Here is a 57,671-nt window from a genome sequence, read left to right as displayed (position 1 = left end):
CAATGCGTGTCCCTAAGTATTTTATTCAAATTTTATCGGGAGCACAAGATGTGATAATTGATTCATATAATGTGCATTTTTATTATACTGTATTATTGGCTCATGAGAACGGAATATCTTTGTCTTATGAGGTAAACGATGAAAATATTTTTTTTATAGCAAGTGTAAAATAGTCTTCAGTACCGTTTTGGTATGTTATACTCATAATTTCTCGTAGACAGTTAACTATCCATTAGGGAGCTATCGTTTAAAGTTGTTTTAAAGATAAGCATGTTTTAGTTAGCAAGGGGAATCGTCATGCAAAGGTTGCTATTAGTTGATGCATCTTATGTTGTTAGACGAGTTGGTGTTTGTTTATTTAAAGAATTAGGTTTTTCTTTTTCTGAAGCTTCTAATGTTCAGGAAGCAAAAGAATTTTGTAAAAAATCTTTACCTAATTATATAATCGTTGATGCAGCAATAGAAGATTCTCTTGAGTTTATATCATATATTCGAACCGATCTTTCACAAAAAAATATTATTATATATTATATGTTAGTTGAAGTAGATCTAGAAAAGATGCAAAAAGCTGCGGGTGCAGGTGTTACTGATTTTTTGTTAAAACCCTTTAATCGTAAGATTTTAAGCTTTATCTTTAGGAATTTTTCTAACTCTCATGAGTTGCCATATTTAGCTGATAAATAAAAAAGCTTTATTTCTATGAATGATATTAATAATAAGCCTGGTTAGCGTTTAATATAAAATTATCTCTGTTTCACAGAAATCTTTTTATTTCTTATGCAAAAGCTGAGTAGCAGGCTTATTTTTAGTTACGCGGTTTCAAGATAGTCTCTACTGTTAGGTTCTCTTAATACATAACCACGACCCCAGACTGTTTCTATATAATTTGCACCTCCAGAAGCATTGCTTAATTTTTTGCGCAACTTACAAATAAATACATCAATGATTTTTAATTCTGGTTCGTCCATTCCTCCGTATAGGTGGTTTAGAAACATTTCTTTTGTTAACGTTGTGTTTTTACGAAGTGAAAGAAGTTCTAACATTTGATATTCTTTCCCAGTTAGATGAACACGCTGTCCCCCTACTTCAACAGTTTTACTATCAAGATTAACAATTAAATCTCCTGTTACAATTACTGATTGAGCATGTCCTTTAGATCGACGGACAATTGCATTGATACGTGCAACTAGCTCATCTTTATGGAGAGGTTTTGTCATATAGTCATCTGCACCAAAGCCTAATCCTCTTACTTTTTCTTCGATACCACTCATACCTGATAAGATAAGTATAGGGGTCTTTATTTTTGAGAGACGCAAGGTTCGCAGCACTTCATACCCAGATATGTCAGGTAAGTTTAAGTCTAAGAGTATTATATCGTAGTCATAAAGTTTTCCTAGATCTACGCCTTCTTCTCCTAAATTAGTTGTATATACATTAAAATTTTCTGATTTCAGCATAAGCTCTATACTATGTGCTATTGCGCTGTCATCTTCAATCAGTAGAATCCGCATCAATTATCCCCTTTTGCCATTTTAGTAGGCTACCTTAGTTCACTTACATTTATAATCTATTTGCCGCTTTATTTTAAAAGTTATCAAAAATGGCTAACAAATTAAGATTCATCATGGAAAGGGAATAAGTTACCTGATTTTTTTATCTATAGATTTGCGTTTCTCTTTAACAATTTTAGTATCGAATGTTTCATTATTGCCACATTATAATATCACTTTGATCCATCTTTCTAAAATAATGCGCTACTTTTAACCGTTTAAGAGAATTTTGTTTACTGCCCTTTAAACGATATATTTTATTATTAACTATGCTCGTAAACGAAAGGTTACCGTTTGTAGGTTTTTGTAAACCAATTTGAAATTTTTCTGGTTTTTTTGTTTAATAGACGGGTTTTAAATATTTTTACGCTAGAATTTTTGCCTGTAGGAGAAAATTAATGAAATTACAATCAGAATTAGTTCGCTTGAAAGAGTTTCAACTAAATGAAAAGCGTCGTCAATTCAAGCAGATGGAAAAAATGATAGCTGAATTTAGAAGAATAACAAATGATTTGGAGCAACAGATTATTTTGGAGGAACAGAAATCGGGTATTTCTGATTCGAATCACTTTGCATATCCCACATTTGCTAAGTCTGCTCGTCAACGTGTTGTCAACTTGATGATGTCAATTGACAATCTTCTTGTGCAACAGGAAATCATTGAGGCAGCTTTAGCTGATCTAGAATCAGAATATGCCCGTGTTATTTCTTTAGAAGGTCGAGAAGAGATAATAAGATCTTGTTCATAGGTATCTTATAAAAGATAAAGTTTTTTATAAGGCGATATTTTTATCCCCTGTTTACGAGAAGAGGGGGGATATTAATTTCTTATTAAAGAAAACGGTGTCTTGAAATATATTCAAAAGAAGTTTTGTTTAATTGCGATACTGTTGAATCCGGGTTGTTCGTAGGCCAGCAAGGCCATGATCCAGTATAGATGATTGCCATGAAAGAAATTCTTCTACAGTCAGCTTATAGCGTTGACATGCCTCTTCAAGGGTTAATAGCCCTCCTTGTACAGCTGCTACTACTTCTGCTTTTCTTCGAATTACCCAACGTTGAGTATTTGGTGGAGGTAGGTTTGCTATGGTTAGTGGACTTCCATCTGGACCAATTACATATTTTATTCGGGATTGCATTTTTTCGGCCATTGTACTCTCTAAAACACACACTCAAGACCATTAATTTTAAGTAGTGTAAAACAGTAGGTTTAAAAAAACCTAAATTTCAGACAATAAAGAATAAAATTATAAAAATAATTGAAAATAAATTATTGATTATTTTGTTATATTATCAAGAGACTATAAAACTCATAAGCAGGATAAGAGTATATTGATATACTTCACTGAGATATCTAAGGCATAAATCTGGTTGTTAGTTTTTTGAACAAGTTAAGATGAGTTTTAAATTATAAATAGAAAATGGTGTTGATTAATAGATTTCTTTTTGTTAGTTTAATGATGGGTGTTCTATTATAATTCCTAGCGAAACAAGCTTTTTCTAAATTTTATCCTTTATGGATAATTACATTTTATTTTTATGTCAAAATTTAGATCTAAAGTTGAGATGTCTTTTTTGATATCCTATAGTTTTTAAGTTTTTCAGTAAGAAATTGAATATTATTCAGTTTTTGAGAAAGAGGAGGTGACTATGAATTATTTTATCCAGCAGCTGATAAATGGTTTAGCCCTTGGATCAATATATGGGCTCATAGCTATTGGATATACAATGGTCTATGGTATTATGAGAATGATTAATTTTGCTAATGGTGATATATTCATGCTTGGTGGCTTCTCTGGATTTATCATTTTTAGTGTTTTAACGACATCTTTTCCAGAGCTATCAATCATAGTTGTTTTGGCAATCATGTTAATGGGAGCCGTTTTTGTCTGTAGTTTATGGAATTGGTCTGTTGAACGGATTGCATATCGACCATTGCGTAAATCATTCAGATTAGCCCCGTTAGTTACTTCTATAGGTGTTTCCATTAGCATTACTAATTTTGTTCAAGCATCTCAAGGCTCTTATAATAAAGCAATACCTCCTTTGATGAATGAAATTTATAAATTAGGAAAATTAGATATTTCTCTTAAGCAGATTGTTGTCATTAGTGTTACTCTCGTTCTTTTGTCTATTTTCTGGTTTGTTGTTAATAAGACTGCTTTTGGAAGAGCTCAACGTGCTTCTGAACAAGATGCAACAATGACGGCTTTGTTAGGTATTAATGTAGATAAGATTATCTCTATAACTTTTGTTGTGGCTGCTTCTTTGGCTGCTATTGCTGGAATTATGTATTTAATCTATTATGGTGTGATTTCTTTTTATTCAGGATATCTTCCTGGGATTAAAGCCTTTACAGCAGCCGTTTTAGGGGGCATTGGATCAATGTCAGGAGCGGTATTGGGTGGCGTATTAGTTGGATTAATTGAGTCCTTTTGGTCTGCTTATTTACCTGTAGGGTATAAAGATATTGCAACTTTTTCTATACTTATTTTAGTGTTGCTGTTTAAGCCAACAGGTATTTTAGGGCGCCCTGAAGTTGAGAAAGTTTAGTTATGGATAGATCTAAGAGATTGTTTTTTTGTGGGTTATTCACTTTTTTAAAAGAGACTTTGATAACAGGTGCTTTATCACTGGGATTGTTTTTTTTATTTGTTGGTATTCAAATTTTCGAGGGTGCAAATCATGAAATGCTTTGGAAATTTCGTTTTAATACATTAATTGTTTTTTTAGCAGTTTTGCTTTTAGGAAAAATAGTTTTACAGGTGTTGTTGCTTTGGTTAAAGGACAAAAAACATTCGTTTAAGTTTTTAATGCAATTTAATCCTAAGCGTTTCTCTAAAAAAATCTCTTTAAGTGTATTGTTTTCTCTGACAGCAGTCTACCCTTTAGTCGTTGTTTATTTTCTTGGTCTGCATGGATCTTTAAAGTATGTGGATAATTTAGGGGTACAAGGCTTTCTTTACATCATGCATGCGTGGGGCTTAAGTGTTGTTGTTGGGGTAACAGGTTTGCTTAATATCGGGTATGTTGCTTTTTATGCGATAGGTGCATATACGTATGCTATACTGGGGATGAAGTTTAATTTTTCTCCATGGAGCCTTGTGTTTTTTTCTGCTATTGTTTCAGGTTTTTTTGGAGTTTTAATCGGCTTATCTACGATTAGACTTCGAGGTGATTATTTGGCTATTATCACATTGGCGATAGCTGAAATTGTTCGTATTATAGCTGTTAATTGGGGATCATTAACTAATGGAAATTCAGGGATTTTTGGAATTAAAAAACTGACATTTTTTGGAATAAAGATTAACGCTTCTCAAGATGGTTTCTCGCGTGTATTCAATATTCCATTTTCACCTATCTATTATAAGATTTTTTTGTTTTATGTTTTCTTTTTCTTTGTCTTGTTAGCAGCGTGGCTTATTGTTCGCTTACGTTCTTTGCCAATCGGTCGCGCCTGGGAAGCTGTGCGTGAAGATGAGATAGCATGTCGCTCTCTTGGAATAAATGTTACTTTTATTAAACTGGGATCTTTTTTTGTTAGCTCAGTGCTGGGAGGTGTGTCCGGAGCTTTTTTTGCTGCAAGACAAGGTTTTATATCTCCAGAGTCATTTGGATTTTTAGAATCTGTAATCATTTTGACTATTGTTGTTTTTGGTGGAATGACTTCTCTTTTAGGTATTACTGTTGCTGCTTTTGCTATAATTGGCGGTACTGAAATATTGCGTAATATGAGTTTTATGACTTTTATATTTGGTCAGAATTTTACCCCAGAGCTTTATCGAATGTTATTGTTTGGCTTGGCTCTTATTTTGGTAATGGTATTGAATCCTCATGGTTTAAGTCGGTTTCGTCAACCGTCTATTCTCTTGGATAAGAAGAAGTTACTTAATAATAATTAAAAAGAAAGATCAAGTTTTATGGTTTTAGTGGTTAAAAAATCATTAGAAAGCGACTTTATATTGAAAGTTCAGAATCTTTCAATGACCTTTGGCGGATTAATAGCAATAGGTAGCTTGTCTTTTGATATAATGCGAGGAAAAATTACTGCATTAATTGGTCCGAATGGAGCAGGAAAAACAACAGTTTTTAATTGTATTACAGGTTTTTATAAGCCAAAAACAGGAATATTGTTGTTAAAAGATGCTTCAGGAAAACAATATTTTCTTGAAAAGATGTCTGATTTTTCTATTGCACGAAATGCAAAGGTAGTGCGCACATTTCAAAATGTTCGATTGTTTCCCGGGTTAACTGTTCTAGAAAATCTGATGGTATCACAACACAACTATCTTTCGAGAGCATCTGGATATGGTGTTTTTGGTCTTTTGAATCTTGATGTTTATAAAAATAGTACAAATGAAGCAGTTCAAAAAGCGTACTATTGGTTAGAGCGTATTGGTCTTGTAGATCGTGCTAACGATCTGGCAAGTGATCTCCCGTATGGTAGTCAGCGCTATCTTGAAATCGCTCGAGCTATGTGTGCAGAACCCAATCTTCTTTGTTTGGATGAGCCAGCTGCTGGATTGAATATTTCTGAGTCTTTGGTTCTCAATGAATTATTGGTAGGTATTTGTAAAGATATGGGTACTTCGGTAATGTTGATTGAACATGATATGTCGGTGGTTATGGAAATATCAGATCATGTTATAGTTTTAGAATATGGAGTTAGGATTGCTGATGGTTCTCCTGAAGAAATAAGGAATGATCCAAAAGTTATTTCTGCCTATTTGGGAAGAGATGATGATGATGATAATGATGATGATTTAAAAAATGATCACCAAAATGTTGGTAGTTTGCTATGAGAGAAAAACAGTTACTTTTAAAGGTGCGTGATCTGGAAACATATTATGGTTCTATTCAAGCATTGGCAGGAGTTGATATAGATATTTATAGCAATGAGATTGTTGCTTTAATAGGCGCTAACGGTGCTGGTAAGTCAACTTTAATGATGACAATTTTTGGTAGTATATCAGCTCATGCTGGGAAAGTTTTTTTTGAAAATCATGAGATTACGCGTATGCCTTCCTACAAAATTGCACACTTGCGTATTGCTATTGTTCCAGAAGGTCGTCGAATTTTCCAAAGGATGACGGTTTATGAAAATCTGCAAATGGGAGCCGTCATTGATAAATTAAAATATTTTAATGATGACTTAATGAATGTATTTCAGCTTTTCCCGAGACTTAAAGAGCGTCAGAAGCAATTAGCAGGGACTTTATCTGGAGGTGAACAGCAAATGCTTGCTATTGGGCGTGCGCTTATGTCTAGGCCAAAATTGCTGATTTTAGATGAACCTTCTTTGGGCTTGGCACCTTTGTTAGTAAAGCAAATATTTGAGGTAATAAAAATTTTAAATGTTAAATATGGATTAACTGTGTTACTTGTTGAGCAAAGTGCATTTGCTGCTTTGAAGTTAGCAAATAGAGCTTATGTTATGAGTAAGGGTAAAATAGTCATTAGTGGTAGTGGAGAGGAGCTTCTTGATAATCATGAAGTTCAGATGGCTTATCTGGGAGGAAGAAGCTTTGAAAGTCAATAGAATGATAAAGCTTTATAAAAAAGATAATTCAGGGGGATACTTCATAACACTTTAGTTAAAAGATGATTGTAGGTGTATTAATTCATGAGATTAGAGATAAAAATGATAAGTAAGGTTTTGTATTTTGTTTGCGTATCATTGTAATAGGTTGGTTAAATTTCAGTTTAATGCTATAACAAGATTTTTCGATTTAAAATTTCTTGCTGTGTTTACTTTTGATAAGTAATCGAATACTTAGGTTTTTTGTATATAATTAAAAGAAGAAAAAGCTGATAAGGATTATTTTGATAGCTTTTAGTAATCTTTTATAATAGATATAGGTTCTTTTTAAATTGATATAAAGATATAGGGGTTGATAATACTACATATCTTTATATAAAGCGTTGTTAAAAACAATTAGATGTCTTCTGATGTTTTTAACATGTGATGTAAGCTACTGAAGGGGTTAAAATGCAAGTTATTGAGAGCGTTGCAGAAGGTTTAAAGCGAGAAGTGGAGATAATCATTCCGTCTGATCACTTTATGGCTAACCTTAATCAACGCCTTCAGGATTTAAAGAATAAGGTAAATATTAAGGGCTTTCGTCCTGGCAAGGTTCCTGTTTCTTATCTTAAAAAGATGTACGGTAAATCTATATTAGAAGATGTTATTAATGAGGTCGTTCGGGATAAAACTTCTGCTGTTTTATCAGAACGTGGTGAAAAACCAGCAACTCAACCAGATGTTAAGCTTATTAAGGAAGAAGATGCATTTAAAGGACTTTTGGAAGGTACCAGTGATTTAAAGTTTATTTTGTCTTATGAGGTTATGCCTCTAGTAGAAATTCAGCCATTTGATGATTTCCATATAGTTCGTGAGGTTTGTGAAGTTGATGAACAAGAAGTCAACGAGCAAATGTTAAAGATTATTAAAAATAATCTTGTTTATAAAGAAAAAGCTGGGGTTTCTGAAATTGGTGATCAGATAACGATGGATTATCGTGCTAAGATAGATGATGAAGATTTTAAAGATGGACCTCAAGAAGGGCTTCAGCTAGTTCTTGGTGCAGAAAAATCTAACTTTGAATTTGAGAATAAGCTTTTAGGAGTGAAGGCTGGTGAAAATAAGATTTTTGATGTTACTTTTCCAGAAGATTATCTAGATAAGGCTGTTGCTGGTAAAAAAGTGGTTTTTGATGTTACTGTCAAAAAAGTTTCTTTTCCTGTTCTCAATGAAGAAAAAAGCGCGCTTGCTTCAAGACTTGGATTCGAAACAGAAGAACAACTTAAAGAATTTGTTCATAAAAAGCTCAAAGAACAGTATGAATCTGTATCTAGACAAAAAATTAAACGTCAAATCTTTGATTATTTTGATAATAGGTACAAATTGGAGATTCCACAACGCTTAGTGGATATTGAATTTAAAAGTATTATTGAGCAAGTTCAACATTCAAACTCAGGTTCTCATGAACATGAACATGCACATGGTGCTCTTGATGATAAAGAGCGTGAAGAATATTATAAGTTAGCCGAACGTCGTGTTCGGTTAGGGATTATTTTGGGTGTTATTGGAGAAAATACGAATATTGAAATTAAAGAGGATGAAATAAAATCTGCTCTTTATGAACAGTTGCAGAAGTTTCCAGGCCAAGAGAAAAAAATACTTAATTATTATCGGAGTTCCCCAGAGGCTCTATCTTCACTGCGTGCTCCTATTTTTGAAGAAAAAGTTGTGGATTATCTCCTCGGCAAGATCAATGTCACAGATAAGCTTGTAACATCTGATCAGTTGCTTGATAAAATTTGATAAATAATTGTATGAATTTATAAATGTTTTTAAAGAATTTGTGCATCTTTGTCTTATTTTAATTCCTTTTAAAGGATTTTGTAGGTCCGCAGAAAAGAGAAAATTTATCTGCGTTTTCATAGCAGGTTTTGGCTGTAAGAATTATAACAATCTTAATATAAGCAAAGCATAGGATAACTTTTTTGATGCAGATCATCGCGATAAGTGTTGGCTGCTTTTCCTTTGTGAAGAAGGTTAGTTATCTGTTTTTTTGTATGAAGTGTTTGGGATCAAGAAAGATGCAATATAGTACGTTTAAAAGTCTCTAAAAAATATTTGAAGGGATTTCTATTAACAAGTTATACAATAACAAATAAACTGGATCCTGGGAAGGATATTTTTACAGACGGAAATGGCAATGCTTTTTAAAAAATGTAAATACTTCTGATAATTTTTCTGTTCAGGCTTTCAATTTATAATGAATATAGTGTTTTTTATAGCATTTTAGCAAGAATGAAAGAAATAGAACTAAGGGAATATTAAAAAGGCATCTAGAATACTTAAAATTATTTTGTGAAATCAAAAATAAATTTATATAGATGAATACGGGTTGCTCAATCTTTCATTCTTACATGAAAAACTTCTAAAAAATCCTAAGAAACTATTTTCATTATACCAAATAATTATTTTCTTGATTTTTAAATACATTTGGTATTTTAATTAAAAAATGTTATGTTATAACATTTTTTAAGGGAGAAATAATCGTGTCTTTAGTATCTATAATATCATCAATATTACTATTTTTTGGGCTTTTTAATACAGTTTTTGCAAATTCTGTAAATTCAATGAAATTGCTAGTTGCTGATTCTTTATCAAAGCGCTTTGTTATTTATGATTTGCCTGATTTAAAATTATCAGCTGATTTTTCAGATATTATGTTAGGGAATCATGTTGGCGTTATGACAATTTCTGATGGATATGTTTTAATCCCTGATGATCAGTCACATTCTCTCTTGTTCTTAGATATCACAAAAGATAAGCCCCAGATTGTTTCTAGTATTCCTATACCAATAACAAAAGAGCGTTATGCTTGGGCTGCATTATCCCAAGATGAGAATTATTATTTTTTAACATCAGATGATGACAATAACTCCATTGAGACACTTGCAGTGGTGGATGTAAAGAACAGAAAATTAATCAAAGTCATTGATTTTGATACTGGAAAGCCAGATGCTGAATTGGGTATTGCGGTTGGAGGAGATCCCGCTATGGTTATCTTACATGCAGGGGAAACTGTAAACACTTATTCTCTTTCTTCTATTCTAGATCCTAAAATTACAAAATCATCCATTAAAGATGGTTATTTGAAGCCATTATCATCACATCGTGTAGCTTCAGGGGGACATGGTGATAGTGTTTCAAAAGTTACTGGGATGTGGACGGGATCCACTAAGGAAGGAATGTTTATTGGAAAATTAACTGAAAATGGCTTAATCAATGTTAAAAAAATTCCTTGGAATATTGATACCTTTGAAGGTGGGCAAAATTATCGTCAACGTTTAACAATTGATAATCGGTATGTTTTTGGAGCAATCAATACGCCCACGGATAAACCAGAAGATTGGGTAAATGCGTTTGTTGATCTTCACGTTGTAGATTTGAATTCTATGTCAGGAAAACGAATACGTTTCGGAAAAGGATTAGTAGGGCGTGGGGGAATTTCAAAGACATTTGCTGTATTTCCTACTATTGAAGCAGAACAAGATTTACTCAATATACTTGTTGTTGATCCTCATTCAAAAGATTTTGGAAAATTTGATAAGATTTCTCTTAAGAAACTTTCATCTGGCCCTGTTCCAGGTGCATCTCCTAAAGGTAAAGATGGTAGGTTTGCAGCCATTACTTTTGATGGAAAATATGCTTTTGTTACTCATGGAGGAGATGGAATAGTTTCTGTTATTGACGTCAATAAAAAAGAAGTTGTGAATACTATTCAAACACCTATGCCTATAAAAGGAACGGGATATATTACGGTGCTTCAACCAAAACAACCACCTTTTGATTTTTCATCAAGATAAAGTGCATATCATATTACCACTTGTGTATAAATAAAGTTGTATAAATAAAGTATAGAGAGGTACTTTATGTCATAGAATACTATGAAAGAATTTTTTTCTTGAACGAAACTGTTCTTTCATAGTATCTTCAGAGATTATACATTGCAAACGAGGTTTTATGGCAATTGAATATGCAGTAATTGCTGGTGGTTGCTTTTGGTGCATTGAGGCAGTATTTAGAGATTTAATAGGAGTAGAGTGGGTTGAGAGTGGATATACTGGCGGTCATGTTCCCAATCCTACTTACGAGCAAGTATGTACAGGAACAACAGGTCATGCTGAAGCCGTTCGCATAAGTTTTATTCCATCTCAGATCAGTTATGGAGAGCTTCTGGATATAAGTTTTACAATACATGATCCTACTCAGCTAAACCGTCAGGATAATGATATTGGTACCCAGTATCGTTCTGCAATTTTCCCTGCCACGCCTCATCAGAATGAGGAAGCTAAGGCTTCTATTCAGCGTGCACAGATTAATTATAGCAACTCAATTGTTACTACTATTGAACCATTGGGACAATGGTATCCTGCAGAAGATTATCATCAGAATTATTGGAACAGTGAAGGACAAAAGAATAGGTATTGCTTGGCAGTAATACCATCTAAATTAGAAAAGTTGTATAAAAATTTCCCAGCTAAGATTAAATCACGTAGTCATTAATTCTAGATATTGAAAATAAGTTAAACATGGTAGAATGCATGACTTTTAAAAGTGGGTTAATCAATTTAAGTTTGTAGCCTAGGACAAAAAATGGAAAAAGATTGTTGGGATTAGCTTGTAGAGCAATATTTTTACTTGGCATAAAAAATAAAAATATATAAAGTTTTTTGGGAAAATGTATGTTGGTAAATAGTAAGAGGTTATAATCTTCTAAGTTTAGAATTCTAACTCATTGATGCAAGAGAGTGATTAATTAATAGTAATGCTTGGGTTTTTAAAGAAATAAGTTATGCATATAAATAAAGATGTAAAAAAAGTTGTTCTTGCTTATTCTGGTGGTCTTGATACTTCAATTATACTGAAATGGCTTCAGGTGGAGCTTGGTGTTGAGGTTATTACTTTTACAGCAGATTTAGGTCAGGGAGAAGAATTGCAAGTTGCTCGTAAAAAAGCAGAAATGTTTGGTGTTGGAAAAATATATATAAAAGATTTACAGCGTGAATTTGTTCGTGATTTTGTTTTTCCAATGTTTAGAGCTAATACTGTTTATGAGGGTTTTTATTTACTTGGAACTTCTATAGCTCGTCCTTTAATTTCAAAATATTTGATTGAAATAGCTCATGAAACAAAGGCTGATGCTATTGTTCATGGAGCTACTGGTAAAGGCAATGATCAGGTAAGATTTGAGTTATCGGCGTATGCATTGGATCCTGATATAAAAATTATTGCGCCATGGCGTCAGTGGTCTTTTAAAAGTCGTGGGCAGCTTATAGAATTTGCAGAAAAGCATAATATTCCTATTCCGAAAGATAAGAGAGGCGATGTACCTTTTTCGGTAGATTGTAATTTATTACATTCTTCTTCTGAAGGAAAGATTTTAGAAGATCCATCACAGGAAGCTCCTGAATATGTTCATGGAATAACTATTTCTCCTGAAAAGGCACCAGATAAACCTTGTGTGATTAAAATTGGTTTTAAGAAAGGTGATCCTGTTTCTATAAATGATGAAATTCTTCCTCCTGAATTATTGTTGGTAAAACTCAATGAATATGGGAGTAATAATGGGATTGGTCGTATTGATATCGTAGAAAATCGATTTGTAGGTATGAAATCTCGAGGTATATATGAAACCCCTGGTGGAAGCATTTTACTCGTTGCGCATCGTGCTATTGAATCCATTACTTTAGATCGAGGGGCAGCTCATCTAAAGGATGAAGTAATGCCTCGTTATGCAGAACTTATTTATTGTGGTTTTTGGTTTTCTCCTGAAAGAGAAATGTTGCAGGCATTAATTGATAAGAGTCAAGAGGAGGTAGAGGGGACTGTTACACTGAAGCTTTATAAAGGTAATATTATTGTTATTGGTCGTGAAAGCAATAAGTCTCTTTATTCTACAAATCTTGTGACTTTTGAAGATGATTTTGGTGTTTATAATCAGAAAGATTCAGAAGGTTTTATAAAACTCAATGCTTTGAGGCTTCGTACTCTTGCAACACGTAAAAAATGGTTATAAAAATTGTGTTGATGTAAGTTATTTTTATATTTTATAGTGTATTGTGTTTTTGTTTTTATGAATAAGTCTTTTAAAGAATATTTTAATTTAAATTTAGAGTATATATACCTAGTATTAACTATCCAATAATTTTGTAAATGAAAGATATTAGAAATATGAATATTCGCAATATTGCGATTATCGCTCATGTAGACCATGGGAAGACTACCCTTGTAGACGAGTTGCTAAAACAATCAGGCGCTTTCCGAGATAATCAACGTGTTGTTGAGCGTGTGATGGACTCGAGTGATTTAGAAAAAGAACGTGGCATTACTATTACTGCAAAGGTAACTTCTGTTGTTTGGAACGATATACGTATTAACATAGTAGATACACCAGGCCATGCTGATTTTGGTGGTGAAGTTGAACGTATATTATCTATGGTGGATGGGGTTGTTGTTCTTGTTGACTCAGCTGAAGGGCCAATGCCTCAAACTAAATTTGTTGTTGGAAAAGCATTAAGAATAGGGTTGTGTCCTATAGTAGTTGTTAATAAAATTGATCGTTCTGATTCACGTGCAGATCAGGTTGTTAATGAAGTGTTTGATCTTTTTGTGTCTTTAGATGCAAATAATGATCAACTTGACTTTCCAATTTTGTATGGATCTGGCCGTTCTGGTTGGATGAGTTTATCTCCTGAAGGCCCGCAGGATCAAGGATTATCTCCTCTTTTTAATCTTATTATTAAACATGTTCCTGTGCCAATTGTAGATACAGAACAGCCATTTAAAATGATAGGAACTATTTTAGAGGCTAATCCATTTTTAGGGCGTGTTATAACGGGTCGTATTAGTTCTGGTATTATTAAACCTAATCAAAATATAAAGGCATTAAGTTCTGATGGTTCTTTAGTTGAGACTGGTCGTATTTCTAAGATACTTGCATTTCGGGGTATTGAACGACAGGTCATTGATGAAGCGCATGCAGGTGATATAGTTTCTATTGCTGGTTTAATGAAAGCAACTGTTGCTGATACTTTTTGCGATATATCGGTTAATCAGCCTTTAAAAGCACAACCAATTGATCCGCCAACTGTTACTATGACTTTTATTGTAAATAATTCTCCATTAGCTGGAACAGAAGGTGATAAAGTTACAAGTAGGGTTATTCGCGATCGTCTTTTAAAAGAAACAGAAGGGAATATTACTCTTACAGTTGAAGAAAGTAGTGATAAAGACTCTTTTTTCGTTTCTGGGAGAGGAGAGCTTCAGCTTTCTATTTTAATTGAAACGATGCGTCGTGAAGGGTTTGAATTAGCGGTGTCTCGTCCTCGTGTTGTTATGCATAAGAGTGAAGAGGGCGTTCTTCTTGAACCAATTGAAGAAATTGTAATTGATGTTGATGAAGAATATTCTGGAATTGTTGTTCAAAAAATGAATTTACGTAAAGCAGAGATGATTGAACTTCGTCCTTCTGGTAAAGAGCGTGTTCGTCTTGTATTTTTATGTCCTACACGTGGATTGATTGGTTATCAATCTGAATTAATGACTGATACTCGAGGAACAGCGGTGATAAATCGATTATTTAATTCTTATCAACCGTATAAAGGAGAAATTGAAGGTCGTAATAATGGTGTCCTATTAGCGAATGAATCGGGTCAGGCTGTTGCTTATGCGTTGTTTAATCTTGAAGATCGAGGTTCAATAATTATAGAGCCGGGTGAAAAGGTTTATGAAGGCATGATAATAGGGATCCATTCTCGTGAAAATGATCTTGATGTAAATGTTCTTAAAGGAAAGAAGTTAACTAATATTCGTGCAGCTGGAAAAGATGAAGCTGTAAAATTGACACCACCCATTCGAATGACTTTAGAGAGAGCTTTGTCGTGGATAAAAGATGATGAGTTAGTGGAGGTAACACCAAAGTCTATACGTTTAAGAAAATTATATCTTGATCCTAATGAACGAAAACGGCATGGCAAAATACGGGAGATGAACTAATTATATTGGAGTAACTGATATCGTTATTAATTTTTGAAATTATTGATCAGTGAATATATAGAATAATAAGTTGGAAAGAAGCTTAAATCATTATATAAGGCTTATTAAGGATGAAGATATTCATTTAGAATATTAAGGATAGTAAAGGTTTTTATTAAAAAATATGACAATAGATTATCTATTTTAAATTGAAAATCTCACTTGATAATCTTTTTGGGTGAATTCATATCTTTAATGAAGATTCAGGTTATTATTTTTATGATCTAGATTTTCAGAGTATAATATAAATTTGTATTTATGTTTATTTATGAAAAGGATAATATATGAATGTAAAGTCAATATCTATTGGTAGAAATCCGCCAGACGATATCAATGTTATAATTGAAATTTCACTTTATGGACATCCAGTGAAATACGAAATGGATAAAAAGGCTGAAGTTCTTTTTGTTGATAGATTTATTTCTACACCTATGTTATATCCAGGTAATTATGGTTTTGTACCTCATACTTGCTCTGATGATGGAGATCCAATTGATGTGTTGATTTATAATACAGAGCCTTTATTCCCTGGATCTGTTATAAATGTTCGTCCAATTGGAGTTATGATTATGGAAGATAATTCTGGTAAAGATGAAAAAATACTTGCTGTTCCTTCAGACCATGTAACTACCAGTTATAAAAAGATACAAAGTTATAAAGATATACCAGAAATTGATTTAAAAAAGATAGAACATTTCTTTAGGCATTATAAAGACCTTGAAGAAGGTAAATGGGTTAAGATAGATCAATGGAAAGGTATAAAAGATGCTCATAATGTGATATTAGCTGCAATTGAGCGTTATTCTGAATAAATTTTGTTTATTCAGGACATCTTTATACTACAAAGTTTCTTCATAGATAAATTTAACTATTATTATACATCATTTTGACTCTTTTAAAGATCATTTTATCTCATGAAATTCAGTAAAGATGTTTGTATAAAGAATATGATAAGCCAGAGAATTATTGGAGAAATATCAATACCTCCAAGATCCGGTAGTAAATTGCGAATAGGTTTAAGGATAGGTTCTGTGGTCTTATAAAGAAAGTCGCTAATCGCTTTTACCAATTGATGAGATGTATTAATTATACCAAAATTATACAGAAAAGAGAATATAACGCTTGCAATAAGAACTTTAGTATATAAATTTAATGCTAGTACAGTAGTTTCAATTAATGCATTCATTTTTTTCTCCAACTTGGATATATAAGTGGTATTAATTTTAAGTTAAGGGAAACCATATTAATTTAGATTACATTAATCAAATGTATATTGATAATTTAATATTGTTTCTGTATGTAAACTAATTATCATCTTATAGGCTAGAGTAATTTTTCATTTATAGGTAATTAAAAGGTTAAGACTTTTATATAATATTTCATCATGACCTTTAAGTTCAGCTTTTTAATATGAATACTGTTAACCCTAAGATAATTGCTAACATAGAACCAAGTAACAGCAACCATGTTAGCCTGAAGTTTTCATTAAGTTTATCTAATTTTTTACTAAGATTATTGAGTTGTTCATCTATGTGCAAGCTTGTTTTCTGAAAATGCATAATAATCTGTGAGTGTGAATTTTTTAATTCAGTATAAACAATTCTTGTATCTTTCAATTCAGTATAGATATCTGAACGAAATTCTCTTACATCAATTATTATATCTTTTAGGTCTTTTTTTATACTTGTGATTCCTGCGTCAAGCTTTTCTGATATGTGTTCAGAGTCAATTGCAGATTTTTTGTTTCGTGAGCGTGGTTGGCTAGATTTTTCTTCTGTAAACTCTGGAGTACTCATTCCTGATACCTTTCTATGAAAATATTAAATACGACTTGCAAGCTAGATGCTTCTGATTGAATAATAATAATATAATTTAATCAATATTTTTATTATTTAACTAATATTAAAATAATAAGGAGAAGTTCAATCAAAGATAGTATATCTTATTTTCAATAGATTTTTGATTGTATATTCTTGATTGAGTATTTTAGTAATATAATAAGAATATAGTCTTTTATATGAAGGATTGTGCTTCATTCTAATAAAGAAGCATTTGTGTTTATTAATTTACTTCTCTAAATACAAGGTTTTTTAGGAAAAGTTCTTTTTTGAAAGTCGATAAGATCTTAAATTTGAATAAATAGCAGCAGTTATAAAAGTAGTAGTCATTGTTAGTACAATCGTTGGAGCAGGAGCGCTGTTTATAAAAAAGCTAAAATAGACGCCTATAAAACAGCATATTACAGCAACTGCAATAGAAATGATGATCATTGATTTATAAGTGCGTGCTATAAGATACGCGATAGATCCAGGGAGTATAAGAAGTGCAATAGACAGTATAAGGCCGGTAGACTTTAAAGCGCCTACAACAACGAGAGATATAGATATTAATAAACCATAATGCAAAAATTTTAAAGGCAAACAAATAGCACGAGCATGTTGTGGATCAAAAGCGCATAACATTAAATCAGCACCTTTAAGTATTAAAAAGACAAAGGTAATCAAAGCAATTAAAGCAGTATTTAATAAATCTGAAGAGGATATTCCGAGCATGTCACCAAAAAGAATATGTTCCAGATGGACGTCGCTTTCAACTTTGACCATCATCATTACTCCAAGAGCAAACATTCCAGAAAATACAATTCCAAGGAGTGTGTCATCCTTAATAGAGCTCTTATTCTTTAGATAGCCTACAGATAAGGAACAGAACATTCCTGCTGCAAAGGCACCAATTTCTAAAGGAATCCTTATAATATAAGCCAAAACAACACCAGGGAGTATAGAATGTGAAATACCATCCCCTATAAGAGACCATCGTTTTAAAATAAGAAGGCAAGATAGCATAGCCATAGGGATTGCAATCGTTAGAGCGATGAGCAAACTGTTTTGCATAAAAGGCAACTTCAGAGGCAAAAGATAATGATCAAGTAAATTACTCATAATATTCTCTTTTATAGTTAATTAAATATATATTTTTATGTTTTAATTTTAAAAACTCTGCTGTTGGAAGTTATAAAAAACGCCAAAAGAAAAAAATGGTTTGCATAACAACAATAATTCCTCCTGTAGCACAATTGAGAAAGTAGCTTATATAAGCTCCTGAAAAACTAGTTACAGCGCCGATGATAGAACTTATAATAATAAGCTTTCCAAAAGACTTTGTAAGTAAATATGCTGTTGCTCCTGGTGTTACTACCATGGCTATGACAAGAAATGCTCCAACAGTTTGGAAGGCTGCTATAGTTGACGCAGATAATAAGGTAAAAAATAGTATTTTTAGATAATTTGTATTCATTCCAATTGATTGGGCATGATTTTCATCAAAAAATAAAATCATAAAATCTCGCCATTTCAAAATTAAAACAGCTAATGTCACAGCACTGATGATTAATACTTGTAAGGTGTCAGGCTTCGTTATGGCAAGGACATTGCCGAAGAGAATGGTATGAATATTGATTGAAGATGGGTATAATGACAAAATAAACAATCCCATTGAGAAGAAGCTTGTGAATATTATACCAATAACTGCATCTTCTTGTAGGTGTGTTTTCTTTTTTATAAGTACCATAGCGCCAGATGCTAATCCTCCTGAAATAAAAGCACAAATAGAAAAAGGTAAACCTACCATGTTAGCAACAACTACGCCTGGAATAATTGAATGTGAAAGTGCGTCGCCAATAAGAGACCAGCCTTTTAGGGTTAAATAAGCTGATAGGAAAGCACATATGTATCCTACTAACGTGCTGATCCATATAGCATTGTTCATATATTTATAAGAAAATGGTTCTAAAAGAATATCAATCATTACAATAACCCTCAATCAAGATTACGATATTGTTGATTGGGATTGCTGATGTTTATTTGCATTAAATGTTTTGAAATTCCTCCAAAAGTAGATACGAAATTTTTTTGGTTAAATTTTTCATGAGTAAGGCCAAAAGAAATAATAGTTTTCTTTATAAAAACGACTCGATCGCAGAAATAAGGAACAGAATCAATATTATGTGTGGATACCAATATTATTTTACCCTCTTCCCTCAATTCTTTCATCAAAGAGATAATTTCTTCTTCTGTTTTAAAATCAACTCCTGTAAATGGTTCATCAAGTAAGATTATCTTCCCCTGTTGAGCTAATGCGCGTGCAAGAAAAACACGCTTCTTTTGACCTCCAGAGAGTTCACCAATTTGGTTTTTATACATAGAATTCATATTAACACGTTCTAGCGCCTCATTTACTATTCTGTGATCTTGAGTTGAAGGAATGCGTAACCAATTCATATGTCCATAACGCCCCATCATAACAACATCTTTTACTAATATAGGAAAATGCCAATCTACTTCTTCTGATTGTGGAACATATGCCACGAAGTTTTTTTTAAGTGCATTTATTACAGGGTTGTTAAAAATAGAAATGGATCCTTCAGCTAGAGGAACAAAGCCCATTATGGCTTTAAACAATGTTGATTTTCCTGCTCCATTAATACCAATTAATGCTGTTATTGTCCCACGTGGTATAGAAAAACTTGCATTGTGTAATGCTGTATGTCCATTACTATAAGATACTGTAATGTTTTCAACATTTAAGCCATCTTTCTCGATACAATCATATGATTTCATGAGGATAGACCTTGTACAATAGTATCAACTGTTACTTTAAGAAGATCTAAATAGGTTGGTACAGGGCCGTTCTTGTCACTGATAGAGTCTACATAAAGTATGCCTCCATATTTTGCTCCGGTTTCCAGTGCTACTTGTTGTGCTGGTTTGTCTGAAACTGTGCTTTCTGAAAAAATGACGTTAATGTTATGCTTACGCACCATATCAATGACTTTGCGAACTTGTTGGGGGGTTCCTTCAGAATCAGTATTAACAGGCCATAGATATAATTCTTTAAGACCAAAATCACGTGCCAAATATGAAAATGCTCCTTCGCTTGTTACAAGCCAACGTTTGTTTTCTGGAAGACTCTCAATTTGATGTCTGAAAGGTTGTGTCATTTTTTTGAGTTTTTCTTTGTAGATAAGAGCATTAGATGTATATGAATCAGAATTTTCAGGGTCGATTTTAATTAAAGCCTTACAAATATTATCAATATAAATAAAACCATTATGATCAGACATCCATGCATGAGGATTAGGTTTTCCTTGATATGGACCTGATGAAATACTCAAAGGTTGAATTCCTTTGGTCAACGTTGCGTGTGGAACATTTTTTAAATTAATAAGAAATTTTTCGAACCATTTTTCAAGCCCCAAACCGTTAACAAGAACGAGATCAGCGCTCTGAACTTTAAGGATATCCCCTGGAGTGGCTTGATAATTATGAACTTCTGCACCTGGTTTGATTATATTTTCTACGGTTGCAAGTTCTCCTGCAATATTTTGAGTCATATCAGCAATAATAGAAAACGTCGTAACCACCTTTATCTTTGCAAGTGCTGAAAGCGGTGTCATAAAAGTAAGAATTATAGTTAAAGTTGTTAAATAAAACATATTTTAAAACCTCTATTGTGTATAATTTATAAAAATGATATTGCAAGTCATTAGCAAAGTAAACATCTATGAGTTCATTTTTTTGATGTTTAATTTCAAAAAATAACTTTTTCGTAAAAATGTTATCCATAAATGGATCTTGAGATAAGTTTATATGTCCTAATAGGAAAAAGTAATCGGGTAGAAAGAATTCAATTTTAGTAATAAATTTTCTTATGAAATCGTATAAAAGAATATTGTTCTAGAATAAGTATGAATACAAAAAAGATTTCTTAATCGTATGATATTTTAAAAAATCTATCTTTTTTTTTAAAAAAAGAATATTCCGATAAAATATTTTTATAGGTTAAAAATCCTATTTTTTTGATATTTATTAATGACAGGTGTTATGCTAAAGTTGTGATAAAAATATCAATTAATGCTTCTTAAGGATTTACTTTTTTAAGAATTATTATAACGGTTTAATATCAATGTGGTTTTTACGTAAATCTTAGATTAATGTAAAACTAGAATTTTTTCTTTTTGGTAAGGAATAATTTATTCGATGTTTAAGTAAGTGAAGAAGTTTTCTCTCTGTCGTCATCATAAGATGTTTTAACAGTGCAAGGATGATATAAAATATTATGTATTTCTATTAATTTTTTTTCATGTACTTAAACATCTCTCCTTTTTCTTGACTTGATGTAGGAAATATAAAAGGGAAAAAGAGTATTAATAATTTATGGTTGTATGTTATGTCTATAGGATTTGTTTTCCCTGGACAAGGGAGTCAGATAGTTGGGATGGGCCGTGATTTGGCTGAAGCTTTTCCTGAAGCTCGTTTGGTATTTGAAGAAGTTGATGAATCAATTGGGAAGAAGCTTTCAAATATTATCTGGAATGGTCCAGAAGAAGAATTAATATCTACTGTTAATGCTCAACCTGCTCTGATGGCTGTTTCGATGGCTTTTATTCGTGTGATGGAATCTTGTGGTTTGTGCCTTAAGTCTAAAGTAGCTTATGTTGCTGGTCATTCTTTGGGTGAATATTCAGCTCTTTGTGCAGCAAAATCATTTTCCTTAGAGGATACAGCTAAGTTGCTTTCTATACGTGGTCAAGCAATGCAGGAAGCTGTTCCCGTTGGTCAAGGGGCGATGGCAGCTGTTATTGGGCTTGATTATTCTGAGATTGAAGACATTTGCAAAGAAGAAACTGCAAGGAGCGGTACGTGTCAGGTTGCCAATGATAATGGGAATAAACAATTTGTGATTTCTGGCTTAAAACTTGCTGTTGAGCGTGCGATGGCTACTTCATTAAAGCATGGTGCTAAGCGTGTTATATCGTTACCTGTTTCTGGTCCATTTCATTCATCATTGATGGAGCCAGCTGCTGAAATTATGTATCAAGCATTAGATGGTGTACATAAAAAAGATCCTATTGTTCCTTTGATTTCTAATGTTCGCGCGGAACCTGTTTATAATATTGAGAAAATTTCTGAACTTTTAGTTGAGCAAATAACAGGAAGAGTGCGTTGGCGTGAAACTATAGAGTGGTTTTCTGCTAATAATGTTATGACGATTTATGAAATTGGGGCTGGAAAAGTATTAATTGGTCTTGCCAAGCGTATTAATCCTTCTATTTTGGGAGTTGCTGTTAATGATGTTTGTAATATTGATATAGTCCTGAAATCTATTTTAGGTTAATAAGTTTTTAGTTATTAAGTTAAGGATTGTAAAAATGTTTGATTTGACGGGCAAGAAAGCTTTTGTTACTGGTAGCACTGGCAGCATTGGTTATTCGGTGGCAAAAATTTTATATGATCGAGGTGCTACTGTAGGTTTGCACGGTAGTCGTCAAGATAAGCTAGAAAAGCTTTGCTCTGAGTTTGGAGATAGAATTAAAGCATTCCCGGCTGATCTTTCTGATCGGGATGCTGTCAAGGAACTTGGAAAAAAGGTAGAATTAGAAATGGGGGGTGTTGATATTTTAATAAATAATGCTGGAATAACAAGAGATGGGTTATTTCTGCGAATGCAAGACGAAGATTGGGATACGGTTTTAGATGTAAATTTAACATCAATTTTTATTCTAACGCGTCAACTTATCCACTCAATGCTTCGACGTCGCTATGGCCGTATTGTTAATATAACATCTGTTGTGACAGTAACAGGTAATTATGGACAAGTTAACTATTGTTCATCGAAAGCTGCTATTGTTGGATTTTCTAAGGCTCTTGCTCAGGAAGTTGCAAGACGTGATGTAACAGTGAACTGTGTTGCTCCTGGGTTTGTGCAGAGTAATATGACTGAAAAACTTAATGAGAAGCAAAAAGAACGTATCATATCAAATATTCCAATGAATCGTATAGCGACAGCTGATGAAATTGCGTCGGCTGTTCTCTATCTTTCTTCCCTGGAGTCTTCTTATATAACTGGACAAACCATACATGTAAATGGAGGTATGGCAATGGTTTGATAAAAGTTTTATTTACAAAAACTTATAAGTACTCATTATTGAATGAGTGGATTAAATAAGAGTTGTTGATTAATTTATACCAATAGGTATCTTTAGTTTTTTCTGTATTTGAATTGTGTTAAGGATAATAAGTTTCTTTCAGTTTCAGTATGGAATGTTGTTTTAGTTGACGTTGAAATAAAGCATTGGATTATAGACTATTAAGGCCAAGAGGTTATTTTTATTAGAAGAAAGGTAATCAGGAATAAAAATGAGCGATATTATAGAACGTGTAAAAAAGATAGTGGTTGAGCATCTTAGCATTGATCCAGAAAAAGTTGTGGAAAGTGCTAATTTTATTGATGATCTTGGTGCTGATTCTCTTGATACTGTTGAGCTTGTAATGGCATTTGAAGAAGAGTTTTCTATTGAGATTCCAGATAATGCAGCTGATACTATTTTAACTGTTGGGGATGCCGTCAAGTTTATAGAAAAAACAAAAGCTTGAGGTTTTTAAACATATATTTTCTGGAGAGCTTAGTTTGACACCTTGATTGTTTACTATGTAGCTTGATGTCGGGTCTACGAGGTATAAGAGAAGGAAGGATAAGTGAGGCGTGTTGTTGTAACCGGTATTGGAATGATCACTCCACTCGCGTGTGGAGTTGATAAGACCTGGTCTCGTCTTATTGAAGGAGAGCAAGCAATCCGTCGTATAATCACAGAATTTGATACAGAAGGCTTAACGTGTAAAATAGCTGGTCTTATTCCGCTTGGAGATGGTTCTGATGGTACTTTTAATCCTGATGATTGGGTATCGTTAAAAGATCGTCGTAAAATAGATGACTTTATCCTGTATGGTTCAGTAGCAGCTGATATGGCGATTGCTGATTCTGGTTGGTTCCCTCGTACCGATGAAGAGCAAACTTCTACAGGAGTGATATTCGGTTCTGGTATGGGGGGATTAAAAGGGATAGTAAAAAGCGCATATGTTCTCCGGGATCATGGTCCGCGAAAGGTGTCTCCTTTTACAGTTCCTGCTAATATTATCAATATTTTATCTGGAAATGTTTCTATTCGGCATAATCTGCGAGGACCTAATCATGCTGTTACAACTGCATGTTCTAGTGGTGCTCATGCGATTGGGGATGCATCTCGTCTTATAGCTATTGGTGATGCAGATGTAATGGTTGCTGGAGGGGCTGAAGCAGCTGTTTGTCGTTTAGGTCTTGCTAGTTTTGCTTCATGTAGAGCATTGTCTACAAAATATAATGATGAGCCTCATAAAGCATCAAGGCCTTATGATATTAACCGTGATGGTTTTGTTATGGGGGAGGGTGCTGGTGTTGTTGTTTTAGAGGAGCTAGAGCATGCTAAGGTGCGTGGTGCGCAAATTTATGCTGAATTAGTTGGGTATGGTCTTTCTGGTGATGCCTTTCATGTGACCTTACCTCCTAGTGATGGTAATGGGGCATATCGTTCTATGGTTGCTGCAATTAATCGTGCAAAATTGAATGCCCAGGATATTGATTATATCAATTCTCACGGGACATCTACTGCTGCTGATATTATTGAGCTTGGTGCAGTAGAGAGATTTATGGGTGAAAGCGTATCTCGTGTTTCTATGTCATCTACAAAATCTTCTATTGGGCATTTGCTTGGTGCAGCAGGAGCTGTTGAAGCGATTTTTTCAATACTTTCAATTCGTGATAATGTAGCTCCTCCTACTCTTAATCTTGATAATCTAGAACGTGAGACTCTTATAGATCTTATTCCTCATAAGGCACGAGAAAAAAGAATTGATGTTGTTATGACTAATTCTTTTGGATTTGGTGGAACGAATGTTTCCTTAGTATTTAAAAGATTTTATCAATAATCAGTTTAATTTTATAACTTTTTGGGATTATACATATGTATAATCCATACATAAACATATTTTTGTCATATAAGAAATTATATTTAAGATTAATAATTTATTAAAAGGATTTTATAGACTATAATGACGGGTCTTCATCAGGATTTAGGAAATTTGATGCGTTACCCTAATAAAACTATTATTAGACATAAGCTTGTTGTTCCAAGGTCTGCGAGACAGATTTTACAACCAGAGGAAGTTTATTCTTCTGCTAATAGGTCTCGCATTGTTCGAAAAAAAATTGTAATTTTTCTCAATTTTTTAATGACAATGGCTGTTTTAATAACATTTCTAATACTCTTGCTTTATTATTGTGGTGCAAGTATTTATAATAAGCCTGGCCCCCTTCCAGTTAATTCTATATTTCTTATTCAGAATGGTGAATCATTACAAGATATTATGGATAATTTAATACGCAATAATATTATAAGCGATAATCGTGTTGTATTTCAATATATGACACGTTTACATTTAGGGAGTCATAAGCTGCAGGCAGGCGAATATGAAATAAAGAAGAGTGCTTCTATGGCGGAGGTTATAGAGATAATTCGTTCAGGAAAAAGGATTCTACATTCAGTATCTTTCCCTGAGGGTCTAACAGTAAAGCAAATATTAAAACGTTTAAAAGAACATCCTATTCTCGAAGGTGATTTACCGTCTCAATTACCTATTGAAGGAAGTTTGCGTCCAGATACATATAAGTTTTCTTGGGGAACAAAACGGATGGAAATTATAGAGCAAGCACGTTTTGCACAGCAGAAACTTGTTGATGATATCTGGGAGCGTCGGGATAGGGACTTGCCAATAAAAAATAAGAAACAATTTGTGATACTTGCTTCTATTGTTGAAAAGGAAACCGGTCGTTCTGATGAGCGAGCTCACGTAGCTTCTGTATTCATGAATCGTCTTAAAAAAGGTATTAAACTTCAATCGGATCCAACTATTATTTATGGTATTTTTGAAGGAGAAGCAAAACCAAAAGATAGGCCAATTTATCAATCGGATCTTGATAAAAAAACTCCTTATAATAGTTATGTTATTAAAGGATTACCGCCAACAGCTATATCTAATCCTGGGCGTGCTTCTTTAGAAGCTGTTGCTAATCCTTCTCATACTGATGATTTGTATTTTGTGAGTGATGGTATGGGAGGGCATGTTTTTTCTAAAACGCTTAAAGAGCATAATATTAATGTACAACACTTCCGTCAAATAAATAGTCGTAAAAAGGATAAAACTAATTAATTTTTAGAAATTCATAGGCATTGGTCTTTATGCTTTAAAAATTATGTAACATAATTTCAAGTTTTATCTTTTTTCTTATAAAGACAATTCAATATGCATTAAAATAATTTTTTGTCTATTCTGCAACAGATGATAATATTAAGTATTCTATGCAGAAGGAGACTACATTGACTATTACTATTTCCCGTCGTGGGCTTATGCTTGTTATTTCATCACCTTCTGGTGCTGGTAAGTCTACTATAACAAGAAGACTTCTAGAGAATGATAAAGATTTTATTATGTCGGTGAGTGTTACAACACGTAACTGTCGTCCTAATGAAATAGACGGAGTTGATTATCATTTTGTTAATACAAATACTTTTCAAAAATTAAGGGAATCTAATTCTCTTATAGAGTGGGCAGAGGTGCATGGTAATTTTTATGGAACTCCACGTGATCCCATAGAAATGACAATATCTCAAGGGCATGACATGTTATTTGATATTGATTGGCAAGGAGCTAGTCAACTTCAGGAGAATATGGCTTCAGATGTCGTATCGGTTTTCCTCTTGCCCCCTACAATGCAAGAACTTGAATTTCGATTAAAACGTCGTTCAGAAAAAAGCAGAGAAACCAAAGAAGTAATCAATTTAAGATTGAGTAATTCTTATTCAGAGATAAAGCATTGGGATAAATACGATTATGTTATTATTAATGATGATTTAGAAGCTTCTTTAATACTTCTGCAGTCTGTTATTAAAGCTGAGCGTATGCGTCGTAAACGACTCTGTGGCATGGATAATTTTATAGAAGGTTTATTAGAAGAAACTTAGTAGAAGATTTAAAAAAATCTTTTTTTAAAGAATTGTTTGGTTAGAAGAAATTATTGATTAATAATTATGTTGCGTAAGATCCAGGGCTAGCAGGGAAGACAACGGTACGGTTGCCGTTTAAGAAAACTCTGTGATGAATGTGTGCATGAACAGCACGAGCGAGCACTTGTGTTTCTATATCTCGTCCTATTGAAGCATAATCTGCAGCATTTTGAGCATGGGTGATGCGTACAGTATCTTGTTCAATAATAGGTCCTTCATCAAGGGCAGGGGTGACGTAATGTGCTGTCGCACCAATTAATTTTACTCCGTATTCATAAGCTTGTTTGTAGGGATTAGCTCCCTTGAATGATGGTAAAAATGAATGATGGATATTAATAATACTTCCTAACATTTTTTTACAAAGACTTTCTGAAAGTATTTGCATATAGCGTGCTAGAATAACGAGTTCAGTTTTTGTCTCTTCTATTATCTCCAGAAGCAATTTTTCTGCTAATTGTTTATTTTCATTCATTACAGGAATATAATGGAAGGGAATGTTATGATCACTAACAACCTTTTGATAATTAAGATGATTAGATACGACACCTGTGATATCCATAGGCAGCATACCAATTTTTTGACGATAGAGAAGATCATAGAGACAATGATTAAGCCGTGAAACCATGATGATTACTTTCATAGGTTTTGTGGTGTCTTTTATAAAGAATTGCATAGAAAATTCTTCAGCAATAGGCTCAAATCCTTTACAAAGTTGCTTTAAGGAAGTATTGCCTTCTACGATAAAACTTACACGCATAAAAAAAATTTAGTATCCAGGTCATCAAATTGAGATGAATCTAAGATATTACAACTTTTTTTTGATAGGAATCCTGAAATTGCAGCGATTATTCCTCTTTTAGAGGGGCATGTGACGGTTAGAATATAATTCAACATATAACTTTTCTGAAAAGAAGTGATAATTCCATCAAATAAAGAATGAAATCCTCTTATAGCATTATTCATTCTCTTTAAAAAGTTAAATATTTATGAAAATATTATTTCATAATTTATTTTAAAAATATTTTCTTAATTTTTAATATATTTTCTAATTTATAAAGAATATTATTGTGATATTTTCTATATGAATAATCTTTGATTATTTAAAATAATAAATTATACTATAATAACAAGGGTATAAATATGTTTTTATTTAAAAAAAAAGATTCTTTTCTTTTTATAAAAAAAATAATTTTATGCAAAAAAGGAAATTTTTTGATTTTTACTGCTTTGATGATACCAGTTTTATTTATGGCTTCAGGGTTTGCGGTTGATACAGTAAGAATGATGAATAGTAAAGCATCTCTTCATGCAGCTGCAGATTCAGCTGCTTTGTCAGGTATAGAAAAATTAAGAGATTTGATTTCTACCTCTACTTCTGAACCCACTACAGAGGAGGAAAAAATAGCGATTGATACCAGTCGTAACTTTTTATCTCAAGAACTTTCTGCAGATGATCTTTTTAAGCAGGCTTCACAAGAGATTATTAACAATACGCAAATTTCTATAGATAAAAAATCAAGTCCTGAAGACGGATACAGTCTTACCGTTCAGCCTCATTATAAAATGCCTCTAAGCAGTTTATCAGTTGTATTAAAATCATTCGGGGTCAATTTTGTTAATATTGCAACAAAAAGTATCTCTTTTTTACCAATCAAACAAGGAAAAAGTCAACCTCAATATGATGTAGTATCATTATCAATCCATATGGATACATCTAGACCTGGAATAGACGACGATATCAATCTTGAAAAGGAAGTTTTACAGGGTCTTGCAAATAATATTATGCTGGTGTTTTCTAACTCTGATAAACAGTTATATGCAGGTGTTACAAAATATTCTCTAGATCTAACGATTCTGACACATATGCAATTTGGAGTGAGTGGGATACTTAATGCCCTCCCTAGGGTTTTTTTTTCTGAACTATCACCAATATTATATACAAATCCAAAGGCATCTATACAAAGAGCTTATTATACTTTAACAGGGCCTGAAGAATTACGGGGATATGGAATTGTTAAGAGTGTTCATCTTATGATTTTAAGGAATGACATTGAAGCGTGGGATGACTTTAAAGTACATCAGGGACGAATGGAGGAATATTTTACAAACGTAAAAGATATATGCGATAAAATGACTTATAAAGTTAGACAGAAATACTATCCTTCAGATCAAGATCAAGATCGAGAGGGTGAAGTGAGATTGATTGCCATAGGTGTAAGGCCAGGTTATGATGCTAAACAGATAGGGAAATATTGCAGTTCTTTTCCAGATGATTATTATGAAATTACAGATTACAATCAAATATCTAAAGTTATGCATGACATTGCACAAAAACTGAAGGTTGGTGGTGGTAGCGGCAGCGGAACTATATCTGTACCTTCTCCTATAAGGATGTTGGAGTAAAGAAAGGATTATATTGTATAGGATGAATTGATTATGGAGTATTTCAAGGAAAATGGTGAACGTCTTTAAGAATCAAACCTTTTTTTATGACAGATGCAGGAAATATTCTTTCGATAGCATGAGCAAGTGTTCCATCTATATGATTGTTCTGTATAGGGAAAGAGTGTGAAAGATAGAGATTTTTTATAGGCTCAAGAGCATCACGTCGTACCCAGAACATTGTTCCGGCAAAAAAATCGAGTTTATATTCTTCAGGATCCATTCCCATTTTTTGTATGAGTGAGCAAACCAGAGGACGGTTTTTACCCCAGCTTTGTTGATCATTGAAATACTCATTTGGATAACGATAGGTATGACTTCCAATCATACCTATTTTGTCATTTTTTTCAAAAGTTTCAATGATTTTCAACGCAGAATTTGGTGCTCCGAGAAGATCAAAAAGTATCCATCGTCTCCAGATATCTCCTTCCAGCCAATAGCGTCCTCTACCTTTTGATTTTTTCCCATGGATTTTACATATATACTTGTAATTATCAAGATAACCGTTCTCAAGTAAAATAAGAAATGGACGCACATCACGACCAATGTTTTCTATTATGTGGACATAAGAATGAGGAAAACGGCATAAAATTTCTTCTTTAAGATTTTTATCTATAGTTGTAATGAAAAGATCAAAATTGAGATTTAATCCAGAAAGAAGATTGGCGATCTCTGTCCAGAGATCAACATAATAAATATGAACAACAATCGCTATTTTAAAATCGAAGGTTATTTTTATTGCATTGTTATTCCAGCCTTTCATCAATTCAGGAATTTTTTGAATTACCTTAATATTAAGATGATTTTTATGCATAAAATGGTTGGATTCTACAAATAATTTCTTTTTCTTTTTGAACCATAAGCAACAATATAAAAGTTTTTGAAGTATAATTTATGGTTTTCTTTAAAAATAAATAATGCTTGTAACCAGAATATAAAACTTGCCAGTATGTTGACCCTGCTGATGGTGATCTCTTCACTTACAAAGTCTTTTTGACTGAGACTTGATGTAAAAAGCAAATAGCCTTTTGAAAATTTTTCCAGAGGCAAATAAATAGTAAAGGTATCCTGGAAATTTTTTATACGAAAACTATATACAGAAAGACCTGGTAATTCAGGCTTTGGTTTCAGGTGATATATAATAGGCCACATCATAAGATTATATTTTATAAAGGGAAGAGGCAATATTCAACGCTACTTTGCAACAATATTTCTTAAATATTGTCTATTAATCTATGATTAATTAAAAAACTTGTTAATCAAGCCAAATCTATAATTATAAAAATTAATCTTGAATAGATTATAATAAATTCAGTATCATAATACGCGTTGGATTATTTTATAATATATCTTGTATACATTCCAGATTCAGAATAGTATTGGATTACAAAGGTTTCTAGCATAAACAGAAATATTGTTAATTTATTAAACATTTTCTTTATCTTTTAAGTTATTTTTTGTAACTTTATTCCTTAAAGGATGGTTTTTCTGTGTTGCGAAATATATTATCTTCAGTGGATAAAAAAATTTGGTTTCGATTGTTTAAGGAAAATTTCCGTAAACATATGAAATGGTACTCTATATCAATCGCTTCTATGATAATTGTGTCTACCACAACAGCTCTTAGTGCTTGGATAATGCGTGATGTTGTAAATGAGATGATTGTTTCACGCAACATAGTAAAGATCTTTACCATCTCTAGTATGGTAGCATGTATATTCCTTGTCAAGGGGGTCGCTTCTTTTTTACAAAGTTACTACCTCAGTCGCGCTGGTAATTCTATAATCGCTGAACAGCAACGCAAAATATATGATCGTTTATTACAACATGATATGACTTTTTATAACAGCAATCGTTCTTCTGAGTTACAAATGAGGTTTACACATGTTACTCAAACAGTTCGTAATGTTATTGATACCGTGATCACATCATTTGTTCGAGATCTTTTTTCTCTCATTGGATTGATTGTGGTAATGTTTATTCAACAGCCAATATTATCGATATCTTCACTTATTATAGGCCCGTTATGTATTTTAGGAATTCGTTTATTATTAAAACGGGTACGTGATATTACGCAAATAGGTTTAGTAGCTCTTGGACAGATTATTCAAAATCTTCAGGATACTATCATAGGTATTCGTGTTATCAAGGCATTCTCATTAGAAAATATTATGCGTGAACGTATGCAAAATGCAATTCAATCTGTAGAAGAGCGTGCTAATAGCATAGCTTTAATAGAAGCGGCTACTAGTCCAATAATGGAAACCATTTCGGGATTTGTAATTGCTGGAGTTATTGTTTTATCAGGTATTCTTGTTATAGAAAAAGGTAATACTCCTGGCGAACTTATGTCCTTTATTACTGCTTTGTTACTTGCGTATGAGCCAGCAAAACGTATTGCCCGTACACGTATTACCCTTGAGACAGGTATGATTGGTGTGCGATTTATGTTTGAGCTTCTTGATTTTCCGATTCATTTGAAAGAAAGCCCTGAAGCGATAAAGCTACCAAATGGAGCTGGAAAGATTGTTTTTCATGGTGTCAACTTTTCCTATACAAAGGACTATCCAATCCTATCAAATATAAATTTATGTTTTGATTCAGGAAAGATGACGGCCTTAGTCGGTCCTTCAGGAGGTGGAAAGTCAACTATTATCAATTTATTAATGAGACTTTATGATCCTGATTCTGGTTTCATTGAAATTGATGGAGTAGATATACGGAATGTAACTTTTGATTCCTTGCGCTCACATATTTCCTATGTTGGGCAAGATATGTTTTTATTTTCTGGAACAGTAAGGCATAATATTATGTTGGGTTGTCCAACGGCTTCAGAAGAAGAAGTTGTAGAGGCAGCAAAATCTGCTAATGCCCATGATTTTATTATGGATTTACCCCAAGGATATAATACTGATATAGGAGAGAATGGAGCAAATATTTCTGGTGGACAAAAACAACGTATATGTATTGCCCGTGCTATGTTACGCGACAGTCGTATTCTTATCCTTGATGAAGCAACAAGTGCTCTTGATTCAAATTCAGAAGCTTTAGTCCGTCAAGCTATTGCTAGATTAACTAAAGGAAAGACGACTATAGTTATTGCGCATCGAATGTCAACAGTTACTCAAGCTGACCATATCGTTGTTATTGAAGATGGCAAAGTAGTTGAAGAAGGAGTTCAGGAATTTCTCCTTGAGAGAGGAAGTGGTTTATATCGCAAATTATATAATGCTCAACTTCTTTTAAAATAATAAAAGTAGGTGCTCTTTGATTTTATATAAATTCTATGCGGGGAGGCCATGCTAATGAGTAATCAGCGCTTTCTAGTGATAAGTTAGGGTTATAATTTGGATCCTTAGTTAGGATATGACCCCAACGTTTTTTCATATATTGACATTCAGCATTAAATTTAGCTATTTTTTCTGGTGTATTTGCGTAACCACGTGTTTGTGACCCATAATTATACAGTTCGGCATAAGGTGTCCACACATTGTGATAACCTTTTTCCATTACCTTAATACAAAAATCTACATCATTAAAAGCAACTTTTAGGTTTTCTTCGTCGAAACCGCCTACAGCTTCATAGACTTTCTTGCTAACAACCATACAGGCTCCTGTTACAGCGCTTACTGAATGTATTAAATTCGTTAATCGAAGATAAGATGGCTTCTGTTTAGGTAACCCTGCATGCTTATGTCCAGCTATACCACCCAACCCAAGGATTATACCCGCATGTTGTAATGTATCATCATCATGCCATAAACATGCACCAACAGCACCAACTTTTGGCTGTATAGCTATGCTCACCATTTCTGATAACCATTCAGGAGTAATAACATCGATGTGATTATTAAGAAAACAGATATATTCACCCTTTATATGTTTTACAGCATTATTATTAAGCATTGAATAATTGAAAGGATAGGTATGATCGTGTAACAGATGAACATTTTTGTGTGTTTGTGCAACTTTGTTAATATATGAGAGAGTTTCTAAGTCATCTGAATTATTATCCACAATAAATAATTCATAATTAGGGTAGCATGTTTTTGTAAAAATACTTTCTAAGAATTTTTTTAAAATAGGTAAATTATTGTTATTTAGTACAATTAAGCTTACAAGTGGTGGTTTCTTAGGAAGTTCATACCGAACTCGATATCCATGATCATATATTTCTACTTTTGCCTGAATACCTTTACGAATAAAGTGATCTCCCAGAGCACGTAATGCTGCATTTCTTGCATAGGGCTTGCTATCAATATTTTTTGCTGTGCTGTTACAATGGCTACGCCAATGATATAGTATTATTGGGATATGTACAATTTGTTTAGGGTCGAGTTTTTCTAGAAATCTCAGTGCCAAATCATAATCTTGTGAACCGTCGTAGGCTTTACGCAATCCATTAAGTTCTTTAAAAATATCTGCTTTGTAAACACCTAAGTGACAGATCATATTGTGTGAATAAAAGAGATGAACATTAAAGTCAGATTTAAAATATGGAGAATATCGCTTATATCCGTTTCCTGAGATTTTATCTTCATCAGAATAAATTATTCCTGCGTTTGGATGTGCCATAATAGCAGAAATGACATAAAAAAGAGCTGTTGGATGCAAAAGATCGTCTTGATCTAAGAATGCTAACCATTCACCTGTTGCAAGTTGTGCTGCTGTATTGGAAGCATCCGATATTCCGCCATTTTCTTTACGAAAGACAACCTTAATTCGTTTATCATTTCTTGCATACTTTTCAAGAAGTAGCTTTATATTATTATTGCCAGAATTATCGTCAGCAACACATAGCTCCCAGTTAGAATAAACTTGAGATTGTATTGAACCTATAGAATCCTTTAACCAGTTTTCCTTAGCTTGATATACAGGCATAATGATAGAAATTAACGGCATTTTTTGCCAGCTAGAAATTATTTTCTCTATTTTAAGACGACAATCTCCATTAAAATTATCAAAATTATATACCCAGTTTTTATAATTTTTAGATTTTGTATTTAATCTTAAAAGATTTTTCTGAAGAGTATATTTTATATTTTTGAAATATTTTCTAATAGATTGCATTTTGATTCGTTTTTCCAATTATTATGGTTTTTAGGTGCAGAATTTTTGATATGCTCTTTTAGCCCAGTAATTATTGGGTAACCGAGTAATTTTTCGTCTGCGGCTTTTTTTCAATTATGTATAAAGAATTAGAAAAACTAATAGAATTAATCTGTGCTAAGGTTTGTTCTTTTATAACTAAGTCGGTATCTTTTAAAAAATTTTTATTAATAAACTCGGCACGGCTGTAATTTGCATTCCAATGATCATGATTTATTATATCAGAAAGAGATTTTAGAAAATTCATGGAAGAACTTTTATCAGTTAAACTTCCTTTGTAATCTTTTAAATAACTGCAATGTAAATCTTCAATGTTACAATCACCAGCAATAATTTTTATACGTCGATCAATATACTTCAGACCTTTACATTCTAGATTAATATCACACCCTATATGCACTGTGCTTTTCAAAAAAACCTTGCCCATATTTCTAGAGATCCCCCATTTTGCACTCCAATCTCTAACATTGTGATATTTTTTCCTCGATAAAGCTTAAATATACAATCATATCTTGTAATATAAGATTGTCATTTATCAGATATCTTTCCACCATGGATTTTATAAAGATCTACAAGAGACAAATTTGACATTATTCATGAGTTTTTGTATATGCGGCAGTAAGATACCTGTAATACAGGTTTAGGTTAGAGTCTATAATTAGTGACCGTTTTTTGATAAATATTTATAATTTTAATATTATAAATGTATACATATATAAATTTTCATTTTGTATTTGATCTATAAACAAATAAATTATTATAAAATTCTTTTTTAAAAGATTTATTTTAAAGATTAAAAATCTCTGGAACCTTATAAAAGGGTATGTATTGACTATTTTATTGGATAGAGAGCGCTCATATGAATTCTGTTAGAGTAGTTGAATATAAAAGATTTAAAGACCATCGAGGCTGGTTTTCAGAAACTTATAATTATAGACACCTGGAAAGCATTTGTTTGAGTGATGTTTTTGTTCAGGATAATCATTCCTTCTCCTTGTGCGCAGGGACTGTACGAGGTCTCCATTTTCAGAAACCTCCATATGCACAGGCAAAACTTGTTCGTTGTATCGCAGGTCGGATATTTGATGTTGCTGTTGATATACGAAGGGTTTCTCCGACCTGGGGTTGTTGGGTCGGAATAGAACTTTCTCCTGATACGAATTTGCAACTTTATATTCCTGTCGGTTTTGCACATGGTTTTATAACCTTAGAGCCTAAAACTGAGGTTGTTTATAAAGTAACGAATTTTTATTCTGCAGATCATGATACCGGATTATTTTGGAAAGATCCGGATATAGGAATAAAGTGGCCACTTTTGGAAGGTATGTCTATAAAAATTTCTGATAAAGACAAAATTTTACCTGGTTTGAAAGAGTTAAATAGCTCTTTTGAGTATAACGGTATTCCATTGCTGCCCCTCAATTTTAATTGAGGTTTATCATGCGAGTAATTATAACGGGCGGTGCAGGTTTCATTGGTTCAGCGGTATGTCGATATTTTGTTTCTGAAGTGAAAGCTCATGTTCTTGTCATTGATAAATTAACGTATGCTGGAAATTTTTCTTCTTTAAGGGATGTTTCAAATAATAGTCTTTTTTCATTCCTTCAAGAAGATATTTGTAACCGGGATTGTATTCAATCTGTTTTCAAAGAATTTCAGCCTGATGCGATCATACATCTTGCAGCAGAGAGTCATGTAGATCGTTCAATCATTGTATCACAAGAATTTATTTCCACGAATATTCTGGGGACTTTTGTTTTGTTAGAGGAGGCCAGGTCATGGTGGTTATCTCTTGTGGGAGAAGCAAAGCAGAAGTTTCGCTTTTTGCACATTTCAACAGATGAGGTCTATGGTTCCTTTGATAAAGGTTTATGCCAGGAGACAACAGTTTATAATCCATCATCTCCTTATTCTGCTTCTAAGGCAGCAGCTGATCATTTAGTCCTTGCCTGGGGGAGAACATATGGGTTGCCGGTACTTCTCTCTAACTGTTCTAATAATTATGGTCCCTATCAATTCCCTGAAAAGCTTATTCCTCTAACAATTCTTAATGCCATAAAGGGTCTTGATATTCCTGTTTATGGAGATGGTAAAAATATACGTAATTGGCTATATGTTGATGATCATGTTCAGGCATTATATAAAATACTTACTTTGGGCTGTGTAGGGGAACGATATAATGTTGGGGGCTTCAAAGAGGAGAGGAATAATCTTGATGTTATTGTTTCTATTTGTAGACTGTTAGATGTTATAATACCAACATCCTATCCGCATGCTGATTTGATTAAATTTGTAAAGGATCGTCCAGGACATGACTATCGTTATGCAGTTGATTCCTCGAAATTGCAGAAAGAATTAGGTTGGTTTGCGCAAGAAACTTTTGATAATGGTTTAGAAAAAACAATACATTGGTATGTTGAAAATTCTTGGTGGTGGCTTCCAATATATTCTGAAAAAATATTGGAATGTAAATCAGAGAAAGGATCTTTTGAATGAGGCTTCTTGTCATTGGGCATAAGGGTCAAGTAACCTCTTCTCTTATGCTTAATATTCAAAAAAAAGCTGAAATAATTCAAATAGGTCGTCCAGAATTTGATCTTCAAACCCATAAAGATTTTAGAGAGTTTTTTTTAAAAATCAAACCTGATATTGTTGTCAATCCAGCCGCTTATACATCTGTTGAGAAAGCAGAAAGTGAGCCAGAAACTGTTTTTGCAATAAATGCATATGGAGCCGGTTATATTGCCTCTGCAGCTGCGCATATTAATGTTCCCTGTATATATTTATCTACTGATTATGTATTCGATGGTTCACAAGTTTCTCCTATAGATGAAAATACTACACCGAGACCGCTTAATGTCTACGGAAAGAGTAAGCTTGCAGGCGAAGAAATGGTTATTTCTCATACGGATAATTATGTTATTTTGCGTACAGGGTGGATTTACTCTCCCTTTAACTCCAATTTTTTGCTTACTATGTTAAAATTAGCTGAGACACAAAGTGAAATTAATGTGGTTTCTGATCAATTTGGAACGCCAACTTCTGCTTTACACATTGCTGATTCCATTTTCAAAATTGCTCGTAATTTAATCATGTATCCTGAAGATAAAACACTGCGTGGCATATTTAATATAACAGCACGTGGTGGCCCTATCAGTTGGGCACAATTTGCTGAACAAATTTTTACTTTTTCTGGAGAACGTGGTGGTCCTGTTTCAAAAGTTCGGCATATTTCTACAAAAGATTATACTGCGGCAGTTCAGCGTCCAAAATACTCCTGTCTCGATTTTCATAAGCTAGAAAAAATTCATGATGTACGACACTCTCTCTGGAAAGACGAATTACGTGAAGTTTTTACTTTGTTAAACTGAGATAAAAATTTATAGCAAATGATTTGTATACACAAAAAGGTGATATATGAAAGGTATAATTCTTGCTGGAGGAAATGGTTCACGCCTCAATCCAATGACATCCGTAGTATCAAAGCAGATGTTACCTGTATATAATAAACCAATGATTTATTATCCACTGACTACTCTAATGGAAGCAGGGATCCATGAGATATTAATTATTTCTACACCACGTGATTTACCTGCTTTCAAACAGCTGCTTGGCTCTGGAAAACAATGGGGTATCAATCTTTCATATGTAGAACAACCTCTACCGGGAGGATTGGCGCAAGCATATATTTTAGGTGCAGATTTTATCGGTGATTCACCTTCTGCTCTCATCCTGGGAGATAATATCTTTTATGGAGATAAACTTCAGTATATATTCCAAAAAGCTTTATCACGAGAAGAAGGAGCTACAGTGATAGCTTGTTCCGTTCCTGATCCAGAGCGCTACGGGGTTGTTGAATTGGATGCTTCTGGTAAAGCCATTATAATAGAAGAAAAACCTGATTGTCCAAAAACAAATCTTGCTGTGACAGGGTTTTATTTCTACGATAAGGAGGTTGTTGAAATCGCACGTCAGCTTAAACCTTCAATACGTGGGGAGCTTGAAATAACAGACATAAACTGTTGTTACCTGAAAAATCAATCTATTTTTGTTGAAATTCTTGATGGAACTTCCAAATGGATTGATACTGGTACGCCAGCATCATTGGCAGATGCCACCGTGTTTATTCGGAATTTGGAAGAAAATCATAATATTCATATTGGATATCCTGAAGAAGTTGCTTATCGTCAAGGTTTTATAAGTATGAATGATTTTGTTAAACTTTGTGAAAACTATGGAAATAATCTTTATGGACAATATTTAAAAAGCATTTTTTAAATCTTTAGTCGATATATTCTTTACTACACGTATATTGTTTATTTCTTTAATTAGAGGATTATAATTTGAGCTCTTATTATTTATTTGCCTTTAAAATGTTATTTGCTCATAATAAGGGTGAATGATTTTTTAAAAAAAATACGATAAAAAGGCTTGATTCTGAAAGACGTTAATCATGTTTTTAAGGAACATCTTATAATCAATTAATCTAATAAAATATTAAACCTTGTTTTACTCTTTTGTATTTATATTAAACCTTTATTATATTTATGTAATATTTTTTCTTATTGAAGCCATTTAATTCCTTAAAGTGATAAAAGGAGTATAAAATTGTGTATATATAAGTATAGCTTTTTACTTTGACGGTTTATATTCATCTAGATCGCAAACTACCTTTACAGTTTGTATTGAATTTTAATACGCTTGATGGAGCTTTTTAATGTTACACGAGACTCCACTCATTACAACTATAATTTGGGGATTCGTGTTTGCCTTTTTATTAGGCTATATAGCAAATCGCTGTCGCTTACCAACGCTTGTCGGTTATTTGGTTGCAGGTATTCTTGTCGGTCCTCATACACCTGGATTTGTTGCTAATCAATCTTTAGTGCCTGAGCTGGCAGAGATTGGTGTTATTCTTCTAATGTTTGGGGTTGGTTTACACTTTTCTTTGAAAGATCTTCTATCCGTTCGTGGTATTGCTTTACCTGGAGCAATTGTACAGATAGCCTTAGCTACATTACTTGGTTGGGGAATGGGTGAGATTCTGGGATGGTCTACGGGAGGTAGTTTTGTTTTCGGTTTAGCACTTTCTGTTGCATCGACAGTTGTTCTTTTGAAAGCACTTCAAGAACGTCGGATTCTTGAAACTGAACGTGGGAAAATAGCTGTTGGTTGGTTAATTGTTGAAGATCTTGCAATGGTTTTGGCACTTGTTCTCATTCCTGCCGCAGGAATGAAATCAAAAGTTTTTTTATCAGCTGATCCAGTAGTATCAATGATTAGTAATCTCTCGGGATTTAATTTAGGAGTTCTTGGTCTCGTTATCATTACTTTGTTAAAAGTTGCTGCATTTGTTGGCGTTATGCTGATCTGTGGACGACGCGTAATTCCTTGGATACTTCACATGATTGTGTATAGTGGTTCACGAGAGTTATTTCGTCTTGGTGTCTTAGCTATAGCGCTTGGTGTTGCTTACGGAGCTTCAAAATTATTTGGAGTATCTTTGGCATTAGGGGCTTTTTTTGCTGGGATGATTTTGGCAGAGAGTGAACTCAGTCATAGTGCTGCACAGGAAAGTCTTCCTTTGCGAGATGCTTTTGCTGTTCTTTTCTTTGTTTCAGTTGGGATGTTATTTGATCCAAATATTCTTATTACAAGTCCATTTTTATTACTCATGACGGTATTGATTATTGTCTTTGGAAAGTCTCTAGTAGCTTTTTTTATTGTTATAGCTTTTCGTAGACCGGTTCTCACTGCCCTTACTATTGCAGCAAGCTTGGCACAGATAGGTGAATTTTCTTTTATTCTAGTCGGTTTAGGGGTAGAACTGGGTTTATTGCAAGAACAAGCTCGTGACCTCGTTCTTGCAGGAGCTATTATATCTATTATCCTTAATCCTCTTGTGTTTTTTATATGTGAATGTATTCGTCCTATGCTGGAAGTGCGTTTCATGAAATTCTTAGGAAAACAAGAGATAATAGGGAAAAAACTTATTGTTGATAAAGCTGTTACAGAAGATTCAATGAAAATTGTACCACAAGAGAATTATAAAGAGAATGTAGAGATAGAAGAATCAGTTAGTCAGCAAACTTTGCTTAATAATCATGCAGTTTTAATTGGCTATGGTCGTGTTGGTAGCATTATTGCTCAAAATCTTAAAGCAACAGGAATTCCATTTCTTGTTATAGAGGATTCAGAAAAGAGAATTGATGAAGTGCGCGCTTTTGGAATTGAAGCTATTTACGGGAATGGCACTATAGATCAAGTGATTGCAATGTCAAACCTTTCCGGGGCGCGTTCGCTTGTACTATGCATCCCTAATGCATTCGAGGCAGCCCATATTACAGAAGAAGCACGTAAAGTTAATCCGTCAATTCTTATTATTGCTCTTGCTCATTCAGAAGCTGAGACTGAGCATCTTATTCAGTATGGAGCAGATACTGTTGTTATAGGCGCACGAGAAATTGCTGCTGGAATGCTTGATAGATTAAATCAAGTGCATCATGAGAATATAACTTATGACCAATCACATGAAGCTCATGATAAGAAAGAAACCACAACAAACAAAAAATGAGGAATGTATTTTTATTTTTAAAATCTCAAAAAGAGAATTTTTCTGGTATTAAATAATATACTTTCTGATATAAAAAGTATGTATTTGTAGTTATTGTAATTCTTGTGAAGTCTTTTCATAAAAGAGGAAAGATTTTTATATATAGAGATATTCCATTATTGTGTTACTTGCATTTTTTGGTAGTACTTCTTACAAGCTATTATATTCAAGCGTTTTATGGAATCTAAATAGATGCGGACATCTCCTTGGCTCGTTGGTTTTTATATAAGTATTATATTCATTGGCATATTAATTGCTTTACCAAATATACTTCCTCTATCAGTGGTGAACCAAATGCCTTTCTTTATGCCAAAGAAGCGTATTTCTTTAGGATTGGATTTAAGTGGAGGATCGTATCTTGTGCTTGAAGTAGATGAAGCAGACTTGATACATGAACAGCTTCAAACACTTTTAAATGAAATACGTTTTATCTTAAAAAAGAAAAATATACCTACTGTTTCAGTTTCTCAATCAGATAAGAAGATTATTGTTGTGCTCCAAAATCCTGATAATCGTCAGGAAGTCTTTGAGCAATTAAAGTCTTTTTCTCAACCTATTGATTTTGATGTGATTTCATCTCCCAAAGATAGTTTAAAAATTGAGGAAACCAGTGAAAAAATTATAACTGTTAGTTTCAGTCAGTCTAGCATATCAAATAAAGTTAAATCTGCTGTAGAACAGAGTATAGAGATTATCCGTCAACGTATTGATCAAATTGGTGTCGCTGAGCCAACGATACAGCGTTTAGGATTAAATCGTATACTTGTACAACTCCCTGGAGAACAAGATCCATCACGTTTACGTAAGCTTTTAGGTACCACTGCTAAGATGAGTTTTCATATGGTATCAAAAAGTCTTCCTGATCAGAAGCCTCTTCCTTTTGGTGTTAGTTTATTAAAAGATGATAATGGGCAGAGCTATGCCATTGAAGATCGTATTGAAATTTCTGGTGAACGATTAAGCAGTGCATCTGCTAGTTTTGATCCGCAAACGCATAAACCTGTTATTGATATCATGTTTGATTCAATTGGAGCAAACCGTTTTGCTGAGATAACTCGTGATAATATAGGTCGTCCATTTGCTGTAGTTATGGATAACAAGATATTAACAGCACCAGTTATTAATCAAGCTATTCCAAATGGTAGGGCACAAATATCTGGCAATTTTACAGTAGAAAGTGCCAGTACGTTAGCTGCTATGTTACGTGCTGGTGCTTTACCTGCTAAATTAACAGTAATAGAAGAGCGTAGTGTCGGAGCTGATCTTGGAGCGGATGCTATACGTAAAGGTGTATATACTGGTTGTATAGGTTTTGTTCTCATTGTATTATTTATAGTCATTCTCTACGGAAGTTGGGGTCTTCTTGCTAATGTTGCTTTATTTATTAATGTTATTCTGACCTTTGCGTGTTTAACATTGATGGGTGCTACTCTAACCCTTCCAGGTATTGCTGGTATTGTTCTCGGTATTGGGCTTGCTGTGGATGCAAATGTTTTAATTAATGAGCGTATTCGGGAAGAGGTTAAGAAAGGCCGCAGTGCTTTTGCTTCTATTGATTTTGGTTTTTCTCATGCGTATTCAACGATTGTTGATTCTAATGTTACCGCGCTTATAGCAACTGTGATTCTGTTTTTTTATGGTAGTGGGCCAGTACGTGGTTTTTCTGTTACCATGGCTCTTGCTATCATAATCTCTATGTTTACAGCTGTTTCTGTTGTTCGTGTCATGATGATTGCTATTGTACGATATACAAAGATGAAGATTATTAATATAAAACCTCTTTTTGTTCGTAACTTTGTTCCTGAAAATATGAATATTCAATTTATGAAAGCTCGTTTTATAGGAATTGGTATTTCTTCTGTTATTTCTATTTTTTCAATAATCCTTTTTTTTACATCTGGATTAAATTATGGTGTTGATTTCCGTGGTGGTATTCAAATGGAAGTTTCTACTGAGAAGTCTCTGGATTTATCTACCTTTCGGTCAGGGCTTGATTCATTAAAAATAGGCAAAGTTGGTTTGCAAGCTTTTGAGGATGATAAGCATTTCCTTCTTCGTGTAGAGCATCAGCCTGGAAATAATGATGCTCAGTCAGACACAGTAAAATTAATTAAAGTGAAGTTAATGGAAATTGATCCTTTAGCACATGTTCAACGAGTAGAAATAGTTGGACCAAAAGTTTCAAACGAGTTAGTAAATTCCGGAATTATTTCAGTTGTTCTTTCTGCGATTGCAATGATGGTATATATCTGGATTAGATTTGAATTTCACTTTGCGATAGGTGCTATAATAACTCTCATATTAGATATTACGAAAACTTTAGGGTTTTTTTCTTTAACTGGAATTGAATTTAACTTGACAGCTATTGCTGCTGTTTTAACTCTTATTGGATATTCAGTGAATGATAAAGTTGTAGTTTATGATCGCATGCGCGAGAATATGCGTTTTTATAAAAATCTATCTTTGAGAGAAATAATTGATAAGTCTATAAATGAAACTTTAGGGCGTAGTATTTATACTTCAGCAACAGCTTTTTTGGCTATGTTACCAATGGCTATATGGGGTGGTAGTGCTGTCTCGAGTTTTTCAATTCCTATGGTTTTTGGAATTTGTGTAGCTGCTATTTCATCTATTTTTATAGCTGCGCCAATTTTACTTTTTCTTGGAGACTGGCGTAATCGTCATAATAACTTAGTGCAAAATAGCGTATCTGATACGGTGGCACATAAATAGATTTTTAAAATGGCCTATATTAAACTGATTTCATTCTATAAGTGATTTTCTTAAGCTTTAGGGCTCTTTATTATAATAGTTTTTTCATTGTGACATAGACACCTGGTGCTGCAGAAGAGGATTGAACTCTCGACCTCTCCCTTACCAAGGGAGTGCTCTACCACTGAGCTACTGCAGCATTAATTGCTTGCTATTAAACTATATGATTTCCATAGCTTTTGTATAAGAGCAATGAGTAAGTTTCCCTTTACTATATGATAAAGGTATAACATAATCAATGGATTAGGATAAGATACAACTAAAATCTTCCTATTGATTTTATTGAATAATTTCTGTCTTCTTGTTTTAACTCAACTCCCTCTGAAGGTTGTTTAGCCTGATAAGCAAGAGATCTCTGATCTGAATTCCTGAGTGTAAACTTCGGTTATATCCATTTTAGAGCATCCAAACATTGTAAGTATTCAAATGGCAGAACGTTTTATAGTTACCGGATTAATATGAAGAAAGAATAGTACAATGTCTACATTTATTATGGTCTTTATTTTTCTGGCTAGAAGGTCTGTATTCTCGTTGTATATCATAGTTTTTGTTAAACAATATGTAACAAAATCTTGAACTTTTAGATGCAATATGTATAGGTTTGTCGCTTGTCCTTATATTTGATCTCATTACAAGTTTCTGTAGAATTTTAAAAATCTTTATCAGCGTATTATAAAATGGAGATTGTAAAATGACGCTGATCTGAAAGCGGTCATAACCCGTCTGGAGCTAGAAATTATATTGTTATATATACTATAGTATCATAGATAAACCTTGTATGAAACGTTTTAAATTTGTCAAGAATTGGTAGGGAGATGTATGGATATTCATGATGTTGATGATAAACAAAAAGAAAAAGACACTTTTCCCTGTGTTAAAAGAAAGCATATAAATGCTCACAAGGATCGCAAAGAACGACTAGCAAGCATGTTGCGAAAAAATCTTATTCGTCGTAAAGAGCAATTAAGAGCACGTGCAGCAGATGTAAATAAAACTTATAATATACAAGATAAAGAATAATTGTTGGAACGAACAATTAAAATGTAGAGGATAATCTTTTAAAGAAAGGCATTATATAAATAGCATGGATTGTATAAGGGTTATAGGTGGTAACCAGCTTAATGGAACAATTCAGATTTCTGGAGCAAAGAATGCTGCATTACCATTAATGATATCATCGTTGTTAACCAGTGATACATTAACGTTAGAGAACGTACCTCACTTAGCTGATGTTGAGCTTCTTATGCGTATTTTAGGAAATCATGGAGTCGATATATCTGTTAATGGAAAACGTGAAAAGCAAAAAGATAAACATTCACGTACAATTCATTTTACTTGTCGAACGATTGTTGATACCACGGCTGTTTATGATTTGGTTTCTAAAATGCGAGCCAGTTTTTGGGTAATTGGACCTTTGTTAGCGCGTCAAGGGCATGCACGGGTATCCCTTCCAGGTGGGTGTGCAATTGGTATACGCCCTATTGATTTATTTATTGATTCCCTGACAGCTTTAGGGGCTACTATGGAAATTGATGGTGGTTATATCAATGCACGTGCTCCTAAAGATGGACTTGTTGGAACAAGTTATACGTTTCCTAAAGTTTCTGTTGGTGCTACACAGGTTATGATAATGGCTGCTAGTTTGGCACATGGAGATACAGTCATTAAGAATGCAGCACGTGAGCCAGAGGTAATAGATCTTGCTAAGTGTCTTAATGTTATGGGAGCTAAGATTTCTGGAGCGGGTTCTGATGTGATTACAATCAAAGGTGTATCTAGTCTTTCTGGTGCACGGCATAAAGTTCTTCCTGATAGGATAGAAACTGGGACTTATGCGATGGCTGTAGCTGTTTCAGGTGGTGATGTTGTATTACAAAATACTAATGCTTTACTTTTGGAAACAGTAATAGAAACATTGCGTCAAACTGGTGTGGATATAACAGTTCTTGATCATGGGATTCGTGTAAGAAGGGATAAGAGCAATAAACTAAAAGCTGTTGATATTGTTACAGCTCCCTTTCCTGGATTTCCAACAGATTTACAAGCTCAGTTTATGGCAATAATGTCTTGTTCATCTGGGATTTCATATGTTACTGAAACTATTTTCGAGAATCGTTTTATGCATGTTCAGGAGTTAGTAAGACTCGGTGCAAAGATCTCACTTTCCGGTCAAACTGCTAAGGTTGAGGGTGTAGAAAAACTTCGAGCTGCTCCAATAATGGCAACGGATTTACGAGCCTCTGTTTCATTAGTTATTGCTGCTTTGGCCGCTCAGGGTGAAAGCAATATTTCTCGTGTATATCACCTTGATCGTGGTTTTGAGAGACTAGAGGAGAAACTTAGAGGATGTGGTGCTTTAGTAGAGCGTATTGTTGAATAGTTCTTTCTAACAGGTTAATTTGCCTATAAGGAATTCTGGCTTTGTAATGTTTAAGAGATAGAATATCTTAAGAAGAATTTTTCATTTTAAATAATATGGTATGTTTTTTGAAGAGGGTAGCAGTAAATGGCAGTTTTTCTTGATGAAGAAGCAGAAAATTTTGAAGAACAATTTTCTACTTTTCTTGCTAAGAAACATCAAGAATCTGCAAATATTGATAATCTCGTTCGCTCTATAATACATGATGTACGTATACGTGGTGATATTGCATTAGCTGAGTATTCATTCAAGTTTGATTCTGCAGATTTTTCTAAATTACCGATGCGAGTCACAAAAGAAGAAATCTATCAGGCTATGGATAGCGTAGACTTCAAAGTTTTGGAGGCGCTGAAATTAGCAGCACAGAGGATAGAAAACTATCATGTCAATCAAATTCCTAAAGATGATCTTTACCAAGATGAAATAGGGGTCAAGCTTGGTTGTTTTTGGCGAGCTATAGAATCTGTTGGAATATATGTTCCTGGAGGAGTAGCAACTTATCCTAGTTCGGTTCTAATGAATGTAATTCCTGCTAAAATAGCTGGGGTTAAGCGTATTGTGATGGTAGTTCCTGCAGCTTGTGGAATTATTAATTCTTCTGTATTGGCAGCCGCACATATTACTGGGATAAATGAAATTTATCGAATTGGAGGAGCACAGGCGATTGCTGCTTTAGCATATGGAACAGAAACTATAAAGCCTGTTGTTAAAATTACTGGACCAGGTAATATTTATGTAGCAGAAGCGAAGCGCCAAGTTTTTGGAAGCGTTGGTATTGATATGATTGCTGGTCCATCAGAAATTTTGATTATTGCTGATCAGGATAATAATCCGAATTGGATTGCTGCTGATTTACTATCACAGGCAGAGCATGATTGTAATGCACAAGCTATTTTTATCACTGACAATCATTCACTGGCCGGTGCCGTAAAAGGCTCTCTTGAACAACAAATGTCAGGTCTAGAACGTCGTAAAATAGCTGCCGCTAGTTGGAATAATTTCGGAGCAGTAATTTTAATAAAAGATATAAGAAATGCTCCCTATTTTGTTAATCGTATTGCACCAGAACATCTACAGATAGCTGTAAAAGAGCCCAATGAATTACTGCCATATATTTTGAATGCTGGTGCTGTATTTATAGGTCGCTATACACCTCAAGTTATAGGAGATTACATAGCAGGTTCTAATCATATATTGCCTACAGCAGGTTCTGCTCGGTTTTCATCAGGGTTAAATGTCTTGGAATTTATGAAACGTATTCCAATTGTAGAACTAAATTCTGATCATTTGAATGCATTAGGAAATGTAGCCATGACCTTAGCAAGAGAAGAGGGGCTTGAAGCGCATGCTCATTCTATTTCTATTCGTTTAAATTCATAATCTATACAGAAGCAATGTAAATCATACTTTTAAAATTAAATATCTTCAGTCTAATGTTTCATAATTAAAAATTTGTATTATTAAGATTTTTTGCTTTATAATAACGACGCTTTTATTTTTATACCAAAGAGCAGATGGCATTTATAATTTCATGGATCCTTTTATCATTTTCGTGATTAGTTTTACGTACACGTACTAAACATGCTTCAGAATTAAGGATAATACCATCAGATAATCTCTTAAGATTATTTGCTTTTAATGTTGAATCTGTTGAGGTTATATCTACAATAATATCAGCTATACCTGCTGCTGGAGCTCCTTCAGTTGCTCCAAAGCTTTCTATGATTCTATACAATTGCATACCATAATTTTCTGAAAAGAATTTTTGTGTAAGGTTCCAATATTTTGTAGCAATTGTAATTCGACGATGATTTCGAAAATAGAAATCTTCTGCAACATCTACAAGATCAGCCATAGTATCTACATCTAACCATATTTCCGGAACAGCAACTACTAAGGTTGCTTGTCCAAATCCCAGACGTGCACAAAACTCTACACATAAATCAGCATTAGGAAGTTTTTCACGAATTAGATCTTCTCCTGTTATACCAAAATCTATAAAACCTGTAGCGAGATTACGAGCAATTTCCATAGAAGATAAGAAAATAATTTTGATATCTTGATAACCGTCTATACGAGCATTGTAAGAGCGATCAGAATTAACAGTTTCTATTTGGAATCCAGCACGTTGAAAAATAGCTTGTGCATTTTCTTTCATGCGGCCTTTTGAAGGTAATGCAATCGTGAGAGTCATTGATTTTTCTTGATTTGTTCAATTTTATCTAGTTGCAGAGAAAATCCTACTCCCGGTATATGTGTTTTTGCACCTAAAATAGTTAATAATTGGTCAAAACGACCGCCGTTAGCTAGAATAATATTATCTGCTTTTGTAGTTATTTCAAAAATAAGAGATGTATAATAGTTAACTGTTCGATGACCAAAAGAAGCACAATAAAATACATTACGGAGATCAATGTCAGTATTTTTTAACATAGTAGTGCGTTCATTTAACATAGAAATTCCTGTTTCTAAATTTAATTTATTTTTTGTGGAAAATTTTTGAAGAGCAGAGGATGCTTCTTTAAGAGGCAGGTGTATTGATAAAAATTTTTCTAAAGTTTGAATAGTTTCAGATTTAAGACATGTCTGTGAAAGAATATATTTTTCTTTTAATCTTTTTGCTATCTCTCTCGGTGAGCGACTAGTGTTATTAGAATAACTAGTAAAATGCATTCTCTCCTGAATATAAGAGATTAAGGCATCATCATCATCATTCAATAACCAAGAAGTGATTTTTTTATCAATGTTCTTCTGATATTGTGGTTTGGATAAAATTTCTAATAGAGATGAAATTCGTTCTTTGTTCCCGAAAGCATTAATAAATCTCTTTTGCCAAGTTAATGGTAGGCCTAATGATTGCAGTACTTCTGTAAAGATTTTCTGATCACCTATAATCATTTTAATTGGAAAATTAGGTAAAATTCTAGAAAGAATAGCGATAGCATCATTAAGGTTACGTGAGTCTGCGGTTTTAATATCTTTATATCCGAGATCTTCAATACCAGCTTGATAAAATTCAGTAGTATCTTCTTGTTGTTGACGAAAAACTTTTCCTAAATACCAATAGCGTTGTGGAGTATCAGGAGAAACTTTGATGTGGTGAAGACAAACTGGAATAGTAAATTCAGGTCTTAAACATAGATTTTCGCCTTTTTCATTTTCGATTAAAAAAATACGACGACGCAGTTCTTCACCACATGTATCAAGAAAAGGATCTGCAGGCTGGATAATAGGAAAATTAATATTTAATGCCTGACGCATTGAAAATTCATCTATAATGTCAAAGATAAAATTTTGAAAATCAATGATAGGCATATTTAATCTGTTATTCTTTTGAATGTATGTTAAGTATTTCCTTTACCTTTAAAACGAGTTCACATTCATTCACGATAGTTTGTGCTACGCGTGCTTCCCGCCAAGCTAAATTATTATCAATTTCTTGTGCAAGTTTTTTCCCTCTAATAAGATCTTTTATTTGTAATACGCCTTTATTACGTTCATCTTTACCTTGAATAATTGCAACCGGGGAGTTGCGTCGATCAGCATATTTCAATTGGTTGCCTAATTTTTTAGAATTTCCTTGAAACATTTCAGTAGGTATACCTGCTGTACGTAAAATTTGTGTGTATTCTTGGTATTTTCCAAGGCTATCCATATCGTAATCCATTACAGTAACCAACACAGGACCATATTTGGGTTTTATTTTTAATGTATTGATATTTTTCAAAGCAGAAATCAATCGAGAAAGTCCTATAGAAAAACCAATTGCTGGGATGTTTTGTTCTCTAAAACGAGAGATAAGTCCATCATAACGTCCACCGCCACCAACAGAACCAAATACAATTTCTTCATTTTTTGTATTTGTAACAGGAAATTGCAGCTGTGCCTCGTATACAGTGCTAGTATAGTATTCAAGGCCTCTAACTACTGAAGGAGATATTTTAATACGATCAGAGTTATAACCTGCTCGTATCATAAAATCATTAATAATATTTAATTCAATAAGACCTTGCTCTCCTGTAGCTGTTCCATTAACAAGTTTTTCGAGATCATTCATAGATTGTTTATAATCTGTAATAGAAATAAATAACATAAGTGTATCTATTTGCTTTGATGTTAAATTCGCTCCTTTAGTAAAGTCACCAGATTCGTCAACTCGCCCTTCTGCAAGCAATAACTTAACACCTTGCAGCCCAAATTTATCTAACTTATCAATTGCACGGAGAACAGTTAACTTTTTTTCAGATTTTTCAAGATGAGAAAGTCCAATTTTTTCTAGAATCCCATCAAGTATTTTTCGGTTATTAATAACAATTTTATAATCACCACGTCTTATTCCAACCGCTTCCAGTGTATCAGCCATCATCATACACATTTCTGCGTCTGTTTGTTCTCCTGTTGCACCAATATTATCTGCATCACATTGCATAAATTGACGAAACCGTCCAGGACCTGGTTTTTCATTACGGAAAACATGACCAAAACGATATGTACGATAGGGAAATTGTATCTCCTGAAAATTTTCTGCAACATGACGTGCTAAAGGTGCCGTAAGATCATAGCGTAGACTCATCCATTGATTATCTTCATCTTGAAGTGAAAAAACAGCTTTATTAGGTCTATCATCATCACATAAAAACTGTCCTAAGGCATCAGAATATTCTAAAAGAGGTGTTTCAATAGGATCAAATCCATAACGTTCATAGACATCACGAATAATATTCATCATTTTTGTCATCATACGCACTTCATTAGGGTTATGATCAACGAAGCCACGAGGAAGAGAGGATATTAGTTTAAGTGGCTTCTCAATTTTTTTTTTCATATTTAACTTTCATCTCTATATGTAAAGAGAATTTATTCTAGAGAATTGAATGCAGTACAATTAATTTAGAAAAGATTTAAATAACTCACAATATAAATAGAACCATTAAAAGAAAGTTGTTTAGGAAACTTGTTATTTAACAGATTTTCTAAGAAAGCTTTAATTATATGTATATATTTCCAATGTGTTTGTCTTTAAAAAGAGTGTTATATATTAATTATCCTAGAGAATAGTATTCATAAAATCTCTAAAATAAGTTTTTTATTAATGATTTGATGTATTTTTTCTATTATAGGTAAAAGAATATCCTCCTCCTATTGCAATATTAAGATTTACATAATCCTTTGCCAATTGTTGTGCAGATGTAGAAAAATCAACTTGAGCTGAAGCAACAGAGCGTTGTGCGTCAAGGACATCAAGCAATGAAGCAATTCCATCACGATAGCTTGCGGTTGATAGTGATAATGCTTCTTTATAAGAATTAACTTGTGCACGTCGAGCTGACAATGTTTTTCTATCTCGATGTACAGATACTAAAGTATCTTCAACTTCTTTAATTGCGTTTAAGACTGTGGTTTTCCAAACAAGATATTGTTCTCTTGCAGCAGATTCGGCAATTTTTAAATTTGATTGAAGATATCTACCATCAAAAATTGGTAATTTAATACTTGGACCGAGAGACCAGGGGCTCAAATCACTACTTGCTTGACGAGTGCTTATATTTGAAAAAAATATAGAGCCATTTAATGAAAGTGATGGATAGAGCTGAGATTGAGCAACTCCTATTTTTGCTACATAAGAAGCAAGTTTGCGTTCAGCTTGGCGTATATCTGGACGATTACGGATGAGATCTGCAGGAATGCCAACATTAGTTTTTATGAAAGCAATAGGTTGTTGGCGTTTCTTTTTCATATAAGCTAAAATTTTATCTGAAGGTTGAGCAATCAAAAGTGCTATGTTATTCACAGAAATTCGAAAATTTTTCTCAAGATCAGGTATAGCTGATAAAGTTGTATTTACTAGAGCTTCTGCTTGAACAACATCTAATTTTGAAGCCGCTCCTGCATTAAGTTTAAAACGAGTTAATTCTAGCGTTTGTTTACGGGATGCTAGATTTTCATAAGCTATTGATAATCGTTCTTGATAATAACGTGCATCTATATATGAAGATAGCAAATTAGAAATTATAGAAAGTCTTACAACATCTGCGGAAGCATATGTAGCATCAAGATTTGCTAATGAACTTTCTTTTGCACGGCGATATTGTCCAAAAAGATCAATAAGCCAAGAAACATTAAAACCAGCGCTAGCAGTATTCCTTATTAACTTATTATTCTCACCGGTCGAATTAGATAATGTGTTTGATGATGAAGTGACTAATGTAGGAAAAGAACCAGATTCTGAAGCTGTAACGCTTTCTTTTGCAGCAGTTATACGCTCCATTGCTTGGAGCAATGTAAGATTTTGGTTTAAAACGACTTTAACTAATTGATTAATGTGGTCATCATTAAAAGCTGTCCACCATGGTAATGTTGAAATGTTCCCTAAACTTCTGATTTCTCCTTCAGAGAATTTCTCTGGTAATGTTATTTCAGGAACTTTATGATTAGGGCCAACAGTACAACTTGAAAGGATAACCGTAAGTATAGATAGAGTAAGGAAAAACTGAATAACCATTATAAAATTTCCATTAAAAATCAGAAACTGTCGTTTCATAATTATTTTATTTAATCTTTACTATTCTATATTCTTTTTATCAAACTTTTTATCAAATTAGAGATTTGATTGATGAATACAAAAAAGTAAGGGACAAATAATATTCCAACAAAAGTTGATAGTATAATACCCCCAATAACACCAATTCCTACAGAATGTTGAGCTGCTGAGCTTGCTCCAGTTGCTAATGTTAAAGGTAAAGTACCAAAAATAAAAGCCATTGAAGTCATTATTATGGGTCTTAAACGTAATTTTGAGGCTTCTAAAGTTGCGGCAATTACATTCATTCCTTTATTGGTGCGCTCCTTGGCAAATTCTACAATCAGAATAGCGTTCTTAGCTGCTAAGCCTATTGTGATCAAGAGGCTAACTTTGAAATATATATCATTGGATTGATTAGTAATCATAGCTGCTCCAAGCGCACCAAATATGCTTATGGGAATTGCCAAGAGAACTGAAAATGGTATAGACCAACTCTCATAAAGAGCAGCTAGACATAAAAAGACAACCAATATTGATAACATATATAAGAATAAGGACTGTGAACCCGACAACTTCTCCTGATATGAAATACCTTCCCATTCAATTGAATATCCACCAGGAATGCTAGAAACTATATTTTCTATTTCATTCATTGCAGTACCGTTAGAAACACCGTTAGCAGCAGAGCCATCTATTTTAATAGCCGTTGTTCCATTAAAACGTGATAATTTTGCAAATCCTTTAATCCATTTTATTTTAGAGAAAGATGAGAAGGGTACCATTTCTTTGTTGGTATTTCTTACCCACCAAAACCCAAGTTGATTCGGTTGCATACGCCATGAAGAATCAGCTTGCACAATAACAGGCTGTCTATTGTTATTATAAGTAAAGTCATTAACATAAGTTCCAGAAAAGATAGTTGTAAGCATTGAGTTAACATCTGCAATATTTACATTCATAGCTCCTATTTTTTCTTGATCAAGGATAATTTTCATTTGTGATTCAGCTTCGCCATTTTGTAGACGCAGTGACATCACTTTTCCAGTTTTACTGGCAGTTTGTATGAGAGTTTTTGCAGTTTGTATGAGAGCTTCCTGTCCTTGATTTTTATTATCTACAAGGTACATAGAAAAACCGCCAGAATTCCCTAAGCCATTTATCTCTGGTGGCAATACAGCAAAAATTTTAGCATCACGTATACTTGAAAAATACTGCATAGCATGTTGGGCAATTAATTGTGCAGTTAATCTACATGTAAAACAATCTTTTAATTTATTAAATAACATAGCATGGTTTTGTTTACTACCAGCAAAAGAAAAACCAAGTACCCCAAAAACAGAATTTACATCTGGCAAGTTTATGTAATATTCTTGTACTTTTTTCAGTATATTTTCAGTACGGTATGCAGTGGCATTTTCAGGGGTTTGAATTATAGTCATTAACGATCCTTTGTCTTCTTGAGGTATAAAAGAAGAAGGGATACGTTTAAATATCCATAAACACATGACACATATTATCATAAAAACAACTATCATCTTTAGAGGGTGTTTAAAGGTATTACTTACAAATGATATATATTTCAGATTAATTTTTTCAAAAATTTTATTAAAAAGATGAAAAAATTTATTTTCAGATACCTCGTTTGCAGGTTTAAGAATACTGGCACATAATGCTGGAGTGAGTACAAGTGCAACTATGGCTGATAGCAACATAGAAGAAATAAGAGTTATAGAAAATTGGCGATAAATAATACCTATAGATCCACTTAAAAACCCCATAGGAAGAAAAACAGCACTTAAAACAAGTGCGATACCAATGATTGCATTTGTAATTTCAGACATTGATTTTTTGGTTGCTTCTTTAGGAGATAGATTTTCTTCTCGCATAACGCGTTCAACATTTTCTACAACTACAATAGCATCGTCTACTAATAAACCAATAGCTAATACCATTGCAAACATAGTCAATAAATTTATAGAATATCCTGCTATTGATAAAGTTGCTAATGTTCCCATCAATACTACAGGGATTGTAATTGTTGGTATAATTGTTGCTCTTATGTTTTGTAAGAATATTAACATGATTACAAAGACTAACACAATTGCTTCAATAAGGGTTTCTAATGTGTTCTTTATTGAAGATCGTATAAAAGGTGTTGTATCATAAGGTATTTCAACTTTTGTTCCTTCTGGAAGACTTTTCGCGAGAGAGGAGAGGGTGGAAAGTACATTATTAGCAGTGCTTACGGCATTGGCACCACTAGCAAGATTTACTGCAAAACCAGAAGCAGGGCGTCCGTTATAAAAGGAATTGTTTCCGTAAGTTTCTTGTCCTATTTCAATTCTTGCAACATTAGCTAGTTTTACAAAGCTACCGTCTGTATTTGTTTTAAGAATGATTGATTCAAAATCTGAAATTTGTGTCAATTGACTTTGTGCTACAATAGTAACAGTTATTTGTTGTTCTTTCGTTGTTGGCTGTCCTCCTAAAGACCCAACTGAAACTTGTGTGTTTTGATTTTTAATAGCTGTAATTACATCTAAAGGAGTCAAGTTATATTTTTTAAGTTTAAACGGATCAAGCCAGATACGCATGGCATAGCCAGATCCAAAGATTGAAACATCTCCTATACCAGATAAACGCTTGATTGGATCTTTGATGGTAGTCTTAACAATATTCCCTAATTCTGCTGTAGAGTATTTGTTATTCGTAGAAACTAATGCAGCTACTAAGAGTATTGACGATGATGATCGAGTTACAGTAACACCTTCAGTTCGTACAGTTTCAGGAAGTTTTGATTCTATTAGCTGTATTTTATTTTGTACTTCTACCTGTGCTGTATTGGGATTTGTTGAATTGTCAAAAGTCAATGTAACTGTAGCTTTATTAGCAGTTGAAGAGGACTCCATGTATATGAGGTGCTCAAGATTATCAAGCGAATCCTCAATGATTTTGGTTACCGATTTCTCTACTGTTTCTGCGCTAGCACCATTATATTGAGCAGAGATCATTATCTTTATAGGTGCAATATCAGGATATTCTGAAACTGGGACGTAAAAAGTTAAATAAACTCCACTGAGAGTTATGATAATTGCTATCACCCAAGCAAAAACTGGACGGTTGATAAAAAAATGTGCCATAACGTATCTCTCTGAGATGGATCAGTTTGTAGAAGAAGTTGTTTTTTTATCTGTTATCAATCCTTGTGCATTTATAAAAACTTCTATGGGTTTAACTTTTTGTCCAGTAGCTATGGTTTGTAATCCATCAACAATCAAACGATCTCCATTTTGAATATTTTCATTAACTATCCAAAAATTGTCTAAAGCAATGCTATTTTTGAAGTGTTTCTCTTCAACTTTTCCTGTGTTATTAGAAATAAAAAATGCTGTAAGGTTTCCTTGAAGATCATGGCTAGCAGCAAGCTGCGGAATTTTGAACCCTTCCTCAGTACTGACTTGTACTTCTGCTCGTACATACATTCCAGGAAGAACAATATGTTCAGGGTTTGGAAATGAAGCACGAATATAAGAAGTGCTTGTTGTTTCTTGAATAACTATATCAGACATATCTAGTTCCCCAGGAAATTGATAAGGAACATCTCCTTCAAGAAAAAGTTTTATTGCAATATTACTTTTTTTAATATTACTAGGATTTTTATTGTTTTTATCTCTTAATAAGAGCTCTTCAACACTGGATTGAGATAGCTTGACGTATATTGGATTGATTTGTCTTATTGTTGTTAATGCAGAACCTTGATTTGCTGTGACAATGTTGCCTACACTATAATTGGAAAAGGTAGTAACTCCATCAAAAGGAGCGGTAATTTTTGTATGATCAAGATTAAATTGTGCTATTTGAACAGCTGCTTTTTCTGCTTCAACGTTGGCGTATGCTTGCGACAGTTCCATTTGATGTTGTTCATATGCCATTTGTGTTGCTGCTGTACCTGAAAGTAATTTGTATCGTTCTAGATTTGCTTTTGCGTTTGGAATGCTTGCGGTTGCTTTTTCTAGATTTGCTTTTGCTTGTAGCAGGGTTGTATAATATAGGTCATCTTCTATTAGATAAAGTATATCATCTTTTTTTACATTGCTTCCTTCTTTGAAAAGAATTTTTTTAATTTTCCCTGATATTTGTGGGCGAATTTCAGCTGTTTTATAAGAATCTGCTCTTCCAACAAGGATAACTTTTATAGGGTAAGTTTCTTTTTTTAAGGAAATTACTCCTAATTTTTGTTCTTTTTCTGGTATTTCTTCTTGTTTTTTATTAGAACAGCTAGTTATAAAGAAAAAATTTGTTGAAAGAATAATAACAACTAAGCAGCGTTTTAGCATCATTTTTCCTAAAAAATTACAACTATATTTATATGTTATAATCTTCTATAAAGTGTTTAAATTATGTATTGCAATACCTATAATTAAAAGTATCGATTGCGGTTAATAAAGTGATAATTCAAGGCTTGATTTTTAAAAGTAGTACGAAAGGTTTTTTCGTATTCGGCTAAGGAGAGGTGTGTCGTCATTATCAAAAGAAAACTTTAAACCAGTTATTCTTTCGTGTACATTTATATAAATATCAGATGTTTGATGAATGAGCTTGCTTGGAATGGTAGGGATCTGTTCTTTATATGGGTTACATTTTTCAAAAACCCATCTGCGAACAAAATCCTTGTCTAGGCTTATAGGTGGGACTC

The 57,671-nt window shown here is 33.3% G+C and carries 47 protein-coding genes, 1 tRNA gene and 2 pseudogenes (2 of these 50 only partly in view); 30 read left to right on the top strand and 20 right to left on the bottom strand.

Translation table 11 applies throughout. From position 1 onward, the window contains the following. Together B488_RS05020 and B488_RS05015 are read left to right on the top strand one after the other, a co-directional pair. Positions 1-173, top strand: partial view of a histidine phosphotransferase family protein gene (locus B488_RS05020; RefSeq protein WP_015273451.1) — the 3' portion only. It extends 472 nt beyond the left edge of the window; the window shows 173 of its 645 coding nt (coding positions 473-645); its start codon lies off the left edge, out of view; its stop codon occupies positions 171-173. Between the two features lie 124 nt (positions 174-297). After that, a complete protein-coding gene (locus tag B488_RS05015) occupies positions 298-684 on the top strand; it encodes a response regulator (RefSeq protein WP_015273450.1) in 387 nt (128 codons plus the stop codon). Between the two features lie 125 nt (positions 685-809). On the opposite strand, the gene ctrA is transcribed toward B488_RS05015, so the two are convergent. Further along, on the bottom strand, positions 810-1,511 hold the full coding sequence (gene ctrA / locus B488_RS05010; protein ID WP_015273449.1) for a response regulator transcription factor CtrA: 702 nt from the start codon (positions 1,509-1,511) through the stop codon (positions 810-812). Between the two features lie 437 nt (positions 1,512-1,948). Here ctrA and B488_RS05005 point away from each other — a divergent pair, with 437 nt between their 5' ends. Next, complete coding sequence (locus B488_RS05005; RefSeq protein ID WP_015273448.1) at positions 1,949-2,299, top strand: hypothetical protein; 351 nt, start codon at positions 1,949-1,951, stop codon at positions 2,297-2,299. Between the two features lie 126 nt (positions 2,300-2,425). Here B488_RS05005 and sciP read toward each other — a convergent pair whose 3' ends face one another. Beyond that, positions 2,426-2,701: a CtrA inhibitor SciP gene (gene sciP, locus B488_RS05000; protein ID WP_015273447.1), complete on the bottom strand. Its 276-nt coding sequence runs from the start codon at positions 2,699-2,701 to the stop codon at positions 2,426-2,428. Between the two features lie 499 nt (positions 2,702-3,200). Here sciP and B488_RS04995 point away from each other — a divergent pair, with 499 nt between their 5' ends. The 10 genes and pseudogenes from B488_RS04995 (at position 3,201) to ppa (ending at position 15,974) form a co-directional block, all read left to right on the top strand. Beyond that, on the top strand, positions 3,201-4,103 hold the full coding sequence (locus B488_RS04995) for a branched-chain amino acid ABC transporter permease (protein ID WP_015273446.1): 903 nt from the start codon (positions 3,201-3,203) through the stop codon (positions 4,101-4,103). 2 nt (positions 4,104-4,105) lie between these two features. Beyond that, positions 4,106-5,452: an ABC transporter permease subunit gene (locus B488_RS04990; RefSeq protein WP_015273445.1), complete on the top strand. Its 1,347-nt coding sequence runs from the start codon at positions 4,106-4,108 to the stop codon at positions 5,450-5,452. Positions 5,453-5,470: 18 nt separating this feature from the next. Next, a pseudogene (locus B488_RS04985) lies at positions 5,471-6,307 on the top strand (ABC transporter ATP-binding protein); the annotation flags it as partial. A gap of 41 nt (positions 6,308-6,348) precedes the next feature. Continuing rightward, positions 6,349-7,089: an ABC transporter ATP-binding protein gene (locus B488_RS04980; RefSeq protein WP_015273443.1), complete on the top strand. Its 741-nt coding sequence runs from the start codon at positions 6,349-6,351 to the stop codon at positions 7,087-7,089. 450 nt (positions 7,090-7,539) lie between these two features. Then, positions 7,540-8,874 carry a trigger factor gene (gene tig / locus B488_RS04975; RefSeq protein WP_015273442.1) on the top strand — a complete coding sequence of 445 codons (1,335 nt, stop codon included), beginning with the start codon at positions 7,540-7,542 and terminating at the stop codon, positions 8,872-8,874. Positions 8,875-9,617: 743 nt separating this feature from the next. Further along, positions 9,618-10,931: a YncE family protein gene (locus B488_RS04970; RefSeq protein ID WP_015273441.1), complete on the top strand. Its 1,314-nt coding sequence runs from the start codon at positions 9,618-9,620 to the stop codon at positions 10,929-10,931. A 157-nt stretch (positions 10,932-11,088) separates the two neighbouring features. Continuing rightward, positions 11,089-11,631, top strand: a complete 543-nt coding sequence (msrA, locus tag B488_RS04965) for a peptide-methionine (S)-S-oxide reductase MsrA (RefSeq protein ID WP_015273440.1) — start codon at positions 11,089-11,091, stop codon at positions 11,629-11,631. A gap of 289 nt (positions 11,632-11,920) precedes the next feature. Continuing rightward, positions 11,921-13,144, top strand: coding sequence for an argininosuccinate synthase (locus B488_RS04960; RefSeq protein ID WP_015273439.1), 1,224 nt, complete (start codon positions 11,921-11,923; stop codon positions 13,142-13,144). A 155-nt stretch (positions 13,145-13,299) separates the two neighbouring features. Continuing rightward, positions 13,300-15,123, top strand: coding sequence for a translational GTPase TypA (gene typA / locus B488_RS04955; RefSeq protein WP_015273438.1), 1,824 nt, complete (start codon positions 13,300-13,302; stop codon positions 15,121-15,123). A 323-nt stretch (positions 15,124-15,446) separates the two neighbouring features. Then, the gene (gene ppa / locus B488_RS04950) at positions 15,447-15,974 is read left to right on the top strand and encodes an inorganic diphosphatase (RefSeq protein WP_015273437.1); all 528 of its coding nucleotides are present in this window, start codon (positions 15,447-15,449) and stop codon (positions 15,972-15,974) included. 95 nt (positions 15,975-16,069) lie between these two features. Here ppa and B488_RS04945 read toward each other — a convergent pair whose 3' ends face one another. The 6 genes from B488_RS04945 to B488_RS04920 all read right to left on the bottom strand — a co-directional run bounded on the left by B488_RS04945 (position 16,070) and on the right by B488_RS04920 (position 20,653). Then, positions 16,070-16,348 (bottom strand): YggT family protein, encoded by a 279-nt coding sequence (locus B488_RS04945; RefSeq protein WP_015273436.1) that lies wholly within the window; start codon positions 16,346-16,348, stop codon positions 16,070-16,072. Positions 16,349-16,559: 211 nt separating this feature from the next. Further along, on the bottom strand, positions 16,560-16,958 hold the full coding sequence (locus B488_RS04940) for a hypothetical protein (RefSeq protein ID WP_015273435.1): 399 nt from the start codon (positions 16,956-16,958) through the stop codon (positions 16,560-16,562). A 294-nt stretch (positions 16,959-17,252) separates the two neighbouring features. Continuing rightward, positions 17,253-18,101 (bottom strand): metal ABC transporter permease, encoded by an 849-nt coding sequence (locus tag B488_RS04935; protein ID WP_015273434.1) that lies wholly within the window; start codon positions 18,099-18,101, stop codon positions 17,253-17,255. A gap of 70 nt (positions 18,102-18,171) precedes the next feature. Next, on the bottom strand, positions 18,172-18,966 hold the full coding sequence (locus B488_RS04930; RefSeq protein WP_015273433.1) for a metal ABC transporter permease: 795 nt from the start codon (positions 18,964-18,966) through the stop codon (positions 18,172-18,174). 11 nt (positions 18,967-18,977) lie between these two features. After that, the gene (locus B488_RS04925) at positions 18,978-19,778 is read right to left on the bottom strand and encodes an ATP-binding cassette domain-containing protein (protein WP_015273432.1); all 801 of its coding nucleotides are present in this window, start codon (positions 19,776-19,778) and stop codon (positions 18,978-18,980) included. Then, on the bottom strand, positions 19,775-20,653 hold the full coding sequence (locus tag B488_RS04920; RefSeq protein WP_015273431.1) for a metal ABC transporter substrate-binding protein: 879 nt from the start codon (positions 20,651-20,653) through the stop codon (positions 19,775-19,777). The genes B488_RS04925 and B488_RS04920 overlap by 4 nt, the downstream gene beginning before the upstream one ends. A 734-nt stretch (positions 20,654-21,387) precedes the next feature. On the opposite strand from B488_RS04920, the gene fabD reads away from it, so the two are divergent. From fabD to gmk, 6 genes are all read left to right on the top strand, one after another. Beyond that, complete coding sequence (gene fabD / locus B488_RS04915) at positions 21,388-22,335, top strand: ACP S-malonyltransferase (RefSeq protein WP_015273430.1); 948 nt, start codon at positions 21,388-21,390, stop codon at positions 22,333-22,335. Positions 22,336-22,369: 34 nt separating this feature from the next. After that, entirely contained in the window at positions 22,370-23,107 is a 738-nt protein-coding gene (gene fabG, locus B488_RS04910) for a 3-oxoacyl-[acyl-carrier-protein] reductase (RefSeq protein WP_015273429.1), read from the top strand. Positions 23,108-23,357: 250 nt separating this feature from the next. Then, a complete protein-coding gene (locus B488_RS04905) occupies positions 23,358-23,594 on the top strand; it encodes an acyl carrier protein (protein ID WP_015273428.1) in 237 nt (78 codons plus the stop codon). A 102-nt stretch (positions 23,595-23,696) separates the two neighbouring features. Further along, positions 23,697-24,962 carry a beta-ketoacyl-ACP synthase II gene (gene fabF, locus B488_RS04900; RefSeq protein ID WP_015273427.1) on the top strand — a complete coding sequence of 422 codons (1,266 nt, stop codon included), beginning with the start codon at positions 23,697-23,699 and terminating at the stop codon, positions 24,960-24,962. A gap of 156 nt (positions 24,963-25,118) precedes the next feature. Next, positions 25,119-26,243, top strand: a complete 1,125-nt coding sequence (mltG, locus tag B488_RS04895; protein ID WP_144049239.1) for an endolytic transglycosylase MltG — start codon at positions 25,119-25,121, stop codon at positions 26,241-26,243. 149 nt (positions 26,244-26,392) lie between these two features. After that, on the top strand, positions 26,393-27,055 hold the full coding sequence (gene gmk, locus B488_RS04890) for a guanylate kinase (RefSeq protein WP_041770750.1): 663 nt from the start codon (positions 26,393-26,395) through the stop codon (positions 27,053-27,055). Positions 27,056-27,119: 64 nt separating this feature from the next. Here the strand turns inward: gmk and purU are convergent. Beyond that, positions 27,120-27,991 (bottom strand): annotated as a pseudogene (gene purU, locus B488_RS04885) (formyltetrahydrofolate deformylase). A 318-nt stretch (positions 27,992-28,309) separates the two neighbouring features. Here purU and B488_RS04880 point away from each other — a divergent pair. Continuing rightward, complete coding sequence (locus tag B488_RS04880) at positions 28,310-29,500, top strand: Tad domain-containing protein (RefSeq protein WP_172792748.1); 1,191 nt, start codon at positions 28,310-28,312, stop codon at positions 29,498-29,500. 43 nt (positions 29,501-29,543) lie between these two features. Here B488_RS04880 and B488_RS04875 read toward each other — a convergent pair whose 3' ends face one another. Next, positions 29,544-30,353 (bottom strand): rhamnan synthesis F family protein, encoded by an 810-nt coding sequence (locus B488_RS04875; RefSeq protein ID WP_015273422.1) that lies wholly within the window; start codon positions 30,351-30,353, stop codon positions 29,544-29,546. Between the two features lie 676 nt (positions 30,354-31,029). Here B488_RS04875 and B488_RS04870 point away from each other — a divergent pair. Continuing rightward, complete coding sequence (locus tag B488_RS04870) at positions 31,030-32,790, top strand: ABC transporter ATP-binding protein (RefSeq protein WP_015273420.1); 1,761 nt, start codon at positions 31,030-31,032, stop codon at positions 32,788-32,790. A 22-nt stretch (positions 32,791-32,812) separates the two neighbouring features. Here B488_RS04870 and B488_RS04865 read toward each other — a convergent pair whose 3' ends face one another. After that, positions 32,813-34,609 (bottom strand): glycosyltransferase family 2 protein, encoded by a 1,797-nt coding sequence (locus B488_RS04865; RefSeq protein WP_015273419.1) that lies wholly within the window; start codon positions 34,607-34,609, stop codon positions 32,813-32,815. 70 nt (positions 34,610-34,679) lie between these two features. Continuing rightward, on the bottom strand, positions 34,680-35,075 hold the full coding sequence (locus tag B488_RS04860) for a hypothetical protein (RefSeq protein ID WP_015273418.1): 396 nt from the start codon (positions 35,073-35,075) through the stop codon (positions 34,680-34,682). A gap of 432 nt (positions 35,076-35,507) precedes the next feature. Between B488_RS04860 and rfbC the strand changes: the two genes are divergently transcribed. From rfbC to secD, 6 genes are all read left to right on the top strand, one after another. Further along, positions 35,508-36,080, top strand: a complete 573-nt coding sequence (gene rfbC / locus B488_RS04855; protein ID WP_015273417.1) for a dTDP-4-dehydrorhamnose 3,5-epimerase — start codon at positions 35,508-35,510, stop codon at positions 36,078-36,080. 8 nt (positions 36,081-36,088) lie between these two features. Then, the gene (gene rfbB / locus B488_RS04850) at positions 36,089-37,144 is read left to right on the top strand and encodes a dTDP-glucose 4,6-dehydratase (RefSeq protein ID WP_015273416.1); all 1,056 of its coding nucleotides are present in this window, start codon (positions 36,089-36,091) and stop codon (positions 37,142-37,144) included. Further along, positions 37,141-38,019 carry a dTDP-4-dehydrorhamnose reductase gene (rfbD, locus tag B488_RS04845; protein WP_015273415.1) on the top strand — a complete coding sequence of 293 codons (879 nt, stop codon included), beginning with the start codon at positions 37,141-37,143 and terminating at the stop codon, positions 38,017-38,019. Before rfbB ends, rfbD begins: the two co-directional genes overlap by 4 nt. Positions 38,020-38,065: 46 nt before the next feature. Then, positions 38,066-38,926: a glucose-1-phosphate thymidylyltransferase RfbA gene (rfbA, locus tag B488_RS04840; protein WP_015273414.1), complete on the top strand. Its 861-nt coding sequence runs from the start codon at positions 38,066-38,068 to the stop codon at positions 38,924-38,926. A gap of 439 nt (positions 38,927-39,365) precedes the next feature. Beyond that, the gene (locus B488_RS04835; RefSeq protein ID WP_015273413.1) at positions 39,366-41,222 is read left to right on the top strand and encodes a cation:proton antiporter domain-containing protein; all 1,857 of its coding nucleotides are present in this window, start codon (positions 39,366-39,368) and stop codon (positions 41,220-41,222) included. Positions 41,223-41,453: 231 nt separating this feature from the next. Next, positions 41,454-43,994 (top strand): protein translocase subunit SecD, encoded by a 2,541-nt coding sequence (gene secD, locus B488_RS04830; RefSeq protein ID WP_015273412.1) that lies wholly within the window; start codon positions 41,454-41,456, stop codon positions 43,992-43,994. A 103-nt stretch (positions 43,995-44,097) separates the two neighbouring features. Here secD and B488_RS04825 read toward each other — a convergent pair. After that, positions 44,098-44,172 (bottom strand) — tRNA-Thr (locus B488_RS04825). A 680-nt stretch (positions 44,173-44,852) separates the two neighbouring features. Between B488_RS04825 and B488_RS04820 the strand changes: the two genes are divergently transcribed. From B488_RS04820 to hisD, 3 genes are all read left to right on the top strand, one after another. Continuing rightward, positions 44,853-45,053: a hypothetical protein gene (locus B488_RS04820; protein WP_015273411.1), complete on the top strand. Its 201-nt coding sequence runs from the start codon at positions 44,853-44,855 to the stop codon at positions 45,051-45,053. A 64-nt stretch (positions 45,054-45,117) separates the two neighbouring features. Further along, positions 45,118-46,413: a UDP-N-acetylglucosamine 1-carboxyvinyltransferase gene (murA, locus tag B488_RS04815; protein ID WP_015273410.1), complete on the top strand. Its 1,296-nt coding sequence runs from the start codon at positions 45,118-45,120 to the stop codon at positions 46,411-46,413. Positions 46,414-46,539: 126 nt separating this feature from the next. Beyond that, positions 46,540-47,832, top strand: a complete 1,293-nt coding sequence (gene hisD / locus B488_RS04810) for a histidinol dehydrogenase (protein ID WP_015273409.1) — start codon at positions 46,540-46,542, stop codon at positions 47,830-47,832. A gap of 118 nt (positions 47,833-47,950) precedes the next feature. Here hisD and hisG read toward each other — a convergent pair whose 3' ends face one another. The 7 genes from hisG to B488_RS04775 all read right to left on the bottom strand — a co-directional run. Further along, complete coding sequence (gene hisG, locus B488_RS04805) at positions 47,951-48,646, bottom strand: ATP phosphoribosyltransferase (protein ID WP_015273408.1); 696 nt, start codon at positions 48,644-48,646, stop codon at positions 47,951-47,953. Next, positions 48,643-49,767 carry an ATP phosphoribosyltransferase regulatory subunit gene (locus tag B488_RS04800; protein ID WP_015273407.1) on the bottom strand — a complete coding sequence of 375 codons (1,125 nt, stop codon included), beginning with the start codon at positions 49,765-49,767 and terminating at the stop codon, positions 48,643-48,645. Before B488_RS04800 ends, hisG begins: the two co-directional genes overlap by 4 nt. Before the next feature lie 10 nt (positions 49,768-49,777). Continuing rightward, positions 49,778-51,277, bottom strand: coding sequence for a histidine--tRNA ligase (hisS, locus tag B488_RS04795; protein WP_015273406.1), 1,500 nt, complete (start codon positions 51,275-51,277; stop codon positions 49,778-49,780). Positions 51,278-51,541: 264 nt separating this feature from the next. Next, a complete protein-coding gene (locus tag B488_RS04790) occupies positions 51,542-52,954 on the bottom strand; it encodes an efflux transporter outer membrane subunit (protein WP_015273405.1) in 1,413 nt (470 codons plus the stop codon). A 65-nt stretch (positions 52,955-53,019) separates the two neighbouring features. Further along, entirely contained in the window at positions 53,020-56,115 is a 3,096-nt protein-coding gene (locus B488_RS04785) for a multidrug efflux RND transporter permease subunit (protein WP_015273404.1), read from the bottom strand. Positions 56,116-56,136: 21 nt separating this feature from the next. Next, on the bottom strand, positions 56,137-57,312 hold the full coding sequence (locus B488_RS04780; protein ID WP_015273403.1) for an efflux RND transporter periplasmic adaptor subunit: 1,176 nt from the start codon (positions 57,310-57,312) through the stop codon (positions 56,137-56,139). Positions 57,313-57,444: 132 nt separating this feature from the next. Further along, on the bottom strand, positions 57,445-57,671 hold the 3' portion of the coding sequence (locus B488_RS04775) for a phosphoribosylaminoimidazolesuccinocarboxamide synthase (protein ID WP_015273402.1). Its footprint extends 715 nt past the window's final position; only the last 227 of its 942 coding nucleotides appear in the window; the start codon falls outside the window, past its right edge; it ends in the stop codon at positions 57,445-57,447.

Source organism: Liberibacter crescens BT-1, from assembly GCF_000325745.1.
GTDB lineage: Bacteria > Pseudomonadota > Alphaproteobacteria > Rhizobiales > Rhizobiaceae > Liberibacter > Liberibacter crescens.
This window is presented reverse-complemented; position numbering and strand designations above follow the sequence as displayed.

Bases quoted from the DNA above. Each gene is read 5' to 3' on its own strand.
- B488_RS05015 (WP_015273450.1), top strand. From the start codon at position 298: ATGCAAAGGTTGCTATTAGTTGATGCATCTTATGTTGTTAGACGAGTT.
- ctrA (WP_015273449.1), bottom strand. From the start codon at position 1,511: ATGCGGATTCTACTGATTGAAGATGACAGCGCAATAGCACATAGTATA.
- B488_RS05005 (WP_015273448.1), top strand. From the start codon at position 1,949: ATGAAATTACAATCAGAATTAGTTCGCTTGAAAGAGTTTCAACTAAAT.
- sciP (WP_015273447.1), bottom strand. From the start codon at position 2,701: ATGGCCGAAAAAATGCAATCCCGAATAAAATATGTAATTGGTCCAGAT.
- B488_RS04995 (WP_015273446.1), top strand. From the start codon at position 3,201: ATGAATTATTTTATCCAGCAGCTGATAAATGGTTTAGCCCTTGGATCA.
- B488_RS04990 (WP_015273445.1), top strand. From the start codon at position 4,106: ATGGATAGATCTAAGAGATTGTTTTTTTGTGGGTTATTCACTTTTTTA.
- B488_RS04980 (WP_015273443.1), top strand. From the start codon at position 6,349: ATGAGAGAAAAACAGTTACTTTTAAAGGTGCGTGATCTGGAAACATAT.
- tig (WP_015273442.1), top strand. From the start codon at position 7,540: ATGCAAGTTATTGAGAGCGTTGCAGAAGGTTTAAAGCGAGAAGTGGAG.
- msrA (WP_015273440.1), top strand. From the start codon at position 11,089: ATGGCAATTGAATATGCAGTAATTGCTGGTGGTTGCTTTTGGTGCATT.
- B488_RS04960 (WP_015273439.1), top strand. From the start codon at position 11,921: ATGCATATAAATAAAGATGTAAAAAAAGTTGTTCTTGCTTATTCTGGT.
- typA (WP_015273438.1), top strand. From the start codon at position 13,300: ATGAATATTCGCAATATTGCGATTATCGCTCATGTAGACCATGGGAAG.
- ppa (WP_015273437.1), top strand. From the start codon at position 15,447: ATGAATGTAAAGTCAATATCTATTGGTAGAAATCCGCCAGACGATATC.
- B488_RS04945 (WP_015273436.1), bottom strand. From the start codon at position 16,348: ATGAATGCATTAATTGAAACTACTGTACTAGCATTAAATTTATATACT.
- B488_RS04940 (WP_015273435.1), bottom strand. From the start codon at position 16,958: ATGAGTACTCCAGAGTTTACAGAAGAAAAATCTAGCCAACCACGCTCA.
- B488_RS04935 (WP_015273434.1), bottom strand. From the start codon at position 18,101: ATGAGTAATTTACTTGATCATTATCTTTTGCCTCTGAAGTTGCCTTTT.
- B488_RS04930 (WP_015273433.1), bottom strand. From the start codon at position 18,966: ATGATTGATATTCTTTTAGAACCATTTTCTTATAAATATATGAACAAT.
- B488_RS04925 (WP_015273432.1), bottom strand. From the start codon at position 19,778: ATGAAATCATATGATTGTATCGAGAAAGATGGCTTAAATGTTGAAAAC.
- B488_RS04920 (WP_015273431.1), bottom strand. From the start codon at position 20,653: ATGTTTTATTTAACAACTTTAACTATAATTCTTACTTTTATGACACCG.
- fabD (WP_015273430.1), top strand. From the start codon at position 21,388: ATGTCTATAGGATTTGTTTTCCCTGGACAAGGGAGTCAGATAGTTGGG.
- fabG (WP_015273429.1), top strand. From the start codon at position 22,370: ATGTTTGATTTGACGGGCAAGAAAGCTTTTGTTACTGGTAGCACTGGC.
- B488_RS04905 (WP_015273428.1), top strand. From the start codon at position 23,358: ATGAGCGATATTATAGAACGTGTAAAAAAGATAGTGGTTGAGCATCTT.
- mltG (WP_144049239.1), top strand. From the start codon at position 25,119: ATGCGTTACCCTAATAAAACTATTATTAGACATAAGCTTGTTGTTCCA.
- gmk (WP_041770750.1), top strand. From the start codon at position 26,393: ATGCAGAAGGAGACTACATTGACTATTACTATTTCCCGTCGTGGGCTT.
- B488_RS04875 (WP_015273422.1), bottom strand. From the start codon at position 30,353: ATGCATAAAAATCATCTTAATATTAAGGTAATTCAAAAAATTCCTGAA.
- B488_RS04865 (WP_015273419.1), bottom strand. From the start codon at position 34,609: ATGCAATCTATTAGAAAATATTTCAAAAATATAAAATATACTCTTCAG.
- B488_RS04860 (WP_015273418.1), bottom strand. From the start codon at position 35,075: ATGGGCAAGGTTTTTTTGAAAAGCACAGTGCATATAGGGTGTGATATT.
- rfbC (WP_015273417.1), top strand. From the start codon at position 35,508: ATGAATTCTGTTAGAGTAGTTGAATATAAAAGATTTAAAGACCATCGA.
- rfbB (WP_015273416.1), top strand. From the start codon at position 36,089: ATGCGAGTAATTATAACGGGCGGTGCAGGTTTCATTGGTTCAGCGGTA.
- rfbD (WP_015273415.1), top strand. From the start codon at position 37,141: ATGAGGCTTCTTGTCATTGGGCATAAGGGTCAAGTAACCTCTTCTCTT.
- rfbA (WP_015273414.1), top strand. From the start codon at position 38,066: ATGAAAGGTATAATTCTTGCTGGAGGAAATGGTTCACGCCTCAATCCA.
- B488_RS04835 (WP_015273413.1), top strand. From the start codon at position 39,366: ATGTTACACGAGACTCCACTCATTACAACTATAATTTGGGGATTCGTG.
- secD (WP_015273412.1), top strand. From the start codon at position 41,454: ATGCGGACATCTCCTTGGCTCGTTGGTTTTTATATAAGTATTATATTC.
- B488_RS04820 (WP_015273411.1), top strand. From the start codon at position 44,853: ATGGATATTCATGATGTTGATGATAAACAAAAAGAAAAAGACACTTTT.
- murA (WP_015273410.1), top strand. From the start codon at position 45,118: ATGGATTGTATAAGGGTTATAGGTGGTAACCAGCTTAATGGAACAATT.
- hisD (WP_015273409.1), top strand. From the start codon at position 46,540: ATGGCAGTTTTTCTTGATGAAGAAGCAGAAAATTTTGAAGAACAATTT.
- hisG (WP_015273408.1), bottom strand. From the start codon at position 48,646: ATGACTCTCACGATTGCATTACCTTCAAAAGGCCGCATGAAAGAAAAT.
- B488_RS04800 (WP_015273407.1), bottom strand. From the start codon at position 49,767: ATGCCTATCATTGATTTTCAAAATTTTATCTTTGACATTATAGATGAA.
- hisS (WP_015273406.1), bottom strand. From the start codon at position 51,277: ATGAAAAAAAAAATTGAGAAGCCACTTAAACTAATATCCTCTCTTCCT.
- B488_RS04790 (WP_015273405.1), bottom strand. From the start codon at position 52,954: ATGGTTATTCAGTTTTTCCTTACTCTATCTATACTTACGGTTATCCTT.
- B488_RS04785 (WP_015273404.1), bottom strand. From the start codon at position 56,115: ATGGCACATTTTTTTATCAACCGTCCAGTTTTTGCTTGGGTGATAGCA.
- B488_RS04780 (WP_015273403.1), bottom strand. From the start codon at position 57,312: ATGCTAAAACGCTGCTTAGTTGTTATTATTCTTTCAACAAATTTTTTC.